Source organism: Kitasatospora sp. NPDC001309 (assembly GCF_042896295.1).
GTDB lineage: Bacteria > Actinomycetota > Actinomycetes > Streptomycetales > Streptomycetaceae > Kitasatospora.
Map to the genome: position 1 here is coordinate 1 of NZ_JBIAXC010000048.1, position 54494 is coordinate 54494.

A 54494-nucleotide genomic window follows, 5' to 3' on the forward strand; every position below is an offset into this window, starting at 1 on the left:
GTGGGCGGTCTGAAAATCACCCGTTACGCCGCTCTCCGCACCCACCCCCTCCACCGCCCCCTCCCGCAGCGCGTCCCTCTCGCCTTGGGCGGGTGAGGGGGAGGGGGGTGGGTGCTGTCGGTGGGGTGGTGCGGGTGGGGATGTGCCGGTTCGGTGACCGGGGTGTTGTGGGTGGGTTGCAGGCCGGGGGGTGGGGTGCCGGGGCGGGGTGGGGTGGTGGGAGGGTGGCGGGGGTTGAACGGGAGTGGGGGCGGCGGTGGGCGGACGGCTGGTGGGTGCGGCGGTGGCCGGGGTGCTGGTGTTCGGGGGCGGGGTGGCGGTGGCCGGTCCGGCTTCGGCGGTGCCGGTGGTGCGGCCGACGGCGTCGGCGTCGGCGGGGGTGGGGGGAACGGGTCCCGGGCGGGTGCACTCGGTGCGGACCGGGTTGAGGGCGCACCAGATCACCGAGCACTCGGCCGTTGCGCGGCACAAGCGCAAGGCCCGGCGCAGTGTGGTCGGCCGGGCGCTCGACGCGCTGTTCGGCTGGTTCGCGCTCGCCGTGCTGGGGGTGCTGCTGGTCGTGGTGCTGCTGGTGTACGCGCTCAGGCGTCGGCGGCAGGCGGGTTGAGGGCCCGTAGGGCGGCGTCGACCAGGCGGTCGGCGTGCTCGTGGGTGAGCGGGCCGATCCGGTACTGCCAGCGGTAGTAGATCGGGCCGTAGAGCAGTTCGACGGCGAGGTCGAGGTCGGCGTCGGGGGCGAGTTGGCCGGCCTCGCGGGCGGTGCGCAGGCGGTCGCGGGTGACCTCCAGCAGCGGGTCCAGCAGCCGGGTGCGGTACTCGGTGTGCAGCGCCGGGTCGTTGAGGATCTCGGCGATGATGGCGCGGTAGGTGCGGTCGGTGCCCGGGTCGGTGAGTTCGTCGCAGGTGGGGCGTAGGACGGCGCGCAGGTCGGCGGCGAGGTCGCCGGTGTCGGGGAGCGCCAGGCCGCCCTCGTGCTGGTTGGCGGCGAGGAAGGCGTCGAAGACGACGGCCCCCTTCGAGGGCCACCACCGGTAGATGGTCTGCTTGCCGACGCCGGCCCGGGCGGCGATCGCCTCGATGGTCAGCTTGCCGTAGCCGATCTCGGCGATGAGTTCGGTGGTGGCGGCGAGGACGGCGGCGCGGGAGCGCTCGCTGCGGCGGGCGGGGTCGGGGGCGGTTCTGGAGGCCATGGGAAAAGTCTATGCGAAATGGCTAGACGAGACGTATCGTCTTGTCCTGCCCGATAGCGAGACGGTCCGTCTCGTCTCATTCGCCGTTCCCGGAGGTCCTCATGACCCGCCCCCGCCCCGCACACATCCTGATGGTCTCCGTCCCGGCGCACGGGCACGTCAACCCCGGCCTCGCGGTGATCGCCGAACTGGTCGCCCGGGGCCACCGGGTCAGCTACGTCAACGACCCGTCCTTCCGGGAGGTCGTCGAGTCCACCGGCGCGGCGTTCGTCCCCTATCCGAGTGCGCTGCCGCTCGCCGACGACCCGGCCGGCTGGCCGGCGGACCCGGTGGCGATCCAGGACGTGTTCCTGGACGACGCGCTGTCGATGTGGTCCGTACTGCTGGAGGAGTTCGAGGGCGATCGGCCCGACCTGGTGCTCTACGACATCGCGGGCTTCGCCGGGCGGGCGCTCGGTGAGCGGCTGGGCGTGCCGGTGGTGCAGCTGTCCTCCAGCTTCGTCGGCTGGGACGGCGTGGAGGAGGACCTGGCCGAGGTCTTCGAGGCGATCCGCAACGGCCCCGGCGGTTCCGAGCACTACCGCCGGTTCGGGGCGTGGCTGGCCGGGGCCGGCGCGGTGGAGCACGACGTGGAGGCCTTCAAGAACCGCCCGGAGCGGTGTGTCGCGCTCGTCCCGCGCGCGCTCCAGCCCCATGCGGACCGGGTCGACGGGCGCCGGTTCGACTTCGTCGGCCCCTGCTTCGGCGACCGCTCCCACCAGGGGCGGTGGGAGCGCCCGGCGGACGCCGAGAAGGTGCTGCTGGTCTCGCTGGGCTCGGCCTTCACCGATCGGCCGGCCTTCTACCGGGCCTGCGTCGAGGCCTTCGGCGACCTGCCGGGCTGGCACGTCGTGCTCCAGGTCGGCAAGCACACCGACCTGGCGGAACTGGGGGACGTGCCGGACACCGTGGAGGTGCACCGGTGGGTGCCGCAGCTGTCGGTGCTCGCCCAGGCGGACGCCTTCGTCACCCACGCGGGGATGGGCGGCTCCAGTGAGGGGCTGTTCCATGCCGTGCCGATGATCGCGGTGCCGCAGGCCGTCGACCAGTTCGCCAACGCGGACGCGCTGGTGGGGCTCGGTGTCGCCCGTCGGCTGGATACGGAGGCGGCCACCGCGGCGGCGCTGCGGGGCGCGTTGCTGGAGCTGGTCGGGGACCCGGCGGTGGGGGAGCGGCTGGCGGTGCTGGCCGCCGCGGGTCGGGCCGAGGGCGGTACGGCGCGGGCGGTGGACCTGATCGAGGCCGAGTTGAAGGGGTAGGGCGGGCGGGGGTGCCCCCGGGCGTGCGGTCGGGATCCGGGCGGCGGAGAATCCGCACAGCGGAGAATCCGGATGGCGAGCAGCTGTTGTCATATCTTCATTCACCTGGTGTGATTGTGTATATGGATATGCACAGTGCTGTGGCCCCCGACGCTCCGCTGGTCCAGGTCGGCAAGGCCGACGTCAGTGCGGAGGACGTACTGGCCGTCGCCCGGGGCAACGCCCGGGTCGAGATCGGCCCCGACGCGCTCGCCGAGATGGCGGCCGCCCGCGCCCGGATCGACGCCCTCGCGGCCGAACCGCGCCCCGTCTACGGCGTGTCGACCGGCTTCGGCGCCCTCGCCGTCCGGCACATCAGCCCCGAGCTGCGCGCCCAGCTGCAGCGCTCGCTGGTGCGTTCGCACGCCGCCGGGATGGGCCCGGCCGTCGAGCGCGAGGTGGTCCGCGCGCTGATGTTCCTGCGGATGAAGACGCTGGCGTCCGGCCGTACCGGCGTCCGGCCGCTGGTCGCCCAGACCATGGCCGCCCTGCTGAACGCGGGCATCACCCCGGTCGTGCGCGAGTTCGGCTCGCTCGGCTGCTCCGGCGACCTCGCTCCGCTGTCGCACTGCGCCCTGGTGTTGATGGGCGAGGGCACCGCCACCGGCCCGGACGGCGAGGAGAAGCCGGTCGCCGAACTGCTCGCCGCCGCCGGGATCGAGCCGGTCGAGCTGCTGGAGAAGGAGGGCCTGGCCCTCATCAACGGCACCGACGGCATGCTCGGCATGCTGGTGATGGCCATCGCCGACCTCCAGCGGCTCTTCACCACCGCCGACATCACCGCCGCGATGAGCCTGGAGGCGCTGCTCGGCACCGACAAGGTGCTCGCCCCCGAGCTGCACGCCCCGATCCGCCCGCACCCGGGCCAGGCGCTCAGCGCCGCCAACATGCTCGCCGTGCTCAAGGACTCCGGCCTCACCGGCCACCACCAGGACGACGCGCCGCGCGTCCAGGACGCCTACTCGATCCGCTGCGCCCCGCAGGTCGCCGGGGCCGGCCGGGACACCCTGGCGCACGCCCAGCTGGTCGCCTCGCGCGAGCTCGCCGCCTCGGTGGACAACCCGGTGGTGCTGCCGGACGGCCGGGTGGAGTCCAACGGCAACTTCCACGGCGCACCGGTCGCCTACGTGCTGGACTTCCTCGCCATCGCCGCCGCCGACCTCGGCTCGATCTCCGAGCGCCGCACCGACCGGCTGCTCGACAAGGCCCGCTCGCACGGCCTGCCGGCCTTCCTGGCCGACGACCCCGGCGTGGACTCCGGCCTGATGATCGCCCAGTACACCCAGGCGGCGCTGGTCAGCGAGAACAAGCGGCTCGCCGTCCCGGCCTCGGTCGACTCGATCCCGTCCTCCGCGATGCAGGAGGACCACGTGTCGATGGGCTGGTCGGCCGCCCGCAAGCTGCGCCAGGCCGTCGACAACCTCGGCCGGATCCTCGCCGTCGAGCTGACCGCCTCGGCCCGCGCGCTGGAGATCCGTCAGCAGGCCGACACGGCCGGCCGGATCGCCCCGGCCACCGCGGCCGCGATGGCCGCCGCCCGCGAGGCGGGGGTCGGCGGGGCGGGCCGGGACCGCTTCCTCTCGCCGGACCTGGAGGCCGCCGCCGCGCTGGTCGCCTCCGGGGACCTGGTGCGGGCGGTGGAGCGGGTCACCGGGCCGCTGGCCTGAGTTGGCAGCCGTGCGGGACGGCTGGGGCTCAGTCCCAGTCGTTCCGCGACCGGCGGTCGTTCCGCTCGTCGCGGTCGCGGCGGTTGCCCAGCGCGGCGGCGAAGTTGACCCCGACGATGCCCGCCCAGCAGGCCAGCAGTCCGGCGAAGCCGCCGCCGGCCGGGTTGCTCGCGATCGCGGTCAGCGGGATGCCCAGGGCCAGCGAGACCACCGCGAGCTTGTTGCCGGACCGGTTGGAGGACCAGCCGCGGTGGGGTCGGCCGTGGTGCCGGTCCCGGTGGTGGGACGGCTCGTAGTCGTCCAGCCGCGCGGCCACCGAGCGCTCCACCCGGGCGTCCAGGCGGGCGTCGAGGCGCTTCATGAAGGAGTCGAGGAGCTCGTCCTCGTAGTCCTTGCCGAGTTCCTTGCGGGCCTGGAGGGTGGCGTCGAGGTCGCGCCGCAGTTCGTCCTGGCGAGTGTCCATGCCAGTAGCGTGGCGCCACCGCCGGGCCCGGTCCATCCGTTCGCGGGGGGAATCCGGGCGGGCTCAGGGAGAAATCAGGGTTACCCCGAGGCCGCACCCGGAACGTCCGCTCTTCGGTGCCGTCCGTCCGGGACGACGTCCGAACCGTGGGACGTCTCATGAAGCGTCCCGTCGTACGAGACGTCTTTGCCAGCGGCGGCACTCTGCTGCACAGTCGTCGTCCGAACCGCACGCATCCGGAGGTACCGCTGATGACCGCCACCGACGAGGCCGGCACCGTCGGTCCCTCCGCCCGGCTGCTCCAGCTGTTCGAGGGCCACCGGCTGACCCCCACCCAGCGGCGGATCGCCCACTCACTGGTCCGGCACGCCAACGAGGCCCCGTTCCTGTCCAGCGTCGAGGTCGCCGAACTCGCCGGGGTCAGCCAGCCCTCCGTCACCCGCTTCGCCGTCGCCCTCGGGTACGACGGCTACCCGGCCCTGCGCAAGCAGCTGCGCGAACTCGGCGCCGGCGAGCCCGCCGCGCCCGAGACCCCGGACGACGCGGTGCGCAACGAGCACCAGCAGGCCGTCCTCGCCGAGATCGCCCACCTGCGCCACCTCGCCGAGCTGCTCGCCGACCCCGAACCGATCACCCGGGCCGCCCGGCTGCTCGCCGCCTCCCGCCCGCTGCCGGTGCTCGGCCTGCGGGCCGCCTCGGCCCAGGCGCGCGGCTTCGCGTACTTCGCGGCCAAGGTGCACCCGGACATCCGGCTGCTGGACGAGGGCGGCAGCATGCTCGCCGACCGGCTGGAACAGGCCACCGCGGCGGGGGCCACCGCGCTGCTCTGCTTCGCGCTGCCGCGCTACCCGCGGGAGTTGATGGACGCCCTGGTGGTCGCCCGGGACTGCGGGCTGACCGTGCTCACCGTCGCGGACAGCGCCTTCTCACCGGTCGCCAAGCTCTCCGACCTGATGCTGCCGGCCGCCGTCGGCACCGGGCTGGTCTTCGACACCGCCTGCGCGCCGATGATGCTCGGCCGGGTGCTGCTGCAGAGCATGTGCGACGAACTCCCGGGAGCGGAGGCCAGGTTGGAGGCGATCGAGCAGTCCGCGGCGGCCCGGGGCCTGTTCCTGGAGTAGGAACCTTTGGAGTAGGAGTAGCCCGGAACAACGGCCGAAGGACTACTCGTCACGAAGCCGGGCATCCCCTAGTGCAGGGGGTGCCGCCCATGCGCGTGATCCACGAGATGAAGTTCGTCGCCCGCCTGGCCTCGGGTGCCGACGAATGGTCCTGCCCCGCCTGCGGACGCCGCGTCACCCTGCGGCGCCTGCCCGAACCCGAACTGACCGTCCACGACCCGGGCGACGAGTCCGCCGTGCACGTCGGCGTCATCGAACCCGACGCCCGCGCCACCGCCGCCGCCGAGAAGTACGGCCTCGGCCCCGTCCAGAACATCCCCCGCCCGCCCACGCCGCCCGCCCCCGACGCCGCCGACCGCCGCTGGCTCGCCGAGATCGGCATCGACTGGGACGGCGACGCCGCGGCCTGAGGCCGCCCGCTCCAGCCCGTACCGGCCCGTGCCGGGCGGGCCCTTCGGCGTGCCCGGGGGCGGGTTCGGGCCACGGCTGTTCCGATGGAGCCAGGGTCTGGTCGAAAGCCGGTTGTCTAGTTATATTCAGTCGAGCAGAACTTGAATGAATCCATCCGCAGGGAGGCCGGGACATGGTGCAGCAGCAGGCGAGCGGGCCGCGCGAGGTGCGTGCGGCGCGCGGGACGGGGCTCACGACGCAGGGGTGGCAGCAGGAGGCTGCCCTGCGGATGCTCATGAACAACCTCGACCCCGAGGTGGCCGAGCACCCGTCGAAGCTGGTGGTGTACGGCGGCACCGGCAAGGCCGCGCGGGACTGGCGCTCCTTCGACGCCATGGTGAGGACGCTGCAGGGGCTCAAGCAGGACGAGACCATGCTGGTCCAGTCCGGGCGGCCGGTCGGCGTCATGCAGACCCACGAGTGGGCGCCGCGCGTGCTCATCGCCAACTCCAACCTGGTCGGCGACTGGGCGAACTGGGAGGAGTTCCGCCGGCTGGAGAGCCTCGGGCTCACCATGTACGGCCAGATGACCGCCGGCTCCTGGATCTACATCGGCACCCAGGGCATCCTCCAGGGCACCTACGAGACCTTCGCCGCCGTCGCCAACAAGCGCTTCAACGGCAGCCTGGAAGGCACCATCACCCTCACCGCCGGCCTCGGCGGGATGGGTGGCGCCCAGCCGCTGGCCGTCACCATGAACGGCGGCGTGGCGATCTGCATCGACTGCGACCCGTCCCGGATCTCCCGCCGGATCGAGCACCGCTACCTGGACGTCGAGGCCAAGGACCTGGGCCACGCGCTGGAGCTCGCCACCGCCGCCCGCGACAAGAAGCAGCCGCTCTCCATCGGCCTGCTGGGCAACGCCGCCGAGCTCTTCCCGCAGCTGCTCGCGATGGACGCCCCGATCGACATCGTCACCGACCAGACCAGCGCCCACGACCCGCTGAGCTACCTGCCGGTCGGCGTCGCCTTCGACGACATGGCCGACTACGCGGCCGCCAAGCCCGCCGAGTTCACCCAGCGCTCGCGCGAGTCGATGGCCGCCCACGTCGAGGCCATGGTCGGCTTCCTGGACCGCGGCGCCGAGGTCTTCGACTACGGCAACTCGATCCGCGGCGAGGCCCAGCTGGCCGGCTACGACCGCGCCTTCGCCTTCCCCGGCTTCGTCCCGGCGTACATCCGCCCGCTGTTCTGCGAGGGCAAGGGCCCGTTCCGCTGGGCCGCGCTCTCCGGCGACCCGCAGGACATCCACAAGACCGACAAGGCCGTCCTCGACCTCTTCCCGGAGAACGAGTCGCTGGCCCGCTGGATCAAGCTGGCCCAGGAGAAGGTGCACTTCCAGGGCCTGCCCGCGCGCATCTGTTGGCTCGGCTACGGCGAGCGCGACAAGGCCGGCGAGCGCTTCAACGACATGGTGGCCTCCGGCGAGCTGTCCGCGCCGATCGTGATCGGCCGCGACCACCTGGACTGCGGTTCGGTGGCCTCCCCGTACCGCGAGACCGAGGCGATGCTGGACGGCTCGGACGCGATCGCCGACTGGCCGCTGCTCAACGCCATGGTCAACGTCGCCTCGGGCGCCTCCTGGGTGTCCATCCACCACGGCGGCGGCGTCGGCATCGGCCGCTCGATCCACGCCGGCCAGGTCACCGTGGCCGACGGTACGGCGCTCGCGGGCGAGAAGATCCGCCGGGTCCTCACCAACGACCCGGGCATGGGCGTCATCCGGCACGTGGACGCCGGCTACGACCGGGCCGTCGAGGTCGCCGACGAGCGGGGCGTGCGCGTTCCGATGGGTGAGCTGTGACCTCTACGTTCAACGAGATGTGGGCGGAGCTGCTCCCCGTGGGCCGCTCCGCCGCCTCCGGCGGCTACCGCCGCTTCGCCTGGAACTCCGCCGACGCCGAGTGCCGCGCCTGGTTCGAGCAGCAGGCCCGCGACCGCGGCCTGACGTACGAGCTGGACCGCAACGGCAACCAGTGGGCCTGGCTGGGCGACCCGCACGGCCAGGGCGCGGTCGTCACCGGCTCGCACCTGGACTCCGTCCCGGACGGCGGCGCCTACGACGGCCCGCTCGGGGTGGTCTCCTCCTTCGCCGCGCTGGACGAACTGCGCGCCAGGGGAGCGGAGTTCACCAAGCCACTGGCGATCGTCAACTTCGGTGACGAGGAGGGCGCCCGGTTCGGCGTGGCCTGCATCGGCTCCCGGCTGACCGCCGGGCTGCTGTCCCGCAGGGCCGCGTACGAGCTGCGCGACGCCGACGGCCTGCGCCTGCCCGATGCGATGGAGAAGGCCGGCTACGACCCGACCGCGATCGGCGCGGACGAGGAACGGCTGTCCCGGATCGGCGCCTTCGTCGAACTCCACGTCGAGCAGGGCCGCTACCTCACCGAGGAGCAGCCGGTCGGCGTGGCCGGGGCGATCTGGCCGCACGGCCGCTGGCGCTTCGACTTCCACGGCGAGGCCAACCACGCGGGCACCACCCGGATCGAGGACCGCCGCGACCCGATGCTGACGTACGCCAACACCGTGCTCGCCGCCCGCAAGAAGGCGAAGCTGGCGGGCGCGCTGGCCACCTTCGGCAAGGTCGCGGTGGAGCCCAACGGCACCAACGCGATCGCCTCGCTGGTGCGCGGCTGGCTGGACTCCCGGGCCGCCGACGAGCGGACGCTGACCGAGCTGGTCGCCGAGATCGAGCGGGCGGCCGCCGAGCGCGGTGAGCGCGACGGCGTCCGGGTCGAGCTGACCCGCGAGTCGTACACCCCCGTGGTGGACTTCGACGGCCCGCTGCGCGACCGGCTCGCCAAGCTGCTCGAAGCCCCGGTGCTGCCCACCGGCGCGGGACACGACGCCGGGATCCTGGCGTCCGCGATCCCGACCGCCATGCTGTTCGTGCGCAACCCCACCGGGGTCTCGCACTCCCCGGCCGAGCACGCCGAGGAGGCCGACTGCCTGGCCGGGGTCTCCGCCCTCGCCGACGTACTGGAGGACCTGGCGTGTCAGTGACCCCTTCGGTCAGCTACTGGGCGGAGCACGCCTGGCTGCCGCACCACAACGGGCCGGTGGTCGAGCCGGACGTGCTGATCGTGGTCGGCGCCGACGGGCGGATCGCTCGGGTGGAGCCGGACAGCGGGCCCTGCCCGCCCGGCGCCGTCCGGCTCGACGGACTGCTGCTGCCCGGCCAGGCGAATTCCCACTCGCACGCCTTCCACCGGGCGCTGCGCGGGCACGTCCAGGTCGGCTCCGGGACCTTCTGGACCTGGCGCGACACCATGTACCGGTTCGCCGGGGCGCTCGACCCGGACAGCTACCTGGCGCTCGCCACCGCGGTCTACGCCGAGATGGCGCTCGCCGGGATCAGTGCCGTCGGCGAGTTCCACTACCTGCACCACGCGCCCGGCGGCGCCCGCTACACCGACCCGAACGCGATGGGCGAGGCGCTGATCGAGGCGGCCGCCCGGGCCGGCATCCGGATCACCCTGCTGGACACCTGCTACCTGTCCTCCGGCTTCGGGGCCGAGCCGACCCACCCGCAGCTGCGGTTCAGCGACGGCGACGCCGAGGCCTGGGCCGCCCGCGCGGACGCGCTCAAGCCGCGCGAACACGCCCGGATCGGCGCCGCCATTCACTCCGTCCGGGCCGTCCCGGCCGAGCAGTTGGGCACCGTCGCGCACTGGTCGGCGATGCGCAAGGCGCCGCTGCACGTCCACCTGTCCGAGCAGACCGCCGAGAACGACGCCTGCCTCGCCGCGCACGGCGTCACCCCGACCCGGCTGCTCGCCGACCACGGCGCGCTCGGCCCGCGCACCTCGGCCGTGCACGCCACCCACCTCACCGACGAGGACGTCAAGCTCCTCGCGGACTCGGGGACCACCGTCTGCATGTGCCCCACCACCGAGCGGGACCTCGCCGACGGCATCGGCCCGGCCCGCCGGCTCGCCTCGGCGGGCAGCCCGATCTCCCTGGGCAGCGACAGCCACGCGGTCATCGACCCGTGGGAGGAGGCCCGGGCGCTGGAGCTGGACGAGCGGCTGCGGACGCGGACGCGCGGCCACTGGACGGCAAACGGGCTGCTGCGGGCGGGCGGCGAGGACGGTCACGCCTCGCTCGGCTGGCCCGAGGCGGGGAGGATCGAGGCCGGGGCGCTCGCCGACTTCACGGCGATCGCGCTGGACTCGGTGCGGACGGCCGGGCCGCCTGCGCGGCTGGGCGCCGAGATCGCGGTGTTCGCGGCCTCGGCGGCGGACGTCCGGCACCTGGTGGTCGGCGGACGGCACGTCGTCCGGGACGGCGTGCACCAGCTGGTGGCCGACGTGCCGGGGGCGCTGCGGGCCGCCATCGGCGCGCTGGACTACTGACACTTTCAACTCGTATCGGAAGGCGCTGTCTTGAGCACCAGGACCACCTTGATCACGGGCATCGGCAGCCTGGTCACCAACGACCCCGGGCAGGGCGGCGGGCCGCTCGGCCTGCTGGCGGATGCTGCCGTGGTCGTCGAGGGTGACCGCGTTGCCTGGGTCGGCCCGGCCGCCCAGGCCCCGGCGGCGGACGAGCGCTTCGACGCCGAAGGCCGGGCCCTGCTGCCCGGCTTCGTCGACTCGCACGCCCACCTGGTGTTCGCGGGGGACCGCACCGCCGAGTTCAACGCCCGGATGTCCGGGCAGGCGTACTCGGCGGGCGGCATCCGGACGACGGTGGCGGCCACGCGGGCCGCTTCGGACGCCGAACTGGACGCCAACCTGGCCGGGTTCGTCCGGGAGGCGCTGCGGCAGGGGACCACGACCATCGAGTGCAAGTCCGGCTACGGGCTGACGGTCGAGGACGAGGCTCGGGCCCTGCGGATCGCTGCGCGGCACACGCCGGAGACGACGTACCTGGGCGCGCACATCGTGGCGCCCGAGTACGCCGAGGACCCGGCGGGGTACGTCGAGCTGGTCACGGGGGAGATGCTCGTCGCCTGTGCGCCGCACGCCCGTTGGGTGGACGTGTTCTGCGAGAAGGGCGCCTTCGACGGCGACCAGGCGCGGGCGGTGCTCACGGCGGGGATCGAGCGCGGGCTCACGCCTCGGGTGCACGCCAACCAGCTCACGTACGGGCCTGGTGTTCAGCTCGCGGTGGAGCTGGGGGCCGCGTCGGCTGATCACTGCACCCACCTGACCGATGAGGATGTCGCGGCGCTGGCGGGATCGGCGACGGTCGCGACCCTGCTGCCCGGGGCGGAGTTCTCCACGCGGGCCGAGTACCCGAGCGGGCGGCGGCTGTTGGACGCGGGGGCGGTGGTGGCGCTGTCCACGGACTGCAACCCGGGGTCGAGTTTTACGAGTTCGATGGCGTTCTGTATTGCCGTGGCGGTGCGGGAGATGGGGATGACCCCGGACGAGGCGGTCTGGGCCGCCACGGCCGGTGGGGCGCATGCCCTGCGGCGTACGGACGTGGGGACGGTAGCGGTCGGCTCGCGGGCCGACCTGCTGCTGCTCGATGCGCCCTCACACGTCCACCTGGCCTACCGCCCGGGCGTGCCGCTGACGGCGGCCGTCTGGCGCGCGGGAGTTCGCGAGGTCTAGGGGACTTGGACGGCCCCCGCGCCCCCGGGGTGGCGGGCGCGGGGGCTCCTTGCTAGTCGAACTCGCCTGCTTTGACGCCCTGGAGGAAGACAGCGAGGTTGAGGCGGGTGGTGCGGATGATGACGTCGCCTTCATCGGACTCGCGGAGTTCGACCAGCCCGTCTATGAAGCGCACCTCGACGCACTCATCGTTCGAGCCGGAGTAGCTGGACTTCTGCCACACGGAGCTATTCACGCTTGCTTTCCATTTCCTTCTTGATGGTTCCGATGAAGTCTCGGGACTCCTCCTCAGAGAGCGCGGCGGAGTCGAATCGCGCGAGCAGGGATCGGAACCTTGCCATGTGAGCTGGAGCGTCAAGGATGTGGATACCGAGACCGGTATCCACCTGGGCTCCATCAAGTTCGGGAACCGGCCCCTCCGCGTATGTGAAGTTCTCGCTGGAGCTTGGCATTGCGCCGATCTCGAACGGAACGACGCGAACCGAGATGGTCGGTTGCCTGGAGTCTTCGATGAGGGCGCCGAGTTGCTCGGAGAGAACTGCCGGTCCACTGAACCGCATGCGTAGCGCGGCTTCGTGGATGAACGCGGAATAGGGTGTCGCGCCGGACCGGATGAGGCGCTGCCGCTGCATTCGGAACGCTGTCCTGAGGTCGATCTCATGACGCGGCAGCGGCGGGAAGGTTTGCGCGAATACGGCAGCGGCGTACGGGCCGGTCTGGAGTTGACCCGGAACGAAAGCCATCGTGTAGGCGGTGAGCCTTCGCGCCTGGCCCTCGAACTCCGCGACATCAACGAAGTCTGCGGAGAGGGTTCCGCGATACTCCTCCCACCAACCTGGCTTCTCGCGCTCCGTGATGATGCTGGAGAGAGCTTCGATCAAGGGCTCGTTGACGCACATGCATGTTGCGGCGATCGTGCGCAGGCGTTCCATGCTGATGCCGATCTTGCCAGCCTCCATCTGCGTCACCTGCGCGGGACTCATGCCGACGAGGCGGCCGAGCTCGCTGCCGCCGAAGCCGGCCTGCTCGCGCATCCGTCGCAGCTCTGCGCCGAGCCGTCGCTGACGGAGCGTCGGGTTCGGGCGTGCAGCCATGGCTTCCTTCCGGGGGTGGGGTCATCCCAGTCTGCCGCGCGCCTTGCCAGTCGGTCCATCCGAGGTGGCCGGTAACACGATAGGGGGAAGATCTGGGATTGGGGTAAAACTTGACCTGGTCCTGGGCTATCGTCATTCTCAGCTCGATCCGACGGATCGTCAGTAATGCCTGCATCAAGGGCAGTAGGCGCCTGCTGCCCTCCGCGCGCCGCAGAGCAGCCGCCGCCCCGGCCTGGCTCACGGCGACGTATCCGCCGTCACCCCTCTCCCACACCACAGCCTCCCGGAGGTTCCCGTGTGCACCCGTAACACCCCCTCTCCCTCCCTCGTCCTCGCGCTCGCCCGGCAGGCCCTGCGGGACGCCCTGGCCCACAGCGGCTGGAACCCGGACACCATCCACGACGCCGAACTCGCCCTCACCGAGCTCATCGTCAACGCCTGGCGGCACGGTGGCACCCCCGCGCCCGTCGTCTGGTTCTCCCTCCTCGGCCCCACCCTCCACGTCTCCGTCGCCGACGAGAGCGACGCCCTTCCGCAGCCCCGTACCCCCACCCACCTCGCCGAGACCGGCCGCGGCCTCCAGCTGGTCGAGGGCCTCACCCACCGCTGGGGCGTCGACCCCCAGAAGCACGGCAAGACCACCTGGTACGAGCTGGACGCGGCCTCGTGACCCGCGACCCCGTCGCCCCCGACGACCCCCGCATGCGCGACTACACCGAGCCCCAGATCACCACCCTCCTCGGCGAGTTGCACCGACGTGGCCTCCCCCACGGCCTCCTCTGGGGCTCCGCCGCCCCCGGCGAGACCACCCTCGACGGCCGCATCCTCATCGACTTCGGCAACGCGCCCGTCAGCACCCTCCTCAACCTCCTCCACCTCCTCCGCGACCTGGAGCGCGACGAGGCCTGGCACCGGTGAGATTCTTCGTCGGCGCGATCCTCCTCGCTCTCCTCGCCCTCGCCATCACCACCGTCGCCCTCGGCGCCATCGCCACCCTCAGGATGCGACCGCCCGAGGACGACGACTGAAACGCGCGAAGGCCCCCGCCTGGGAAGGCGAGGGCCTCGCGGGCACCGCGTTCTAGGCGGCAGCCGAGCGCGCGAGTGGGCGCCCGGGTCGGGGTACGAGGGCGAGGCCGAGCAGGCAGCCTGCCGCCAGGCCCGCGCCGTGGTTGTTCTGCAGGAGGCACAGCAGCGTTCCCGCGGCGGGGATGAGGAGCACGTACCAGGTGTCCCGGAGCGGCCGGCGCGGCGGGTTCGCGCCCAGCAGGCAGCTGACGGCCAGGGCGCCCAGCAGGGCGCAGACGGCCACCGAGTCGCCGCCGCCCTGGGTCGACCAGCCGGCCAGGCTGACCACGTGCGCCAGGACGCCGCCGACGAGGAAGATCACCAGGGTGCGCCACCACCCGAGCGCGGCCTCGGTGACGGCGCCGACCACGAGCAGGGCCGGCAGGTTGATCACGATCTGCATGATGCCCGAGGACTGCACCAGGAGTGCGCTCCCGGCCCGCCACCACTGCCCGTCCGACAAAGCGCCCGGTTGCCGCATCAGGTCGCCGACGACGGAGGGCACCGCGTACTGGACCACGGCCATCACCGCCATCACCGCGAACAGCGCGAGCGTGACCCAAGGGCGCCGCGCCAACGCCGCGCGGACCACGGCCAGTACTTCCCCCGGCCCGGCGCCGCCACCCGCGGGGCCACCGGTCCCGGAGCCGCTCGCCGGCCCGGCCAGCACCAGTGTCCGCACTCCCACGCTGACCACCACAGCGGCGCTCGCGTACAACCCGATTTCATGCGGCGACATTGCCTACCCCCGTGAGAACACCTCGGGGCAGCTCGCCCCGTCAACGTGGCCCATCCTGGCAATCGGGTGCCGCCGCGCACCAGGCCCGATGATCACCAGCCACCCATGACAGCCGTCACAACATGCAAGATCAGCGAGCCGGGACGACTGCCGGCGCCATGGATCGGCATTGCGTCAGCCGAGATACGGGAGAGGCCTGCGCTCCAGGAAGTGCTGGAGCCGGAGGCGTTGAGTGTGGTGCATCGGCAACCCCTCGATGTTGCTCGGGGCGACGAACCGAAGGTCGGTGGACTCGTCCGAGATCCGAAGCTCTCCGCCCGTGATGCGGGCGGTGAAGCAGACATTGAACTGCTGCCGGACCTCGCCGTCCGAGTAGGCGATCACGTGTCGGGGGTCGGTGTACGTGCCGACGAGCCCGGTGATCTCGACATCGAGGCCGGTCTCCTCGCGAACCTCCCGGACGGCCGTGCCCGGCAGCGACTCGCCGAGATCCATCGTCCCGCCCGGCAGCGCGTACAGGCCGTTGTCAGTGCGTCGCTGGAGCAGGATGCGCCCTTCGGGATCCGTCACCACTGCGGACGCTGCCACAACCAGCCGGTTGGGCGTGGGGGCGTCGGGGTCGTTGTAGTACTCGGTCCGTGCCACGGATCAGCTCTCCTTCTCTGTGCATCGACGTATCAATCCAGGCAGGCCAAAGCGCCAGCGACGAGGGAACGTGCCGTGGCGCCGCGCGCGGCCCCCTGAGAGAGCAGATCAAAGGCGCGGGCATACAGGTCGACCTGGCTGGGTTCCGTGAGCGTCGAGGCGGCGTCCAGAGTGTCCGCGTGGACCCTGGCAGCATCGAAGATCGTGAAGGTAGGCATGGGCCAAACGGTCCGCTGCGCCGCGAACGGGATGATGCCGACGGCGACGTTCGGAAGATCCATGACTCCGAGCAGGTGGCCCAGTTGTGCCGCCATGGCCTCGGCGCTGCACACGCGGTATCGCAGTACTGACTCCTCCAGTACGAAGGAGAACCGGCGTGCGCCATTGCTCAGTACCGTGTTGCGCTTCATGCGGGCTGCCACGGCGTCGTCCACGTCGTTAGGGGTTCCCCGGAAGTCCGCGATGGATGACAGCAGAGCAGCGGCGTATTTAGGCGTCTGGAGGAAACCGGGGATCACGTCGGAGACGTAGACGCGGAAGGCCCTGGTCTGTCGGTACAGGTCCCCGGTGGACTCTTGCAGGTGGCGGAGTCCACCTCGCTGGAGTTGCCGCCATCGCACGTAGGCGTCGGCGGACTGTCGGTTGGCGGCGAGCAGGTCAGGGACTTGACCGTCGGCGGCACAGGCTCGGCACCAGGCCCTGATGTCGGCGTCGGAAGGAGGTGTCTTCGCGTTCTCGACCCGGGACGACTTCGATTCCGACCAGCCGCACCTGGCGGCCAGCTCCCGCCCGCTGATACCCGCATCCTTCCGGATCTCGCTCAGCCGACTGGCAAGGGCCTCGCGAGCCTTCTGAACGCTTGAAGAGGGGTGCGCGGGCATGGAGCTGGCCTGCGTCAGATCTCGTACTGGTGATGTGGGACGGCTCGTTCCCAGACCGCTTCGAACGCGGAGGCGCACAGCTCCACGGTCTCTGGGTCTGCCGTGATCTCGTCCTCGACCACCGCGCCGTCGCCGGAGAAGTGGTGCACCCGGAGCAGCGCGCCATCGAACAGCCAGAAGTCGTTTCCCGGCAAGGGAATGCTCGTGGCCTGCCGCCGTGGCAGCCAGCGGACGTCCTCGCCCGCCGTGACGTTCGCGTGGGTGACGTAGTGCTCCCACCGGATGTACTCGGACACGGGCTCGGACACGACCCGAGCCCGACGGATGACCACGCCCCGGGCCACGGTGTCCGCGATCAGCTGGTCATAGGGATGCCACCAGGACTCGCGCTCCTCCCAGTCGATCCGCTCACCGCGCTGCCACGCCTCGAACCGTTCCGTCGGGGCGTAGGAGTCCCGGAGTTCCAGATGGAAGGCAGACCGCTGGCATTGCTCAAGCAGTTCAGCGAAGTTGGGCACGCTCGATGACATCACACGCCTCCCTGATCATGGGCACCATTCGGGCCGGAAGCCTGACGATGGACTCATCATCGGGTACCGGCCCGTTCGCGGGGCTGCTCCCTTCGCATTCCGCCTGAACCCGGGGGCGAGGGTTCCACCCCTGGAAGAGGATCTCTTGAGCTTCCGGGTCCACCCACACGGTGGGGCAGTGGTCCCGGTCGGTGTTGGGGTCGATGCCAACGAACTCCACGGCCATGGCCGGCTCCCTGGTCTAGGTGCTTGCTCGGGCTTGCACAAGCTTGTCCGGCCAGCTGATACGCAGTCAATGCCGTTATCTGATGCGGTAATTGGCGTGCAAGGTCGTGCAAGTTCATAGAGGCCGGCACGTCGCCGTCCGTAGTGTCTCCTGTGCCGGTAAGGCAGATGGCAGAGGGATTCACCTCGGTCGGATCGATAGCGGAAGGGGTAGAACATGGGCAAGCGCGGTGGCGGGTCCGGCGACGGCAAGGGTGGCGGGCAGCAGGACGACAGCAACAAGGGCGCCGGGCACGGTGGCGGAGGGTCCGACGAGGGCGGCAACACCTCCGACGGATCGTCCCCGGCGGGCGGCAAGTGACCAGCGAATCGCAGAAGGAGGCGAGCCCCCAGGGGCTCGCCTCCGCGCTGGTGGCCGGCGGCGCGCTCTCCTCGGACTGGCTTCCCTCCTTCCGGGCCGTACCCCGCCAGCTGTTCGTCCCGGATCGCATCTGGCCGGGCATCGCGGACGGCACTCAACAAAACCCCGTGGTGTACCGGTCGCAGGACCCCGAGGCATGGCGGCGGGCGGTCTACTCCGACATCCCGCTGACCACGCAGTGGGACGACGGGCAGCACCACGGAGACGGGCTCGGAACCACCCCGACGTCGTCCAACTCCATGCCCACGATGGTCTTCTCGATGCTCCAGGACCTCGACGTTCGCCCGGGCAACAGGGTGCTGGAGGTCGGCGCCGGCACCGGCTGGAACGCGGGCCTGCTGGCCCACCGCCTGGGCAGCCCCAACGTGGTGACCGTCGAGTACGACCCCGACGTGGCCCGGGGAGCCCGCGCGAACCTCGGCCTCGCCGGACTCGCACCGACCGTCGTCGAAGGCGACGGGCGGCAGGGCTGGCCGGACGGCGCCCCCTACGACCGGATCATCGCCACCTGCTCGCTGCTGGAGATCCCCGGGGCGTGGCTGGCCCAGTCCGCGCCCGGCGGGATCATCGTGGCGCCGTTCGGCACCGAGTACGGCGGCGAGCAGATCGTCCGGCTGACCGTGAACGAGGACGGCACCAGCGCCAGCGGCCGGTTCTCCCGGAGCTCCGCGTTCATGCGGCTGCGACAACAGCGCACCGACCGGCCGCCGTTCGAGGACTACCTCCGGGGGCAGGAGTGGCCAGGAGACGGGGTGAGGACCACCACGACCCTCGCCCCTCCCGACACCGGCGGGTGGTTCGAGCAGTTCGTGATCGGGTCGGCCGTCCCCGGCGCCTTCTGGCGGGCCGAGCGCTACGACGACGGCGACGGCGCGTACACGCTCTGGCTCTACAGCCGGGACACCCGGTCGTGGGCCTCCGTCGACTACGCGCGCGGCCGCACCGAGTACGAGGTGTACCAGTCCGGCCCCCGCCGCCTCTGGGACGAGGTGGAGGCCGCCTGGCGCTGGTGGGACGACCAGGGCCGCCCCGGCTTCGACCGGTTCGGCCTCACGGTCACCCCGGACGCCCACACCGTCTGGCTCGACTCCCCGGAGAACCCGGTACCGCTCCGTGACTGAGCCATTCCGTCGTTTCGCCCCGTCGAGCCGGCTCGGCTCGATGGGGCGGGGGCGGCGGGTGGGGGTGCCCCGGGCGTTAAGTCAGATGACCGATGTGGCGTGGCCTGCTGCGCTGGCAGCCTCTGGGGCGGGCCGTTCCGCGTCCGCCGGGGGCCACGCCCCGTGCGGGGGCGTCGGAGTCGGGCCGCACCACGTCGTCACCACTCCGGGGCCCGCGCGTCATCGCCGGGCTCGCGGGGCAGAAGGGCAGCAGCAGACATGACCGCACCACCCCGCACCCCACTGCACCGTCGCAGAGCCTCCGGGTTCGTCGCCGCGGTGACCGTCCTCCTCGCCGCGCTGGCCGCCGTCTTCGCGGGCACGGCCCCGGCCGGTGCGGTCACGCCCTGGCAGGAGACGAACCACAACGGCAGCACCCCCGACTCCCCGGCGATGGCGTTCTACGCGGGGAGCAACGTCGAGGTGATCCGGGGGCAGGACAACAACCTCTGGTTCAACGTCGACAACGGCGACTTCAACCACATCGGCGGCGTCACGTACGCCGCGCCGTCGATCACCGTGTTCCGCGGCGAGCTGTGGATCTGGCACACCGGCCAGAACGGCGACGTCTGGGGCCAGAACCTCGCCAACCCCGGTGAGTCCAACCACCGGCGCTGGTACTGGAACCGGCCCATCCAGTTCAGCACCCAGAACATCGGCGGTTCCGGTTCGGCCGGAAGTCCGACCCTGAGCCCGGCGGTCGCGGCCTCCCCGGACGTGCTGCACTTCATCGTGGTCGGCGCCAACGAGCGCATCTACCACGCGACCATGGGCGTGAACCGCAACTTCAGCCGCTGGACCGAACTGCCGGGCGGCGCCCGTACCGAGTCCGGGGTCGGCACCTCGACCTCGCCCGACAACCGGCTGACGGTCGTCCACCGCGGCACCGACAACCGGATCTACCGCCAGGGCCTGAACGTCCTGTACTGGCAGTGGGACAACAACTGGCAGCAGATCAGGAACACCTACACCAACGCCGCCCCGTCGGTCGCCTACAACTTCCACGACGGCCGGATGATCCTGGCCTGGCGCCAGGCCAGCTCCGGCCAGATCCTGGCCTCCGAGATCTCGACGACCTCCGCCGAGTCGACGACCCCCCAGGGCGTGCCCAACGGCAACAACGTCACCAGCCCGTCGGCCCCGCGCGTGGACACCGAGCCGGACGGCGTCGGCCTGACCATCCGGGGCGGCAACTTCCTCGACGTCCGGGGCAACTACTACCGGAACAACATCGTCTACAACATCCACAACTACTACCCCAACTGACGCTTCTCCCGAAGCCGTCCTGCTGCCCCCTCGGGTCTCCGCCCCCCGACCCGAGGGGGCGTCCGTCATTCCGCGCCCAACGAGCGCCGCAGGAAGCCGAGTTCGTGCCGGAGCAGGTCCTCCACCGTCGCTTCGTCGGTCGGCCGGTGTCCGGCGCCGCGCAGCGGCAGGACTTCGTGCGGGCGGCCGGCGGCGAGCAGCGCGGCAGAGAGCCGCAACGCGTGGACGGGGAAGACGTTGTCGTCGGCGAGGCCCTGGACCAGGAGGAGTGGGCGGCTGAGCTTCGGGGCCTCGGCGATCAGGTCGCAGGAGTCGTAGTGCCCGGGGTGCTCGTCCGGGTGGCCGAGGAAGCGTTCCTGCCAGTGGGTGTCGTACAGCCGGTGGTCGGTGGGCGCGGCCCCGGCGGAGGCGGCGTGGAAGACGTCCGGGCGCCGCAGTACGGCGAGCGCCGCGAGGAAGCCGCCGTAGGACCAGCCGCGGATGGCGACCCGGCCGAGGTCGAGCAGCTCCGGCCGAAGCCGGGCGGTCTCGTGCAGGCCCTCGATCTGGTCCTCCAGCGCCGGCCCGGCCTTGTCGCCCCAGATGCTCTTCTCCCAGTGCGGCCCGCGCCCCGGGGTGCCGCGGCCGTCGACGACCAGCACCGCGAAGCCCTGGTCGGCGAACCACTGGGACACCTGCTCGTACCAGGCGCCGCCGGTGGTGACCTTCTGCATGGCGGGCCCCGCGTACGGGTCGAGCAGGACGGGCAGCGGCCCGTCGCCGGCCCGGTGGCCGGCGGGCAGGAAGAGGTGGGCGCGCAGTTCGCGCGGGCCGAGGCGGAGCGGTTCGGGGCGGGCGGTGACGACGGGGGGCTCGGCGTACGAGGTGAGGGGGAGGGGCGCACGGCCGTCGCGGAGGACGGTGGAGAGGCCGCCGTTGGTGAGCACCAGCGTGCCGCCGCGCCCGATGCCGCCGTGCACGCCGGGTCCGCTGCTCAACTGCCGTATGCCGGTGTCCGGTTCGTACGTCCACAGGTGGGTCTCGGTGGGTTCCGCGGAGGCGGTGAACAGCACCCGCTCGCCCTCCGTCCCGAGGACGCCCCGCAGTTGCAGCCCGGCCGGGGTGACGGGCTTGCCGTCGACGGTCAGGTGCCGGGTGTCCCCGTCGTCGGCGGTGTCGACCAGGGCCCCGCCCGCCGTGCGCACCGGCACCCCGGGCAGCAGCTCGACCCAGTGCGGGTCGGTCCGCTCGGCCAGCACCCGGGTCGCGCCGTCCGCCCCGACCGCCAGCGTGCGGACGGTGCGCTGGTCGCGGCTCTGCACGGCGGCGTACGGGCCGTGGTCGTCCCAGCCGGCGGCGGTCAGGTACTCGAAGGCGGCGCGGTCCCAGCGGACCTCCGTGCGGGTGCGGCGGCCGTCGAGGCCGAGCAGCCAGAGGGTGACCTCGGCGTTGGCGGTGCCGGCCAGCGGGTAGCGGACGGCGCGGGGGGAGCGCCCCGGGTCGGCGGGGTCCGCGAGGAACCACCGGGCGACGGCACGTTCGTCGACCCGGGCCGTGAGCAGCGCGGTGCCGTCGGGGGACCACCAGTACCCGCGGTCGCGGTACATCTCCCCGACGGCGACGTACTCGGCCAGGCCGTAGCTCACGTCCTCGGCCTCGGGTTCGGCCACGGCGCGGTCGTCCGTACCGTCCGTGGAGACCACCCGCAGGGCGCCGCCGCTGACGTAGGCGATCCGGCGGCCGGTCGGGTCGAGCCGCACCTCCCGCGGCGGGGCGGCGGTGGCGAGCGGGTGCGAAGAACCCGTGGCGGTGTCGGCCAGCCACAGTGTGCCGTCCAGCGCGAAGGCGGCGTACCGGCCGGTGGCGTCGGTGCTGTACGAGGCGATGCCGCCGGTGCTGCCGAGCGCGCTCGGGTCGATGACCAGTCGCTCCTCGCCGGTCGCGGTGTCCAGGGCCCAGAGGCAGTGGACCGGGTCGGCGCCGCCCCGGCTGCGCAGGAAGAGCACGGTGGCGCCGTCGGCGGTGGGCGCGGCCTGGGCGGGGGCCCCGAGCGTGAAGTGCCGGGTGCGGGCCAGTTGCCGGGGGAGGGAGTCGGTGGTCATGCCGGGGACCATAGGCACACTCGGTGCGGCCCCGTCGAGGCATTAAACCGGCCGGAAACGGCCGGGGCCGCCGCGGATCTCAGGAATCCACGGCGGCCCCGGGGCCTCAGCGGCCCGGCCTCAGGAGCGGCGTCAGCGGACGTCGCCCATGAGTGACTGGACGCGCTTGCGGTAGCTGTAGACCGCGAAGCCCGCGAGGCACGCGAGGGCGGCCTGCATGCCGATGATGCCGGTGCCGTCCAGGTTGACGCCGGCCAGCGACAGGAGGCTGGTGGTGCAGTCACCGGCGGTGACGGCGAGGAACCAGACGCCCATCATCTGGGAGGCGTACTTCTGCGGCGCCATCTTGGTGGTGACCGAGAGGCCGACCGGGGAGAGGCAGAGCTCGCCGATGGTCTGGATCATGTAGATCGAGACCAGCCACATCGGGGAGACCTTGGTGCCGTCGCCCGCCATGTTCATCGGGACGATGAAGATGAAGAACGAGGCGCCGATCAGGACCAGGCCCATCGCGAACTTCGTGATGGTGTTGGGCTCCTTGTTGCGGCGCGACAGCCACAGCCACAGCCAGGCGAAGACCGGCGCGAGCGCCATCACGAACAGCGGGTTCAGCGACTGGTACCAGGTGGACGAGAAGCCGAGGCCGAGGACCTTGTCCGCGGTGTTCTTGTCCGCGAACAGGGACAGGGTGGACCCGCCCTGGTCGTAGATCATCCAGAACGCGGCGGCCGCGACGAAGAACCAGATGTAGGCGGTCATCTTGGACTGCTCGCCGGCGTCCAGCTGCTTGTCGCGCTTGATGCGGACCAGCACGACGACCGGGATGGCCAGACCCGCGATGGTCAGCGGGACGAGGGCCCAGTTCAGGGTGTAGACACCGAGCGCGACGACGGCGGCGTAGAAGACGACGCCCGCCAGGATCACGGCGCCGGCCTTCATCAGCAGGCTCTTGCGCTCCGCGGCCTGCAGCGGGTTGGGGACGACGCTGCTCTTCGGGCTCAGGTGGCGGGTGCCCATGAGGAACTGGGTCAGGCCGAGGCCCATGCCGACCGCGGCGAGCGCGAAGCCCAGGTGCCAGTTGTACTCCTTGCCGACCGTTCCGATGATGAACGGGGCGGCGAAGGCGCCGAGGTTGATGCTCATGTAGAAGACGGTGAAACCGCCGTCGCGACGCGGGTCCTCGGGACCGTTGTACAGGTGGCCGACCATCGTGGAGATGTTGGCCTTGAGCAGCCCGGAGCCGACCGCGACCAGGAGCAGGCCGACGAAGAACGCCGCCTGGCCCGGGACGGCCAGTGCGAGGTGGCCCGCCATGATCACGAAACCGGCGACGGTGACGGTCTTGCGGGCGCCCCAGACCCGGTCGCCGAACCAGCCGCCCGGGTACGCCATGAGGTAGACCATGGAGACGTAGACGGAGTAGATGGCCGTGGCCATCGTCGCCTTCATCGCGAGGCCGCCGCCCTGGCTGCCGGCTGCCGCGTCGGCACCGCCGGAGACCAGGTAGTAGATCAGCAGGGCGCGCATGCCGTAGTAGGAGAACCGCTCCCACATCTCGGTCATGAACAGCGTGGCGAGGCCTCGGGGGTGCCCGAGGAAGGTCTTGCCGCTGGGGGAGGCCGACGCGAGGTCGGCGGCCCGGGTGGTAGACGCCATGTGTAGTCGTTCCTTGCCTGACAGCGTCCGCCTAGGGGGGTGGCGGCGGACGAGGACTTGAACCACTCTACGTGGCGATATTTGGCGTTATCAGATGACAAACATTGCGAATCGCTCTGCTTAATAACAAAGTTGGCAACAGATCTGCCCGATTGATCCATGGTAGACGGGCGTGTCTTCCTTCGGTTCAAAGATCCAAGCGGGGATTCTTCGCCGAACGGCCGGTCAGCGGCGCTCCGTTGGCCCCCGACGGTCCCTTCTATAACGATCACCGTCTGTGAACTACCTCACAGGGGGTACGGGCATACGCGGGACGACTACCATCACCACATGACCTGTGTGCTGCTCGCCGAGGACGATCCGGCGATCTCCGAACCTCTCGCCCGGGCCCTGCGACGCGAGGGCTATGAGGTGCTCGTCCGCGAGGACGGGCCGACCGCACTCGCCGCCGGCCTCACCGAGGAGGTCGACCTCGTCGTCCTCGACCTCGGCCTGCCCGAGATGGACGGCCTCGAGGTCTGCCGCCGCCTGCGCGCCGACGGCAAGAGCTGCCCCGTCCTGGTGCTCACCGCCCGCGCCGACGAGGTGGACACCGTGGTCGGCCTGGACGCCGGCGCCGACGACTACGTGACCAAGCCCTTCCGCCTGGCCGAGCTGCTCGCCCGCGTCCGGGCCCTGCTCCGGCGCGGCAACGTCGACCAGCTCACCACCGGCGCGCACGGGGTGAAGATCGACATCGAGTCCCACCGCGCCTGGCTCGGCGAGGAGGAGCTGACCCTCTCCGCCAAGGAGTTCGAGCTGCTGCGCGTCCTGGTCCGCGACGCCGGCCGGGTGGTCACCCGCGAGGAGATCATGCGGCAGGTCTGGGACACCACCTGGTGGACCTCGACCAAGACCCTGGACATGCACATCTCCTGGCTCCGCAAGAAGCTCGGCGACGACGCGGCGAACCCGCGCTACATCGCCACGGTGCGCGGGGTCGGCTTCCGGTTCGAGAAGAATTAGCCGCGTACGGAGATCATGGCCGGGCGGCGGCCGATGCAGTGGAACACCTCGGGGAGCAGCAGCGTGAAACGCAGGATGATCAACTCGCTGCTGGTCGTCGTCCTGGTGGTCGTCGTGGTGTTCTGCGTGCCGCTCGCCCTGGTCGAGAAGCGCAGCATCGTCGACGCCGCCCAGGACCGGGTGGACGCGACCGCCGTCCGGGTGCTCGCCCTGGTCGAGAGCCGGCTCGCCGCCGGTGAGTCGGTCAAGGAGGGGCGGGTCTTCGAGAGCCAGGTCACCGAGGGCAGCTACGTCGAGGTGCAGATCCCCGGCCAGCAGGTCCTCTCGGCCGGCCGCCCGCCCGCCGGGAACCACCTGCTGCGGGCCGCCGAACACGGCACCAGCGGCGAGATCGTCACCGTCGAGCAGTCCCGCGAGGACGTCGACCACGAGATCGCCAACAACCTGCTGCTGCTCGGCGTGGTCGCCCTGCTGGCCGTCCAGGCCGCCGTCGCGCTCGCCGTCTGGCAGGCCAAGCGACTCGCCCGGCCGCTCACCGACCTCGCCGAGACCGCCGAACGGCTCGGCTCCGGCGACCCGCGCCCGCGCAACCGCCGGTACGGGGTGCCCGAACTCGACCGGATCGCCGAGGTGCTGGACACCAGCGCCGAGCGGATCGCCCGGATGCTCACCGCCGAACGCCGGCTCGCCGCCGACGCCTCGCACCAGCTGCGCACCCCGCTCACCGCACTCTCGATGCGGCTGGAGGAGATCACCGCCCTCGCCGAGGAGCCGGAGACCGTCAAGGAGGAGGCGACCATCGCCCTCCAGCAGGTCGAACGGCTCACCGACGTCGTCCAGCGGCTGCTCACCACCCAGCGCGACCCGCGCAGCCCCACCGCCGTCGCCTTCGACCTGGACGAGGTGATCAAGCAGCAGGTGGAGGAGTGGGGCCCGACGCTGCGCGAGCAGGGCCGGGTGCTGTCCCTGGAGGGCCTGCACGGGGTCACCGCGGTCGGCACCCCGGGGACGGTCGCCCAGGTGCTCGCCACCCTGATCGAGAACTCACTGATGCACGGCGCCGGGACGATCACCCTGCGGGTGCGGCCCTCCGGCACCTCGGTGGTGGTCGAGGTGCAGGACCAGGGCGCCGGAGTGCCGGCCGACCTCGGCAACCGGGTGTTCGAGCGGGCCGTCAGCGGCCGCAACTCCACCGGCATCGGCCTGGCCGTCGCCCGCGACCTCGCGGAGGCGGACGGCGGGCGGCTGGAGCTGCTCTCCTTGAAGCCCCCGGTGTTCGCGCTGTTCCTCGGGCGCAGCCACGAGGACTGAGCGGGGTACGAGGGCTGCGCGGGGCAGGGGGACGCGGACGGAGCCGGGTACGAGGACCGGGCCGGGTACGAGGACCGGGCGCGGTCAGCGGGCCCCGTCGAGCCGGACGTCGCGGACCACGTCGAGGTCGGTGAAGGTGGGCGGCGCGTCGCAGAGCGCCACCATCTCGCGGAAGATCCGGTCCGTCTCGGGGAGCTTCGAGTTGCGCATCGCCTCCTCGTAGGAGGGGAACTCCACGATCTCCACCACGTGGCGGGCATCCGAGCGGTCGGTGCCGACGACCGCGTGCGAGGCGGTCCGGCGGCCCTTGGTGGCCTCGACCCAGGTGTCCATGAGCCGGTTGAGGTCGTCGAGCCGGTCGGTCTTGCAGTCGATGATCTGGACGAACGCCATGGCGAGCCTCCTGGGACCCCCTCGGCCTCTCGATCGTCCGCGGCCGTGCTCGCCCTCGGTCACCACTGTCCTCTCGCGGGGGCGGACCCGGCAAGGGGAGGGGGCGGGGCGGTCGCCGAGCGGCTACTCGGCCTTGGCGTAGCGGATCTGCTCGGCGGCCAGCATCAGCTCGGCCTGGGCGGCCAGCTCCCGGCCGTCGGCGGCCTCCGCGGCTTCCCCGGTCCGTGCGGGCTCTGCGGCGTGTGCGGCCTGCGGGCTCGGCACGTTCGGTACGGGGGCCGTCTCGGGCAGCGCCTTGAAGACCCAGGTGCGGTACGAGACGAAGCGGAACACGGTGGCGATGGCGAGGCCGACGACCTTGGCGCCCATCTTCTCGAAGTTCGAGTCCAGGCCCAGCACGTACTGGGAGAAGCCGAGCACACCGGTCTCGATCAGCATGCCGAAGCCGCTGAACACCAGGAAGAGGGTGATCTCCCGCTTGCGGGAGTCGGCGTCGCGGTCCCGGTACAGCCAGTACCGGTAGCCGAGGTAGTTGGTGGCGATCGCGATCACCGTGGCGGCGATGTTGGACCGCAGCGAGGCGATGCCCAGGCCGATGTTGCAGACCCAGAAGACGGCGAAGTTGACCACGACCCCGCTCAGGCCGACGATGCCGAACTTCACGACCTCGCCCCTGATCCCACGCACCTTCTGCATGAGTGAGGGGTTCGAAGCTGTGGTCGTCGCCATACCGGGTGGCCTCCATGTACCTGCGGGGAAAAGGGTGTCCCACTGGGCCGGGGACACCCCTTGAGCCCTGCGTGCACGCACATGATCCGACCGCGCGGACGAGGACCTAGCCGTCCAGGCTACCCGCTTCCACCGAACGGCTCAGCCGTCCGGAGGAGGGGTTGACATCTACGCGCGTCCACTACTCACACCCCCACCGCGGCTCCATGGCCCCCCACCGGCCCGGATATCCTGGCGAGGTGACTTCCCCGGGCAATGTGAATTTTCCAGTGGTGGGCATGATCGGTGGCGGGCAGCTGGCCCGCATGGCACACCAGGCGGGCATCCCGCTCGGGGTCAGGTTCAAGCTCCTCGCCGACACCCCCCAGGACTCCGCCGCACAGGTGGTCTCCGACGTCGTCCTCGGTGACTACCGGGACCTCGACACCCTGCGCCGCTTCGCGGCCGGGTGCGACGTGATCACCTTCGACCACGAGCACGTCCCCACCGAGCACCTGCGGGCCCTGGAGGCCGACGGCATCGCCGTCCGCCCCGGCCCGGAGGCGCTGGTCAACGCCCAGGACAAGGGCGTGATGCGGGCCAAGCTCGACTCCATCGGGGTGCCCTGCCCCCGGCACCGGATCGTCGCCGACCCGGCCGACGTCACCGCCTTCGCGAACGAGGGCACCGGCTACCCCGTCGTGCTCAAGACCGTCCGCGGCGGCTACGACGGCAAGGGCGTCTGGGTCGTCGACGACGAGCGGGAGGCCCAGGCGCCGTTCCTGGCCGGCGTCCCCGTGCTGGCCGAGGAGAAGGTCGACTTCGTCCGCGAGCTGGCCGCCAACGTGGTCCGCTCGCCCAGCGGCCAGGCCGTCGCCTACCCGGTCGTCGAGAGCGTCCAGGAGAACGGCGTCTGCGCCGAGGTCACCGCCCCCGCACCGGACCTCGACCCCGCCCTGTCCGATGAGGCCCAGCAGCTCGCCCTGCGGATCGCCGGCGACCTCGGCATCGTCGGCCACCTCGCCGTCGAGCTGTTCCAGACCCGGGACGGCCGGATCCTGGTCAACGAGCTGGCCATGCGCCCGCACAACTCCGGGCACTGGACCCAGGACGGCGCGGTCACCTCGCAGTTCGAGAACCACCTGCGGGCCGTCCTCGACCTCCCGCTCGGCGACCCCCGGCCGCGCGCCAAGTGGACCGTCATGGTCAACGTCCTCGGCGGCGACTACCCGGACATGTACCACGCCTTCCTGCACTGCATGGCCCGCGACCCCGGGCTGCGGATCCACATGTACGGGAAGGACGTGAAGCCCGGCCGCAAGGTCGGCCACGTCAACGTCTTCGGGGACGACCTCGACGACGTCCGCGAGCGCGCCCGCCACGCGGCCGCCTACCTGCGAGGAACGATCACCGAATGACCAACCCTCTTGTCGGCATCGTGATGGGTTCGGACTCCGACTGGCCGGTCATGGAGGCCGCCGCCCAGGCCCTGGACGAGTTCGAGATCCCGTACGAGGTGGACGTCGTCTCCGCCCACCGGATGCCCCGCGAGATGGTCGCGTACGGCGAGCGGGCCCACGGGCGCGGCCTCAAGGCGATCATCGCCGGCGCCGGCGGCGCGGCCCACCTGCCGGGCATGCTGGCCTCCGTCACCCCGCTGCCGGTCATCGGCGTGCCGGTGCCGCTGCGCTACCTGGACGGCATGGACAGCCTGCTGTCGATCGTCCAGATGCCGGCCGGCGTGCCGGTGGCGACCGTCTCGGTGGCCGGCGCGCGCAACGCGGGCCTGCTCGCGGTGCGGATGCTCGCCGCCTTCGACCCGGAACTCACCGAGAAGATGACCGAGTTCCAGGCCGAGCTGAACAACCAGGCCACCGAGAAGGGCAAGAAGCTCCGCGCCAAGGTGGCCGGCTCCTCGTCCTTCGGCTTCGGCAAGTAGGCCGCCCGGCGGGGTGGGGTAGAACAGCCCGTATGACTTCCGACTCCCTCACCCCGCAGGACCGATCGGACCTTTCGGGCCTCCCGGACCGCCTGGACCGCGCCCGCGCCCTGCTGCGCACCGCCCCCGTGGTGGACGGCCACAACGACCTCCCCTGGGCGATGCGCGAGCAGGCCGGGTACGACCTCGGCGCGCTCGACCTCGCCGCCGACCAGAGCGAGCGCCTGCACACCGACCTCGCCCGCCTCGCCGAGGGCGGGGTCGGCGCGCAGTTCTGGTCCGTCTACGTGCCTACCTCGCTGGCCGGCGACCACGCCGTCAGCGCCACCCTGGAGCAGGTCGACTTCGTCCACGCCCTGGTCGAGCGCTACCCGGACCGGCTGCGCCTGGCCCGCACCGCCGCCGACATGGAGGCCGCCCGCGCCGAGGGCCGGGTCGCCTCGCTGATGGGCGCCGAGGGCGGCCACTCGATCGACTGCTCGCTCGCGACCCTGCGCGCCCTGTACGAACTCGGCGTGCGCTACCTGACGCTCACCCACAACGACAACGTGCCGTGGGCCGACTCCGCGACCGACAAGCCGGTGGCCGGCGGGCTGACGAAGTTCGGCGAGGAGGTCGTCCGGGAGATGAACCGGCTCGGCATGCTGGTCGACCTCTCGCACGTCTCCGCCGACACCATGCGGGACGCCCTGCGGGTCACCGAGGCGCCGGTGGTCTTCTCGCACTCCTCCGCGCGCGCGGTCTGCGAGCACCCCCGCAACATCCCGGACGACGTGCTGGCCCAGCTGCCCGCCAACGGCGGCGTCGCGATGGCCACCTTCGTCCCGAAGTTCATCCTGCCCGCCGCCATCGAGTGGACCCTGGCCGCCGACGAGAACATGCGCGCCCACGGCTTCCACCCGCTGGACACCACCCCGCCCGCGATGGAGCGCCAGCGCGCCTTCGAGGCCGCCAACCCGCGCCCGATCGCCACCCCGTCCACCGTCGCCGACCACCTCGACCACATGCGCGAGGTCGCCGGCATCGACCACATCGGCATCGGCGGCGACTTCGACGGCACCGCCTTCCTGCCCGACGGCCTCGACTCGGTGGCCGGCTACCCCAACCTGGTCGCCGAACTCCTCGGCCGCCACTGGTCGGAGGCCGACCTCGCCAAGCTCACCTGGCACAACGCCGTCCGCGTCCTGCGCGACGCCGAGTCGGTCGCCGCCACGCTGCGCGCCGACCGCCGGCCCTCCATCGCCACCATCGCCCGGCTCGACGGCTGATCCGAGCCTTCTAACCCAGCCGCGGGATCTCGATGGCCGGGCACTTGTCCATCACCATCGAGACCCCGGCGGCCCGGGTCCGGTCGTACGCGGCCTCGTCGACGACCCCGAGCTGGAACCAGACCGCCTTCGCGCCGACCGCCACCGCCTGGTCGGCGACCTCCCCGGCCAGCGCGCTGTTCACGAACACGTCCACCACGTCGACCGGGAACGGGATCTCGGCGAGCGAGGCGTACCCGGGCTCGCCGAGGACGGTCTCGGCCTTGGGGTGCACCGGCACGATCCGCTTGCCGTGGCGCTGGAGCACCTGCGCCACGCCGTAGGCGGCCCGGGCAGTGTTGTTGGACAGCCCGACCACCGCCCAGGTGTCGCCGCTTCCGGTGAGGATCTCGCGGACGGTCGCGCCGTCGCCGTAGGTCGTCATGCCGGTGCCAACGACGGGCGCGGGCGCGGGATTCCGGGGGCGGTCAGGTGGCGGAGGCGTCGGGGGCCGGGCGGCGGCCGGCCCCCGGCCGCTCGGACGGTGACCGGTCTCCGGCAGTCGTGACGATCCGTCACCGTGCGCCTTGGCATGCTCTCCCGGTTTTCCCGGTTGACCTGCGGCGGCGGGAAATGCGCTGGAAGGCGAAGTGTGAATTCCCCGCGTGCCCCGGGGCGGAGTGGAATTCTCATTCCAAGACTCGGCCAACACCGGCATACAACGGCCCGGGCCCAGGAACACTGGGAATCGAAGCCTTTCGGCGGGGACGCGAGTATCGGGTGGGGAAACGTGAGCGGCGATCTTGACGAATTGGCCCTGGCCGCGGCGACGGCCCTGGTATCGGGCCTGATGACGGATTCCTGGGAGGCGGTGAAGCGTGGTTTCGCCGAGCTGATCGGTCAGGACGGGCGCATGGACGCGACGCGCGCGAGGCTGGCGGAGGCGTCCGAGCCGGAGCTGCCGCAGGCCCGGGAGGCCCAGGTGGGGGCGTGGAGCACCCGGCTGCGGGACGCGCTGGGCGACGATCCGGACGTGGCCGCGGGACTGCGGGCGCTGCTCGCCGAGGGGGTGGCCCCGGCGGCGGTTGCCTCGGCCGGCCCGGTGTCCCAGAAGGCCCGCGCCGGGGACGGCGGCATGGCCGTGAACGTCGGGCGCGACGTCGGCCCGGAGGGCATCATCGCCGGCGGCGATGTGCGCATCAACAAGAGGCGCATCGCATTCATCCCGATCGCGCCCTTCATCAGCGTCACGAAGAGCGCCGCGGCGGCGCATCCGGTGGTGGCGACCGTGACCACCCTCGTCGTGGTGGCCGGGGGCGTCTCCGGCGCGGTCACCGTCTGGCAGTCCGGTGGCAGCCCGCAGCCGTCCGGACTCTCCCGGATGGTCGGCGGCTGGGACGGCACCTACACGTGCGGGCAGGGTCTGACCGGAATGCATTTGCAGATATCGGCGCCGGTGAAAGCCGGGACGGTCGACGTGGTGTTCAGCTTCTTCCCGGTGCCGGCCAATCCCGGCGTTCCGCGGGGGAGTGCGACGTACACCGGAACGCTTTCGGGGGCCAGCGTCCGCCTCGACCCGGTGGCCTGGGTCGAGCGACCGTCCGACTATCAGCTCATCAACTTCGTCGGCGATCTTCCGGCGGCCGACGGCGATGCGTACAGCGGTACCGTGACCGGGGTCGGCTGTACGACCTTCACCACCCGGCACACGACGCAGTGAGCGGTGACACCCGCCGTCAGCTCGGGCGGCCCAGGGCGCGGTAGGTCCAGCCGGCGGCGCGCCAGGCGTCCGCGTCGAGGACGTTGCGGCCGTCGAGCAGTCGGCGCTCGGCCACCACGGCGCCGAGCTCGGCCGGGTCGAGCGCGCGGAACTCGGCCCACTCGGTGAGGTGGAGGACGACGTGGGCGCCCTCGGCGGCCTCCAGGGCGGAGTCGGCGTAGGCCAGGGAGGGGAACATCTTGCGGGCGTTCTCCACGGCCTTCGGGTCGTAGACGGTGACCTGGGCGCCCTGGAGCTGGATCTGGGCGGCCACGTTGAGCGCGGGGGAGTCCCGGATGTCGTCCGAGTTGGGCTTGAAGGCGGCGCCGAGGACGGCGACCCGGCGGCCCAGGAAGCCGCCGCCGCACTGCTCGCGGGCCAGTTCGACCATCCGCGAGCGGCGCCGCATGTTGATCGAGTCGACCTCGCGCAGGAAGGTCAGCGCCTGGTCGGCGCCGAGTTCGCCGGCCCGGGCCATGAAGGCGCGGATGTCCTTGGGCAGGCAGCCGCCGCCGAAGCCGAGGCCGGAGTTGAGGAACTTGCGGCCGATCCGCTCGTCGTGCCCGAGCGCGGTGGAGAGCAGCGTGACGTCCGCGCCGGCCGCCTCGCAGACCTCGGCCATCGCGTTGATGAAGGAGATCTTGGTGGCCAGGAAGGAGTTGGCGGCGGCCTTCACCAGCTCGGCGGTCGCGTAGTCGGTGACCAGGAACGGCACCCCGGCCGCGATCGGCTCCGCGTACACCTCGCGCAGCAGCCGCTCGGCGCGCTCGCTGTGGGCGCCGACCACGATCCGGTCCGGCCGCAGGGTGTCCTGGACGGCGAAGCCCTCGCGCAGGAACTCGGGGTTCCAGGCGAGTTCGGCGCCCGCGCCGACCGGCGCCAGCGCGGCCAGCCGCTCGGCCAGCCGGGCCGCCGAGCCGACCGGCACGGTGGACTTGCCGACCACCAGCGCCGGGCGGGTCAGGTGCGGTGCGAGCTCGTCGATCGCGGTGTCCACGTAGGACATGTCGGCGGCGAACTCGCCCTTGCGCTGCGGGGTGTTGACGCAGACGAAGTGGACGTCCGCGAACTCCGCGGCCTCCTTGGCGGAGGTGGTGAAGCGCAGCCGCCCGGTCGAGCCCTCGTGCCCGGCCACGTGCTTGAGCAGCAGCTCGGACAGGCCCGGCTCGTACATCGGGACCCGGCCCGCGGTGAGCGTCGCGATCTTCTCGGGATCGATGTCCAGACCCAGCACCTCGAAGCCGAACTCGGCCATCGCGGCGGCATGCGTGGCGCCGAGGTAGCCGGTGCCGATCACGGAGATGCGGAGGGTCACGGGTTCCCCTTGAGTTGCGGGTTCGGCCAGTAGAGGGTGCCCCTGATGCTATCCGTCCCGCCCGGGTCGGTACGGATCGCCCGCTCGCCGAGGACGCTAGGCAGCCGCAGGTCGGAGCCCTAGGATCTCTACTGAACGGTAGTTAACCGCGATTCGACTCGGATCCGACGCCGATCGGACAACGGTCTGCGTCGGCCACTGGACGACGAGGCAGGCATCATGGCGGGCAGCGCAGGGGCGGCTGACTTCGATCTCTTCCGTATCTCCGAGGAGCACGGGATGCTCCGTGAGGCGGTGCGTTCGCTGGCCGAGGCGAAGATCGCTCCGTTCGCGGCGGAGGTGGACGAGCAGGGCCGGTTCCCGCAGGAGGCGTTGGACGCGCTGACGGGCAACGATCTGCATGCGGTGCACGTGCCGGAGGAGTTCGGTGGTGCGGGGGCGGACGCGTTGGCGACGGTGATCGTGATCGAGGAGGTCGCGCGGGTGTGCGGCTCGTCGTCGTTGATCCCGGCGGTGAACAAGCTGGGGTCGTTGCCGGTGCAGTTGTCGGGTTCGGAGGAGTTGAAGGCGAAGTACCTGGGGGCGTTGGCGCGGGGCGAGGGGATGTTCTCGTACTGCCTGTCGGAGCCGGAGGCAGGTTCGGACGCGGCGGGGATGAAGACGCGGGCGGTGCGTGACGGTGACTTCTGGGTGCTGAACGGGGTGAAGCGCTGGATCACCAACGCGGGGGTGTCGGAGTTCTACACGGTGATGGCCGTGACGGATCCTTCGATGCGGTCGAAGGGGATCTCGGCGTTCGTGGTGGAGAAGGGCGATGCGGGGGTGTCGTTCGGGGCTCCGGAGAAGAAGTTGGGGATCAAGGGGTCGCCGACGCGTGAGGTGTACTTCGACAATGTGCGGATCCCGGCGGACCGGATGATCGGTGCGGAGGGCACGGGTTTCGCGACGGCGATGAGGACGCTGGACCACACCCGGGTGACGATCGCGGCGCAGGCGGTGGGTATCGCGCAGGGGGCGTTGGACTACGCGAAGGGCTACGTGCAGGAGCGGAAGCAGTTCGGGAAGGCGATCGCGGAGTTCCAGGGTGTGCAGTTCATGCTGGCGGACATGGCGATGAAGCTGGAGGCCGCGCGGCAGATGACGTACGTGGCGGCGGCGAAGTCGCAGCGTGGGGACGCGGATCTGACGTTCTTCGGTGCGGCGGCGAAGTGTTTCGCGTCGGACGTGGCGATGGAGGTGACCACGGACGCGGTGCAGTTGCTGGGTGGTTACGGGTACACGCGGGACTACCCGGTGGAGCGGATGATGCGGGACGCGAAGATCACCCAGATCTACGAGGGCACCAACCAGGTCCAGCGGATCGTGATGGCCCGCAACCTGCCGTAGTCGCCAGGACCTTCGCAACGGCCCCCGACCGCCGCCGTGCGGTCGGGGGCCGTCGATCGTCCGGCTGTTCGTCCGGCATCGAACCTTCCTGGACGGGCGGGCTGCCGGATGTCATAAATGATCGTCAACTCGTTTGCCGAGCACGATCATTGCGGGAGTCCACGGATCATGAGCAGCACCCCCGAGCAGCGCACCGACGGCAAGGTCTGGCTGATCACCGGCGCCAACTCCGGCTTCGGCCAGGCCATCGCCGAGGCCGCCCTGGCGGCCGGCGACACCGTGGTCGCGGCGGCCCGCCGCCCCGAGGCGCTGGCCGAACCGGCCGCCGCCCACCCGGGCCGGCTGGTCCCGGTGCGGCTGGACGTCACCGACCAGGAGCAGATCCTCGCCGTGGTCGCCGAGACCGTGCAGCGGCACGGCCGGATCGACGTCCTGGTCAACAACGCCGGGCGCGGCGTGATCGGCGCCGTCGAGGAGACCACCGACGCCGAGCTGCGCGACCTCATGGAGCTGCACTTCTTCGGCCCGGCCGCGCTCACCCGGGCCGTACTGCCGCACATGCGGGCCCGGGGCGCCGGCGCCGTGGTGCAGATGAGCAGCATGGGCGGCCGCTTCTCCTTCCCCGGCGTCGGCGCCTACTCCGCCACCAAGTTCGCCCTGGAGGGGCTCTCCGAGGCGCTGGCCAAGGAGGTGGCCGGCTTCGGGATCAAGGTGCTGGTCGTCGAGCCGGGGTCGTTCCGGACCGGCTTCGCGGGCGGTGGCGCGCTGGCCCACTCCGCCCCGATCGAGGCCTACGAGCCGCTGGTCGGCCCGGTCCGCACCGGCCTGCCGGACTCCGACGGCAAGCAGCCGGGGGACCCGGCGAAGGCCGCCGCGGCGATCCTGGCCGCGCTGGCCGCCGAGCGGACCCCGCTGCGGCTGGCGCTGGGCACCGACGCGGTGGACGCCGTCCTCGGCAACCTGGACGGTGCCCGCAAGGAGGCCGAGGCCTGGGCGGCGGTCGGCCGCGGCACGGACTTCCCGGCCGGCGGCTGACCCCGCTCGCGGGGGGAATCAGGGCGACGGCGGGCAGCCCGGCTGCCTAGGCTGCCCGCCATGCGCACCACGACCGACACGCTCGGCCTCGCCCGGCTCACCCCCGAGAACATCGACGCCGCCCTCGCCCTGCGGGTCCGGCCCGACCAGGAGGGCCTGGTCGCCCCGGTGGCGAAGTCGCTGGCCGAGGCGTACGTGTACGGGGACACGGCCTGGCCCCGGCTGATCCTGGACGGCGGCCGGCCGGTCGGCTTCGTGATGGCCTTCTTCGACATCCGCTTCCACCCCGGGCGGCCGGACGACCGCCCCCGTTCCGGCCTGTGGCGCCTGCTGGTCGACGCCGGGCGGCAGGGCGGCGGCTACGGCCGGTTCGCGGTCGAGCAGGTCTGCGCGGAGATCCGCCGCCGCGGCGGCACCCGGGCGACGGTCACCTACCACCCGGGCCCGGACGGCCCGGCCGGGTTCTACGCCCGGCTGGGCTTCCGGCCCACCGGCGAGCTGAGCGGCGACCAGGACGTGGCGGAGGTGGAGCTGTAGCCGCCCTGTCCCGCCCCGCACCGTGCGGGCCGGCTCAGTCGAGCAGCGCGGCCGCCTGCTCCCGGGCCTGTCGCAGCCACTCGGCGCGCTCGGCGGCCGGGGCGCCGGTGACGGTGCGGAACACCGTCCGCCGGACGTCGGTGACGCCGACGTACGGCAGTACGCAGGCCGCCCAGATCCGCTCCAGCGGGTCGCCGAACTCCTCGCGCTCCCGGGCCTCGGGGGTGTCCGAGGTGTTCAGCACCAGGGCCCGCCCGGCGCGCAGCAGTCCGGCGGGTTCGCCGTCGGCGGTGCCGAGCTTGTAGGCGACGCCGGGGGCCAGGACCCGCTGCACCCAGCCCGCCAGGACCGCAGGCGGCATGCCCCACCAGTTGGGGTGGATCAGCACCAGGGCGTCCAGGGTGGCCACCTCGGCGCGGTGCGCGGCGAGTTGCGGGTCGGTGGCGGTCCCGGCGTCGTCGACCGTGCCGGTCTCCCCGGCGGTGAGCAGTGGTGCGAACCCGTCGGCGTACAGGTCGTGCGCCCGCACCTCGCAGCCGCGTCCGCGCAGTTCGTCCACCACGGCCTGGTACAGCGCGTGGTTGAAGCTGCCCGGCCGCGGATGTGCCAGGTAGACCCCGATCCGGTTCATGTTCCGCCCCCCTCAGGCTGGTTGGAGGCCGATGCTACTGGCCGGCCGTTGCGGTCGCGGCCTGTGGGGCGCCCGTGGACGCCCGGCACTGTGTGCACACGCACGCAACCTCGGTACGATGAACGGCATGGACCGCGCCGATCTCTCCCTGGGCCCCCTGTCGGAGCAGGACCACGCCTTCTACGGCCTGGTCTGGGCCGGCACCACGCTGGCCGCCCGGGTGGACCGGGAGCTCGCCCGGGTGCACGGCCTGCCGCTGTCCTGGTTCGAGGTGATGCTCTGGCTGGCCGGGCAGCGGGAGCCGGTGGCGGCCTCCGACCTCGGTGCCAAGACCATGCTGAGCCGCAGCCAGGTCTCCCGGGTGGTCGACGCCCTGGCCGGGCGCGGGCTGGTGGCCCGGACGCCCTCGGCCTCGGACGCGCGCTCCGTGCGGATCGAGCTGACCGAGCGGGGCCGCGCGCTCTTCGCCGAGGCGGACGCCACCCGGCGGGCCGCCCTGGCCCCGGTGTTCACCGACCGGCTGGACCCGGCGGACATCGCCGCCCTGGAGACGGTCTGGCGCAAGCTCAAGGCCTGAGCCCCACCGGCGGCCGCCCGACGCCGGCCGGCGAGCGGGACGAGCGGGATAACACGCCGCCGTGACCTCGCCCCCTACGGGGGTGGCGCGCGACGCGCGGCCGCTCGTGCCATGATCCCTGCATGGGTTCCAACGTTTTCTTCGACATCACCATCAACGACGAGCCGGCGGGCCGCATCGTCTTCAAGCTGTACGACGACGTCGTCCCGAAGACCGCGCGCAACTTCCGTGAGCTGGCCACCGGCCAGAACGGCTTCGGCTACGAGGGCTCCGGCTTCCACCGCGTGATCCCCGCCTTCATGCTGCAGGGCGGTGACTTCACCAACCACAACGGCACCGGCGGCAAGAGCATCTACGGCGAGAAGTTCGAGGACGAGAACTTCAAGATCAAGCACACCCGCCCGGGCCTGCTGTCGATGGCCAACGCCGGCCGCAACACCAACGGCTCGCAGTTCTTCATCACCACCATCGTCACCGACTGGCTGGACGGCAAGCACGTCGTCTTCGGCGAGGTCGTCGAGGGCATGGACCTGGTGAAGAAGATCGAGGGCCTCGGCTCGCAGAGCGGCCGCACCTCGGCCGTCATCAAGATCGCCAAGTCCGGCGAGGTCGAGTCCGTCTGACCGCAGCCCTCCTGGGCCCCTGACGCACGCCACCGCCCCGGAGCGGGGAGTCGGATCCGCCGATCCCCCGCTCCGGGGCGGTGGTGTCTTCCGTGGTGCCTCCCACGGTGCCTCCCGGGGCGCGTCCTAGGCCGAAGGACCGATGCCGCACCCCTGCCGCCCGGGTGGAGAATGGGCGGGTGGATCATGAAGATGCGTACGAGGGGATGGTCCCGGCCGCGCGGACGGCCTACCTGGAGCGGATCGGGGTGCCGGATCCCGGGGAGCCGTCGGCGGCGGGTCTGGCGCGCTTGCAGGAGGCCCATCTGCGGGCCGTCCCGTTCGAGAACCTGAGCGTCCACCTCCGCGAGCCGATCGTGCTGGACCCGGCGGCGCTGGTGGCGAAGGTCGTGGACCGGCGGCGCGGCGGCTTCTGCTACGAACTCAACGGCGCCTTCGCCGAGTTGCTGACGTCGCTGGGGTACCGGGTGAGCCTGCTGGCGGCCCGGGTGTTCGACGGGGAGCGGCCCGGGCCGCCGTTCGACCACCTGGCGCTGCGGGTCGACCTGGACGAACCCTGGCTGGTCGACGTGGGGTTCGGCCGGTTCACCCGGCACCCGGTGCGGCTGGACGGGCGCGGGGCCCAGAGCGACCCGCACGGTACGGCGCTGCTGCGGCCGTACGGCGACGACGGCGACCTGGACGTCCTGCTGGACGGGGTGCCGCAGTACCGGGTCGGCCGGCACCCGCACCCGCTGTCCGACTTCACCCCGACCTGCTGGTGGCACGCGACCTCGCCGAAGTCCCCGTTCGCCCGGGGGACCACCTGCTCGATGCTCGCCGCGGACGGCGGCCGCACCACCCTCAACGGCACCCGGCTGGTCCGCACCGCCCCGGACGGCACCCGCGCCGAGGAGGAACTCACCGACGCCGCCGCGCTGTCCGCGTACCGCGAGCACTTCGGCATCGTGCTCGACCGGCTGCCGGGAGCCGTCCCGGCCTGAACGCGCGCGGGGGCCCGTCCGACGGACGGGCCCCCCCGCGGCGGCTACTTGAACTCGGGTACCGCGGTGTCGTTCTTGAACGCCTCGAAGACCTGCTTGGACTTGGCGGCGTCCCACTGCACCGCCGACTCGCCGGTCTTGGTGTGGTAGTCGGCGTTGCCGATCGGGACGGTCATGGTCTTGCCGCCGCCGCCGTTGACGTCCTTCATGGCGAGGAAGAGCGAGCCCAGGTCGGTCAGCCCGCAGTCGTCGTCGACGATCAGGGTGCCAAGCGCCGAGTCGACCAGCGGGTAGAAGGTGAACGGGTTGAGCACGGTGCCCGGGGAGGCGGCCTGGTGGGCGAGGGCGCCGAGGAACTTCTGCTGGTTGCGCATCCGGCCGAGGTCCTGGTCGGCCATCTGGTGGCGCTGGCGGACGAAGGCCAGGGCCTGGGTGCCGTTGAGGGTCTGGTCGCCGGCCTTGAGGTCGAGGCCGGAGTCCTTGTCCTTGATGTCCTGGTCGATGTGCATCTCGACGCCGCCGACGGAGTCGACGATGCCCGCGAACCCGGCGAAGCCGATCTCGGCGTAGTGGTCGATGCGGATGCCGGTGTTGAGTTCGACGGTCTGCACCAGGAGGCGGCCGTTGCCGGTGGCGAAGGCCGAGTTGATCTTCGAGGTGGTGGCCTTGACGGTCTTCCCGGCGCTCGTCCTGAACTCGGGGATCGGCACCCAGGAGTCGCGCGGGATGCTCATCAGCGTGTTCCCGTTGTCCCCGATGTGCAGGATCATCATCGAGTCGCTGCGCTTGCCCTCGACGTCGTGGCCGGTGTGCATGGTGTCCATCTGGGACTCGCTGAGGCCCTCGCGGCTGTCGGAGCCGACGATCAGCCAGTTGGTGCCCTTGCCGGCGGCCGGGCGGCCCGGGTAGCCGGCCAGCACGTTGTCGTGGTTGAGCTTGGAGTCCGCCCAGAACCAGGTGGACACGGAGGTCACCATGACGGCGATCAGCAGGCCGAAGACCGTCCACTTGACGATCCGCCGCCGCGGCCAGCGCCGGGACTGCGCGCCGCCCGGCCGCGCTCCGGCGGGACCACCGGGGCCGCCGGGGCCGCCGGGGCCGCCGGGGCGGCCCGGTCCGCCCGGGCCGCCGGGGCCCGGCCGTCCGGGGCCGCCGGGGGCGCCCTGCGGCGGGACGCCGCCGAGCCGGTGCGGCGGTTCCGGCTGCCGGGGGGCGGGCGTGCCGGCCCCGCGCGGGTTGAGGGAGGCCGGCAGCGGTCGCTCGGACGCCGGGCCGCCGCCGTTGCCTCCGTAGGGGTTGCCTCCGCCGCCCGGGCGGCCCTCCTGCCACGTGTTCATGCCGTCGAGGATGCCCGACCCCGGTCCGGCTGACTCCCCCCGGGGTCCCTGCCAGGCCTCTTGTAGCAGTTTTGATGCACGTACCGGATCGTTCCGGCGTGAAATGCGCCCGTCACCCCCGTTCCGCTTGCTGAAACGTTCCTTGACCGGTTCGAACGCACCGTGTTTGCATTTCGACATGGATCAGAGTCGGGCACTCACGCGTCGGCGCCACGTCGACCTCCAGCGTGTGTCCGGTTCGCTCTGTCGTCGCTGAAGCGCGCCCGTCGAGACCCCCGACCCGCTTCCAGCCAGAGGTGAACCCATGGCCACCGTCCTGTCCGTTTCCGGCTCCCCGTCCGCGACCTCCCGCACCACCCGGCTGCTGCGCCACGTCGACGCGCGCCTGGTGGACCGCGGCCACCACGTCATCCCCTTCGAGGCCCGCAGCCTGCCCGCGCAGGCCCTGCTGTCCGGCGACTTCGACCACCCCGGGATCGTCGCCGTCACCGAGCTGTTCGCCCGCGCCGACGGCGTCGTCATCGGCACCCCCGTCTACAAGGCCGCCTACTCGGGCCTGCTCAAGGCCCTGCTGGACGTGCTCCCGCAGTACGCGCTGGCCGGCAAGGCCGTCCTGCCGCTGGCCACCGGCGGCTCGCCCGCGCACGTCCTCGCCGTGGACTACGCGCTGCGCCCGGTGCTCAGCTCGATGGGCGCCGGCCACATCACCCAGGGCTGGTTCGTGCTCGACCGCCACATCACCGCCGGGGAGGACGGCCGGACCCTCGTCGAGTGCGAGACCGACGCCCAACTCGTCCCCGTCGTGGAGGGGTTCGCCGACGCCCTGGAACGGCTGGCCGCGCCGGTGCTGACCGGCTGAGCCGCCGGCGGGCCCGACCCCGTACGGGGCGTCCCCGAGAAGGCCCGCGGCGCCCCCTAGGGGGAGGGGGCGCCGCACCCGTAGAACCTTGGTTGCAGCGCTTCATTCCGACGGAGGACGAGCCGACCGGGACCGGCTCCTAACGTGGTTCCTACATCCCCGCCCCACCGTGCGCGGCCCGATCCGATCGGGTCCGCCGGCCGACCGCGTCGGAAGGGTGGGGGTCGACGGGTGGGCCACTTCTTAGGAGACTCCAGTGACGACGGCAGCAGCCGTGTACGACCCCCAGCTTCCCGGCGGACCGTCCGCCGTCGCCGCCTCGGCCCGCCAGGTGACCAAGGCCTACGGTTCGGGCGAGACCAGGGTCACCGCGCTCGACGCGGTCGACGTGGACATCCAGCGCGGCCGCTTCACCGCGATCATGGGCCCCTCCGGCTCCGGCAAGTCGACCCTCATGCACTGCCTGGCCGGGCTGGACACGGTCACCAGCGGACAGATCCGGATCGGCGACACCGAGATCACCGGCCTCAAGGACAAGCAGCTGACCCGCCTGCGCCGGGACAAGATCGGCTTCATCTTCCAGGCGTTCAACCTGCTGCCGACCCTGAACGCGCTGGAGAACATCACGCTGCCGATGGACATCGCCGGCCGCAGACCCGACCAGGCCTGGCTGGACCAGGTGGTGGAGACCGTCGGCCTGGCCGGCCGGCTCAAGCACCGCCCCACCCAGCTCTCCGGCGGCCAGCAGCAGCGCGTCGCGGTGGCCCGCGCCCTGGCCGCCCGCCCCGAGATCATCTTCGGCGACGAGCCCACCGGGAACCTGGACTCCCGGGCCGGCGCCGAGGTGCTGACCTTCCTGCGCCGCTCGGTGGACGAACTGGGCCAGACCATGGTCATGGTCACCCACGACCCGGTCGCCGCCGGCTACGCGGACCGCGTGCTCTTCCTCGCCGACGGCGTGATCGTCGACGAGATGCACGCGCCGACCGCCGACTCCGTCCTCGAACGCATGCGCCGTTTCGACGGCAAGCGCACCAGCTGACGGCGGGACGACGAAACCATGCTGCTCAAGACCTCACTGCGGAGCTTCTTCGCCCACAAGGGCCGGATGGCGCTCTCGCTCATCGCCGTCGTGCTGTCGGTCGCCTTCGTCTCCGGCACCCTGGTGTTCTCCGACACCGCCACCAGCACCTTCTCCAAGCTGTTCGCCGCGACCGCCTCCGACGTCTCGGTCCAGCCGCCCAAGCCGGCCGACGACGAGGACCCGCAGGCCGGGGACAAGCCCGCCACCGTCCCGGCCGCGCTCGCCCAGCGGATCGCCGGGCTGCCCGGCGTGAAGACCGCCGTCGGCCAGGTGATGGTCGGCAACGCGATCCTGGTCAACCCGGCCACCGACAAGCTGGTCGGCCCGACCAGCGGCGCACCCACCCTGGTCGGCAACTGGACCGACACCCCGCGCAACGCGGTGAAGCTCACCTCCGGGCACGTCCCGCAGGACTCCGGCGAACTGGTGCTGGACGCGGACACCGCCAAGAAGGCCAAGCTGGCCGTCGGCGACCGGATCCGGGTCGACAACGCGGGCGGGCAGCACCCGTACACGATCGTCGGCATCGCCACCTTCACCACCACCAACCCCGGTGCGGCGCTGGCCTTCCTGGACACCCCGACCGCCCAGCAGGTGCTGCTCGGCGAGCAGGCCTACACCTCCGTCGAGGCCTACGGCGACGGCAGCCGCAGCGGCGACCAGCTCAAGGCCGACGCCCTCGCCGAGGTCGGCGGCGGCTACCAGGTCAAGACCGCGACCGAGCAGAAGGACGAGAACACCAAGTCCATCGGCAGCGGCCTCGACTTCATGACGTACGCGATGCTCGGCTTCGCCGGGATCTCGCTGATCGTCGGCGGCTTCCTGATCATCAACACCTTCTCGATGCTGGTCGCCCAGCGCACCCGCGAGATCGGCCTGTTGCGCGCCATCGGCGGCAGCCGCGCCCAGGTGAACGGCTCGGTGCTGGTCGAGGCACTGATCCTGGGCGTGCTCGGCTCGACCCTCGGGGTGGCGGTCGGCCTCGGCGTCGCCGTCGGCCTGATCAAGCTGATGAACGCGATCGGCATGGACCTCAAGGCGAGCGACCTGGTGATCGGGCCCGACGTCTTCGCGGCCGGCTACGCGGTCGGCGTCCTGATCACCGTGATCGCCGCCTGGATCCCGGCCCGCCGGGCCAGCCGGATCGCCCCGATGGCCGCCCTGCGCGACCACGGCACCCCGGCCGAGGCCCGCTCCAACGTCGTCCGGACGATCCTCGGCGTGCTGCTCACCGGCGGCGGCGCCGGCCTGCTGGTGCTCGCCGGCACGGCGGAGAAGGCGGGCACCGGCGGGCAGCTCCTGGGCCTGGGCCTGCTGCTCACCCTGATCGGCTTCGTGGTGCTCGGCCCGCTGCTGGCCACCGTCGTCATCAAGGTGCTCGGCGCCCTGCTCCTGGCCCTGTTCGGGCCCTCCGGCAAGCTCGCCCAGCGCAACGCGATGCGCAACCCGCGCCGGACCGGTGCCACCGCCGCCGCGCTGATGATCGGGCTGGCGCTGGTGATCGGCTCCTCGGTGTTCAGCTCCTCGGCGGTGACGTCGGCGAGCGAGCAGATCGACAGGTCGGTGGGCGTGGACTACATCATCGGCGGCGGCCCGACGGGCGTCACCGGGGAGATGATCGACGCGGTGAAGCGGACCCCGGGCATCGACCACGTCACGACCCAGGAGAACTTCCAGAGCGCCAAGGTCCGGCTGTCCGGCGGACAGAGCGCCAGGACGGACCTCACGGCGGTGCCGGCCACGTTCTTCGGCACGGACTTCCACCCCACCGTCAGCTCCGGCACCGTCGACTCGATCGGCCGCGGCTCGCTCGGGATCGGCGAGAACTTCGCCAAGGACCACGGCCTCAAGGTCGGCGACCAGGTGACCGTCGACTACGGCAAGGGCCGCACCCAGACCCTGCCGGTGGGCGTGGTGTTCCAGAAGGGCGGACTGCTGGGCGACGGGACCTTCGTCGACCTGGACACCGCGACCAAGGTGGTCCCGGCCGCCGAGCAGCCTCCGGTCCGGACCTTCTTCGCCAAGGCCACCCCGGGCACCGACATCGCCAAGACGCTCACCGCCCTGGAGGACGCGCTGCGGCAGTACCCGCAGCTGACCGTCAAGGACCAGGCCGGCTACAAGGAGCTCGTGCAGTCCCAGGTCAACACCCTGCTCTACCTGATCTACGGCCTGGTCGGCCTGTCGATCACCGTCGCGGTGCTCGGCGTGGTCAACACCCTGGCCCTCTCGGTGGTGGAGCGGACCCGCGAGATCGGCCTGCTGCGGGCGATCGGGCTCTCCCGCCGCCAGCTGCGCCGGATGATCCGCCTGGAGTCCGTGGTGATCGCCCTGTTCGGCGCCGTGCTCGGCACCGGGCTGGGCCTGGCCTGGGGCGTCACCGCCCAGCGGGTGCTGCGGGACCAGGGCCTCGGGACGCTCTCCGTCCCGACCACCACGGTCGTGGTGACGCTGGTCTCCTCGGTGGTGATCGGTCTGGTCGCCGCCCTCGTACCGGCCTTCCGGGCCGGACGGATGAACGTCCTCGCGGCCATCGCGACGGACTGACCCGGCGACGGGGGACGTCGGGTCACCCCACGGGGGAACGGGGGGAACCGGGGGGAACGGGGGGCGGGGGCCGGGTGCGCACGAGCACCCGGCCCCCGCGCCGTGCCGTCCGCCCGTCGTTCACCGGGGTCGCCGAACCCACCCCGAACCTGCACGGTTCCCCCGCCGATTCGGGCCCGGGCGCCCGGGGCGGTACGGTGATCCCGATCACGGCACCGGTGTCGCCCTCCAGGGGTCCCGGGAGCCGCCGGACCGGGACAAGACGGATATGCGTCGACACCGGTACGGTTGGCCCCGATGAACACCAAGGCTGCTGAGGAGCTGCCGGCTGTTTCCGTGATCATGCCGGTGCTCAACGAGGAACGACACCTGCGCACGGCGGTCCGGCGCATCCTGGACCAGGATTACCCCGGACCGATGGAAGTGGTGATCGCCCTCGGTCCCTCCACCGACCGCACCGCCGAGATCGCGGCCGAGCTGGTGGCCGAGGATCCGCGGGTGCGTACGGTGGAGAACCCCACCGGCCGCACTCCCGCGGGGCTGAACGCCGCGATCCGGGGCTCGCAGTACCCGATAGTCGTACGGGTGGACGGCCACGGGCTGCTCACGCCCGGCTACATCGCCACCGCGGTCCGGCTGCTCGGCGAGATGGACGCCGCCAACGTCGGCGGCATCATGCACGCCGAGGGCGAGACCGAGTGGGAGAACGCGGTCGCGGCCGCGATGACCTCCAAGATCGGTGTCGGCAACGCGGCCTTCCACACCGGCGGCCTGGCCGGCCCGGCGGACACCGTCTACCTCGGGGTGTTCCGGCGCGAGGTACTGGAGCGACTCGGCGGCTACAACGAGGAGTTCATCCGCGCCCAGGACTGGGAGCTGAACTACCGGATCCGCCAGGACGGCGGGCTGGTCTGGTTCACCCCGCAGTTGAAGGTGACGTACCGGCCGCGGCCGTCCGTCAAGGCGCTGGCCAAGCAGTACAAGGACTACGGCCGGTGGCGCCGGGTGGTCACCCGCTACCACCGGGGCTCGGTCAACCTGCGCTACCTGGCCCCGCCGAGCGCGCTGCTCGCGGTGCTGCTCGGCCTGGTGCTGGGCGCCGCCGTCCACCCGGCCTTCCTCGCGGTGCCCGGCGTCTACCTGCTGGGCATCCTCGGCGGCGCCGCGGTCGAGGGCCGCGGCCTGTCGTTCCGGGCCAGGGCGCTGCTGCCGGTGGCGCTCGCGACCATGCATCTGAGCTGGGGCTTCGGCTTCATCACCTCACCCCGCTCGCTGGCCCGCCGGGTGATAAGGAGCGTCGGCCCGTCCTCGAAGGACGTGCTCTCCCGGGCGCGTTGACGCCCGGACCGGCTACCGCCGGCCCGCACGGGGACAGTTGAGGACGGTGCGGCCCCGCTCGACCCGGCCGGTCCGGGGCTCCGGACCGGCCCCCGGACCGGCGAGCGGTACCGCGGGACGGACCGAACCCTCGGCCCCGGGCGGCTACTTGGCGCAGACGTCCTCGTCGTCCGCCTGCACCCGCTGGAGGTCCTTCGGGGCCTCGGTCGCCTGCTGCGCGGGAGCCGCCAGGGCGTCCTTGCCGAGGACCACCAGCAGCGGGTCCTTCGGGCCCGCCTTCGGGTTGGGCTTCACGGCGTCGGCGGGCAGCCCGAGGGCGGCGGCCAGCGCCGCGGCCTCGGCCTCCTGGCCGGCCGGGTGGGACACCGTGCTGGTCGCGGCCGGGGGAGCGTCGGAGCCGACCGCGGCCTTGGCGAAGCCCTTGCCCTTGAGCTTCTCCACCGTGGGCCCGGACTGTCCGCGGGTCCCGCTGCCGTTGCGCACCGTCACCTGGACGCCCTTGGTGTCCACCGCCGGGGCGGCGCTGCTCGGCGCGGCCGGGGCCGCCGGGGCCGAGGCGTCCGGGGTCGCGGCCGGGGCGGCCGTCTCGGTCAGCGAGCGGTCGCCCGCGATCATCGAGAACACCTGTCCGGCGTCCGGCTGGTGCAGGACCAGCCGGTCCTTGTTGCCGGGGTCGTCCAGCACCGGGACGGTGGTGAAGGTGATGTTCTTGGTGTCCACCTTGCTGATGTCCTGGGCCAGGTTCTTGAGCTTGTCGACGCTGCCGATGCCGGAGTCCACGGTGAGCGCCTTGGTGGCGGCGTCCGCGAGCTGGTAGAGCTTGCCCGGGCTGGTCAGGGTGTCGTCGCTCTTGATCTTGCGGATCATCGCGCTGATGAACTGCTGCTGGAGCGGGATCCGGGTGAGGTCGCCGCCGAAGCCGACCGCGTGCCGGGTGCGGACGAAGGCCAGCGCCTCCTCGCCCTGGACGACGTGGCGGCCCTTGGACATCTTGAGGTGCGAGTCCTTGTCGTCGATGTCCTTGGCCGCGCAGACCTCCACCCCGCCGACGGCGGTGGAGAGCGTCTTCACCGCCTCGAAGTTGACCTGCACGAAGTGGTCGACCCGGATGCCGGTCAGCTTCTCCACGGTCTTCCAGGTGCAGCCCGCGTCGCGCCCGTCCTGGCCGAGGCTGTTGTTGAACATGTCCCGCGCGACGCCCGGGATCTTCTTGCCCTTGTCGTCCTGGCACTCCGGTATCGGCACCATCAGGTCGCGCGGGATGCTGACCACGGTCGCGTTGGAGCGGTCCTTGGAGACGTGGAACAGCAGGGTGGTGTCGGCGTGCCCGGTGCTGCCCGCGTCGCCGTACTCGCGGCCGAGGCCCTGGCGGCTGTCGGTGCCGATCACCAGGATGTTCAGCGCGTCCCCGGCGGCCTTGGGCCGCTCCTCCTCGTTGCCCAGCTGGACCTTGACCGAGGTCAGGTTGCTGTTGAAGTGCTGGTACAGGTAGTAGGCCCCGCCGCAGCCCGCGACCATCACCAGGGCGCCAGTCCCCGCCGTCCACTTGAGCACCCGGCGGCGCCGCTGCCGCTTGGCGGCCGCGGCCAGACGCTTGGCCTCCCGCCGGCTCCCCCCGCTGAACCGACCGGTGTTCGTTTCGTCCTGCTGCACGGGGGTCCCCTACGTCCGGCCGGTCACGGAGGCCGACCCGTCGGGCGACGGGTCGATCCGGACACACTAGACGAGCCGAACGGGGGAATTGTTCCGAGTGTGATCTCAGTCATGTTTGAGCAATGAAAAAGCAAAGCCGGACGTCGAGTTCAGTGCTGGGCGCAGGCGTCCACGTCGGCGGTGCGTCCCTCGAAGGTGGGCGAGGCGCCCGCCGAGGGTGACGCCGTGGCCCCGTCGGATCCGGCTCCCGCTCCGGTGCCCGCCCCGGCTCCGGTCCCCGCGTCCGGCGAGGGCGCCGAACCGGGCGGCCGCAGGGCCAGCGGCCGGTCCGCCCGCAGCGCGTCGAACAGCTGGGTGGTCTGCGGCTGGACGAACTCGTCCCGGTCCGAGTCGTAGCGGTACGGGCGGCGCGGCGCCGTCAGGAACACCACGTCCGGGGAGGGGACGTCGCGCAGGTCCTGGGTGAGGTCGTACAGCGCGCCGAGCGAGGACAGGCCGCCGTCCGCCTTCACCGAGGAGGTGGCCGCGTCCAGCACCGGCCACAGCTTGGCCGGGTTCAGCAGCACCCCCTGCGACTGCACCTTGCGGATCAGCGAGGCCAGGAACTGCTGCTGGCGGCCCATCCGCTGGGTGTCGCTGCCGTCGCCCAGGCTCTCCCGGGCCCGGACGTAGCCGAGCGCCTGCTCGCCGTGCAGCAGCTGACGGCCGGCCGGGAGGTCGAGCTTGGCGTCCTTGTCGTGGATCGGCTGCGGCACGCACACCTCGACCCCGCCGATCGCGTCCACCATCGTCTTGAAGCCGCTGAAGTCGAGGATCACGTAGTGGTCGATCCGGATGCCGCTCAACTGCTCGACGGTGCGGATCGAGCAGGCCGGACCGCCCAGCTCGAACGCCCAGTTGAACTGCATCGTCCCCGCCTTGCTGCGGCTGCCGTCCGGCTTCTCGCAGGAGGGCACGGTGACCATCACGTCGCGCGGGACGGAGACCGCCGTCGCGTGCTTCCGGTCGGCGGCCAGGTGCAGCAGGATCGTGGTGTCCGAGCGCTGGGTCCCGGCCTCGCCGCCGTAGGAGGAGTTCGCCCCGGAGCGGTCGTCACTGCCGATCAGCAGGATGTTCTCGGCGCCCTTGGCCCCCGCGGCCCGGCTCGGGCGCTCGGCCTCCAGCTTGGCGAGCAGCCGGTCGGTGGCCGAGTCCGTCCTGATGTTGCCGTCCAGCTTGCGGTAGGCGATCCAGAGCAGCACGCCGGTGGCGACCAGCAGGAACGCGACGGCGCCGGCGGTGATCATCAGCCACCGCCGGCGCCTTCGCGGGCGTCCCGGTCCGCTCGGGGGAGCGTGCTCCGGGGGAGTCTGGTCGGTCGGGGGGTGCTCGGTGTCGTCCTCGGCCATGGCAGGGATCCCTACCCGCCGGGACCGTCCCGGGGTCAGCCGAGGCGCACAGTCACCCGTTCGGATTCGGAGCGCTTCTCCCACTGCCCGGCGTCCAGGCCCTCGGAGTTGCGGCACAGCACCACCGAGGCGCCGACCGCCAGCGGGGCCAGCAGGCCGGCCTCCAGGCCCGCCCAGTCGTCGAAGGAGAGGGTGGACATCACCCGGTCCCCGGGCTTGAGGCCGATCCGAGCGGCGCCCTCCCGGGCCAGCGCGACGGTCTGCTCACCGGTCAGTTTCAGCGGCAGCCCGTCCACCGAGGTCTCCAGCGCCTGCCCGTCCGGGGCGACGGGGGAGTACGGCGCGAAGCGGTCGCCCTGGCCGGGCACCTCCGCGGCGTAGTCGAGGAAGCCGTCCGGGCGGTGCGGGAAGCGGCCGCCGAGCGGGCGCAGGGCGAGCGCGACCCGCTCGCCCCCGCAGGCCTGGGCGGCCTCCAGGCCGTCCGGACCGCTCACCACCAGGTCGGCGTCGGCCGGGTCGCCGGCCGGCACCGCGGTCACACCGACGGACCAGCAGGCCAGCAGCCAGACGGCGCTCTGCCAGTGGGCGGGCAGCAGCAGCGCGGCGCGGTCGTCCGGACCGGCGTTCAGCTCGTCCTGGAGGAGGTTGGCGGTCTTGGCGACCCAGTTGTCGAAGGTCCGGGCGGACAGCTCCACCCGTTCGCCGGTGGCGTCGTCGTAGAAAGTGACCAGCGGGGCCGCGGGATCGACCGAAGGGGTGCCGCCGCGCAGGTATGCGTGCAGCAGCTCGACGGGGGTGCGGGCATCGGCAGCGAATGGCGCAGTCATGGTGCGCCCCAGCCTACGGCCTTCGGGTGGCAGGCCGGGAGGGGCGGCCGAGCGGGCGCGGGGCGGCGTGGCGGGCGGTCCGGTTTGCGGCGACGATCCCCTTTATGCGCCTTTCCCACCAGGCCGCGCGCCTTTCCACCAAGGCCGCGCGCCTCCCCTTCCCGGCCGCGCTGCTCGCCGGCTGCACCGCCGCCCTGCTGCTCCAGCCCGCTCCCGCCGCCACCGCTGTGCCCCTTGCCCCCGGCGGCGAGCACCGTGACTTCCCCGGCGGCGGCCGGACCGTCTCGCTCCGGCTCCCCGCCGGGCACGGGCTCCCGCCGAGCACGACCGGACCCTTCGAACTCCTCGGCATCGGCTGGGACGGACCGGCGGGAGCGCTGGACGGCGGGAGCCTCCGGGTCCGCACCCGGGACGCGGCCACCGGCCGCTGGAGCGACTGGCACACCCTGGAGACCGACACCGACGACGGCCCCGACCACGCCCCGCACGGCGCCACCGCCCCGCTGTGGACCGGCCGCAGCGACGGCGTCGCCGTCGAGTTCCGGCCCGGCCCGGCCGGACCGCCGCCCGGACTGCGGCTCGACCTCGTCGACCCCGGCGCCGGCGCACCCGCCCCGGCCGCCACCCGGACGGTGCCCGCGGCACCCGCCGCCGAGGACGGCCACCAGGCGCCCCGCCCGGCGATCGTCACCCGGGCCGGCTGGGGCGCCGACGAGTCCCTGCGCGACCCGGGCTCCGAGTACACCGGCCCGGTCCGCGAGGTCTTCGTCCACCACACCGCGACCGCCACCGACTACGCCTGCTCCGACGCCCCCCGGGTGATCAGGGGCATCTACCAGTACCACGTCAAGACCAGCGGCTGGCGGGACATCGGCTACAACTTCCTGGTCGACCGCTGCGGCACCGTCTACGAGGGCCGGGCCGGCGGCGTCGACCGGCCCGTCCACGGCGCCCACACCCTCGGCTTCAACACCGACTCCTCCGGCGTCGCCGCGATCGGCACCTACGTCGACGCCACCCCGCCCCAACCCCTCCTCGACGGCCTCGCCGCGATCGCCGCCTGGAAGCTCGGCCTCACCGGCCGGCCCGCCGACGGCCGCACCGGACTCACCTCCTCGTCCGACGCCAGCCGCTACCCCAAGGGCACCGTCGTCGACTTCGACGCCGTCTCCGGCCACCGCGACGCCTTCAACACCGAATGCCCCGGCAAGGCCCTCTACGCCCGGCTCCCCGAACTCCGCACAGCCGCGGCCCGACTCCAGACTCCCTAGCCGTCACCCTCCCCACGTATCGTTCAGGGCCTCAGGCACCCCAGGAGGCGACGGCAGTGACGGGCGGCGAAGCGGTACGGCACTGGCGGCCGGGCTTCCCGCTCGACCCCGTCCGCACCCTGCTGCCGCTGCGCCGGGGCCCCGCCGACCCCTCGTACCGCACCACCGGCGACGGTGCCGTCTGGCGCGCCTCCCGCACCCCGGCCGGCGTCGGCACCCTGCGGGTGCTGCCGCGCCCCGGTGCGGGCGAGGTGGAGGCGACCGCCTGGGGGCCGGGCGCCCAGTGGCTGCTCGACCGGCTGCCCACCCTGCTCGGCGCCGAGGACCACCCGGAGGCGCTGGTGCTGCCCCCCGGCCCGCTCCGGGACGCCCAGCGCCGCACCCTCGGGGTGCGGCTCACCCGGACCGGCCTGGTCCTGGAGTCCCTCGTCCCCGCGATCCTGGAACAGAAGGTCACCACCGACGAGGCCTACCGCGCCTGGCGCACCCTGCTCCGCGACTTCGGCACCCCGGCCCCGGGCCCGGCCGAGGGCATGCGGGTGGCCCCGTCGGCCCGCGATTGGGCGATGGTCCCGAGCTGGGAGTGGCACCGGGCCGGCGTCGACCCCAGACGCTCGGCCACGATCCAGCGCGCGGTCCGGCTGGCACCCCGCCTGGAAGAGGCCTCCGCCATGGCCCACGAGGAGTCCTTCGCCCGCCTGACGGCCGTCCCGGGCATCGGTACCTGGACCGCCGCCGAAACCCTCCAGCGCAGCAACGGCGACCCGGACGCGGTCTCGGTCGGCGACTTCCACCTCCCCAACCTGGTCGGCTGGGCCCTGGCCGGCCGCCCCCGCAGCGACGACACCCAGATGCTCGCCCTACTGGAGCCCTACCGCCCCCACCGCCACCGCCTCTGCCGCCTCCTCACCGCCACCACCCCCCACGCCCCCCGCTACGGCCCCAGACTCACCCCCAACGACCACCGCAACCGCTGACCGGAGAACGCCGCTCTGCGTACACGCGGTGTGTACGCTGGAAGCATGGCTGATGAACTGAACATCCGTGAGGCCCGGGCCCACCTCGCCGAGGTGCTGAGCCGGGCCGAGGCCGGTGAGATCACCGTCATCACCCGCAAGGGCGAGCGTGTCGGCGCGGTCGTGCCGATCGAGATCCTCGATGCCATAGAGGACGCGGAGGACGAGCTCCTCGCCCGTGAGGCGGAGAAACACCGGAACGAACCCACGGTGAGCATGGCCGAACTTCTGGCAGACCTTTTCGGAGAGCCGCCGAGCAGTGCCGGGAGCGCCGCGTGAAGTACGCGTTCCGCTTCACCGCGAGCGCTCGGCGGCAACTGCGCGACATCAGCCAGGTCGATGCCATGCAGATCCTCGCCGCGCTCACCAGACTCGGGGACGACCCGTGCGCCGACGGCCCGGACGTGAAGAAGCTGACCGGACACACGGGTCTCTACCGGCTCCGGGTCGGCATGTACCGGGTGGCGTACGAGATCCACGACGACGTGCTGGTGATCGTCGTCGTGAAGGTGGGCAACCGCCGCGAGATCTACCGGGGCCTCTGAGAGATCCCTACCGCACCGCGACGAAGGCGTCGGCGCTCCGCTCCGGGCGGACCCGCGGCGCCTCCGCCGGGCGTCCCACGGCGACGGCCCCCATCGGGTCCCAGCCGTCGGGGAGGTCCAGAGCCGCTCGGACGGTGTCACGGCAGAACATCGTGGAGGAGACCCAGGCGGTGCCGTACCCCTCGCCGGTGAGCGCGACCAGCAGGTTCTGCACGGCGGCCCCCAGGGCCACCGTGAACATCTCCCGTTCGGCCGCGGCCCGCCGCGGGTCCGGGTAGTCGTGCGACCCGTCCATCACCAGGCACGGCACCACCAGGTACGGCGCGTCGCGCAGCACGTTCCCGCGGGCGGTGCGGCGGGCGATCCGGGCCTCGTCCCAGCCGTCGAGTTCACGGAGGTCGCGCTGCCAGGCGCCGAGCATCGCGTCCAGCAGCCGGACCCGGGTCTCGGCGGACTCCAGCAGGACGAACCGCCAGGGCGTGGTGTGGTGCGGGGCGGGCGCGGTGACGGCGGCGGCCACCGCGCGCCGGACGGCGGCCGGGTCGACCGGGTCGGCGGTGAAGGAGCGGACGGTGCGCCGCAGGGTGACGGCCTGGCGCAGCGCCTCGGAGGTGCCGAGCCGGAACATGTCGTCCGCGGCGGGTCGCACCAGCGGCCGGGTGCCGGCGCCGTCCTCGGCGGTGACCAGGTGGCCGAGCCCGCGCACGACGGCGACCGGGACGCCGGTGGCCTTGCCCTTGACGAGGTCGCCGGCGGCCGCGAGTTCGTCGGCGGTCGCGGTGACGGTGAGCACCAGTTCGTTGCCGTGGCTGTCGGTGCGCCCCCGGTGGTCCTCCAGGACGGACAGTCCGGCGGCGCCGATCGCGACGTCGGTGAGCCCGTTGCGCCAGGGCCGGCCGAAGGTGTCGGTGACGACGACGGCGATCCGGTGGCCGGTGAGCTGCTGGAGCCGGGCGCGCAGCGCGCGGGCCGAGGCGTCCGGGTCCTCGGGCAGCAGCAGCACGGTGCCGGGGGCGGTGTTGGAGGCGTCGACCCCGGCGGCGGCCATGACGAAGCCGTTGCGGTTCTCGACGATCCGGGCCGGTCCGCGCCGGGCGACGACCCGGACGGTCTCGGCGTCGACCGCGGCGTCCCGGTCGGTGGCGTGCAGCAGTCGGCCCTCGGCCTTGCTGACGATCTTCGAGGTGACCAGCAGGATGTCGCCGTCGCGGTACGTCCCGGCCTTGGCGATCAGCCCGGCGAGGTCGGCCCCGGCCTCGACCTCGGGGATGCCCTGGACCGGAAGGATCTCGATGGTCACGCGCGGACCCGCTCGGCCAGCGCCAGCGCCGCGCGGGCCATCTCGGCGGTGGCCTCGACGTCGGTCATCAGCAGCGGGACGGCCCGGCAGGCGATCCCGGCGGCTTCGACGGCCGGGACGGCCTGCTCGTCCGCGGTGTCCACCAGCCAGCCGTCGATGAGGCCGGCGCCGTAGTTCAGCGCGACCGCCTCGGCGGTGGCCTCGACGCCGACGGCGGCGAGCACCTTGTCGGCCATGCCCCGCACCGGCGCCCCGCCGATGATCGGGGAGAGCCCGACCACCGGCGCCGGGGCGGCGGCGACGGCGTCCCGGATGCCGGGGACGGC

The 54494-nt window shown here is 72.3% G+C and carries 56 protein-coding genes and 1 pseudogene (1 of these 57 running past the window's edge); 35 read left to right on the forward strand and 22 right to left on the reverse strand.

What is annotated here, in order from left to right; all coding sequences use genetic code 11:
• Positions 1–256: 256 nt before the first annotated feature.
• Entirely contained in the window at positions 257–607 is a 351-nt protein-coding gene (locus tag ACFY2K_RS34785) for a hypothetical protein (protein ID WP_380644225.1), read from the forward strand.
• Here ACFY2K_RS34785 and ACFY2K_RS34790 read toward each other — a convergent pair.
• Positions 582–1190, reverse strand: coding sequence for a TetR/AcrR family transcriptional regulator (locus ACFY2K_RS34790; RefSeq protein ID WP_375894738.1), 609 nt, complete (start codon positions 1188–1190; stop codon positions 582–584). The genes ACFY2K_RS34785 and ACFY2K_RS34790 overlap by 26 nt on opposite strands.
• 101 nt (positions 1191–1291) lie before the next feature.
• Between ACFY2K_RS34790 and ACFY2K_RS34795 the strand changes: the two genes are divergently transcribed.
• Positions 1292–2488 carry a macrolide family glycosyltransferase gene (locus tag ACFY2K_RS34795; protein ID WP_380531792.1) on the forward strand — a complete coding sequence of 399 codons (1197 nt, stop codon included), beginning with the start codon at positions 1292–1294 and terminating at the stop codon, positions 2486–2488.
• A gap of 128 nt (positions 2489–2616) precedes the next feature.
• Complete coding sequence (gene hutH / locus ACFY2K_RS34800) at positions 2617–4194, forward strand: histidine ammonia-lyase (protein WP_380531800.1); 1578 nt, start codon at positions 2617–2619, stop codon at positions 4192–4194.
• A 28-nt stretch (positions 4195–4222) separates the two neighbouring features.
• On the opposite strand, the gene ACFY2K_RS34805 is transcribed toward hutH, so the two are convergent.
• On the reverse strand, positions 4223–4657 hold the full coding sequence (locus tag ACFY2K_RS34805; protein WP_375894744.1) for a hypothetical protein: 435 nt from the start codon (positions 4655–4657) through the stop codon (positions 4223–4225).
• A gap of 251 nt (positions 4658–4908) precedes the next feature.
• On the opposite strand from ACFY2K_RS34805, the gene ACFY2K_RS34810 reads away from it, so the two are divergent.
• The 6 genes from ACFY2K_RS34810 (at position 4909) to hutI (ending at position 11789) form a co-directional block, all read left to right on the forward strand.
• Positions 4909–5778 (forward strand): MurR/RpiR family transcriptional regulator, encoded by an 870-nt coding sequence (locus tag ACFY2K_RS34810; protein ID WP_360239715.1) that lies wholly within the window; start codon positions 4909–4911, stop codon positions 5776–5778.
• 89 nt (positions 5779–5867) lie between these two features.
• Positions 5868–6188 (forward strand): hypothetical protein, encoded by a 321-nt coding sequence (locus ACFY2K_RS34815; RefSeq protein WP_375894747.1) that lies wholly within the window; start codon positions 5868–5870, stop codon positions 6186–6188.
• A gap of 173 nt (positions 6189–6361) precedes the next feature.
• Complete coding sequence (hutU, locus tag ACFY2K_RS34820) at positions 6362–8032, forward strand: urocanate hydratase (RefSeq protein ID WP_375894749.1); 1671 nt, start codon at positions 6362–6364, stop codon at positions 8030–8032.
• A gap of 17 nt (positions 8033–8049) precedes the next feature.
• On the forward strand, positions 8050–9231 hold the full coding sequence (locus tag ACFY2K_RS34825; RefSeq protein WP_375894818.1) for an allantoate amidohydrolase: 1182 nt from the start codon (positions 8050–8052) through the stop codon (positions 9229–9231).
• On the forward strand, positions 9222–10583 hold the full coding sequence (locus tag ACFY2K_RS34830) for a formimidoylglutamate deiminase (protein WP_387716628.1): 1362 nt from the start codon (positions 9222–9224) through the stop codon (positions 10581–10583). Before ACFY2K_RS34825 ends, ACFY2K_RS34830 begins: the two co-directional genes overlap by 10 nt.
• A 30-nt stretch (positions 10584–10613) precedes the next feature.
• Positions 10614–11789: an imidazolonepropionase gene (hutI, locus tag ACFY2K_RS34835; RefSeq protein ID WP_380531784.1), complete on the forward strand. Its 1176-nt coding sequence runs from the start codon at positions 10614–10616 to the stop codon at positions 11787–11789.
• 52 nt (positions 11790–11841) lie between these two features.
• Here hutI and ACFY2K_RS34840 read toward each other — a convergent pair whose 3' ends face one another.
• Both ACFY2K_RS34840 and ACFY2K_RS34845 read right to left on the reverse strand, forming a co-directional pair.
• Positions 11842–12024: a DUF397 domain-containing protein gene (locus ACFY2K_RS34840; protein WP_380531781.1), complete on the reverse strand. Its 183-nt coding sequence runs from the start codon at positions 12022–12024 to the stop codon at positions 11842–11844.
• Positions 12017–12883 (reverse strand): helix-turn-helix domain-containing protein, encoded by an 867-nt coding sequence (locus tag ACFY2K_RS34845; RefSeq protein ID WP_380531779.1) that lies wholly within the window; start codon positions 12881–12883, stop codon positions 12017–12019. Before ACFY2K_RS34845 ends, ACFY2K_RS34840 begins: the two co-directional genes overlap by 8 nt.
• A gap of 295 nt (positions 12884–13178) precedes the next feature.
• Between ACFY2K_RS34845 and ACFY2K_RS34850 the strand changes: the two genes are divergently transcribed.
• Positions 13179–13553 (forward strand): ATP-binding protein, encoded by a 375-nt coding sequence (locus ACFY2K_RS34850; RefSeq protein WP_380531776.1) that lies wholly within the window; start codon positions 13179–13181, stop codon positions 13551–13553.
• Positions 13550–13801, forward strand: coding sequence for a hypothetical protein (locus tag ACFY2K_RS34855; protein ID WP_380531774.1), 252 nt, complete (start codon positions 13550–13552; stop codon positions 13799–13801). Before ACFY2K_RS34850 ends, ACFY2K_RS34855 begins: the two co-directional genes overlap by 4 nt.
• A gap of 162 nt (positions 13802–13963) precedes the next feature.
• Here the strand turns inward: ACFY2K_RS34855 and ACFY2K_RS34860 are convergent, their stop codons facing one another.
• The 5 genes from ACFY2K_RS34860 to ACFY2K_RS34880 form a co-directional block, all read right to left on the reverse strand.
• Complete coding sequence (locus ACFY2K_RS34860; protein WP_380525633.1) at positions 13964–14638, reverse strand: rhomboid family intramembrane serine protease; 675 nt, start codon at positions 14636–14638, stop codon at positions 13964–13966.
• A 225-nt stretch (positions 14639–14863) separates the two neighbouring features.
• Positions 14864–15334: an NUDIX domain-containing protein gene (locus ACFY2K_RS34865; protein ID WP_380525634.1), complete on the reverse strand. Its 471-nt coding sequence runs from the start codon at positions 15332–15334 to the stop codon at positions 14864–14866.
• A gap of 32 nt (positions 15335–15366) precedes the next feature.
• The gene (locus ACFY2K_RS34870; protein ID WP_380525635.1) at positions 15367–16215 is read right to left on the reverse strand and encodes a helix-turn-helix domain-containing protein; all 849 of its coding nucleotides are present in this window, start codon (positions 16213–16215) and stop codon (positions 15367–15369) included.
• Between the two features lie 14 nt (positions 16216–16229).
• The gene (locus tag ACFY2K_RS34875; RefSeq protein ID WP_380525636.1) at positions 16230–16745 is read right to left on the reverse strand and encodes a DUF6879 family protein; all 516 of its coding nucleotides are present in this window, start codon (positions 16743–16745) and stop codon (positions 16230–16232) included.
• Positions 16717–16971, reverse strand: coding sequence for a hypothetical protein (locus tag ACFY2K_RS34880; RefSeq protein WP_380525637.1), 255 nt, complete (start codon positions 16969–16971; stop codon positions 16717–16719). Before ACFY2K_RS34880 ends, ACFY2K_RS34875 begins: the two co-directional genes overlap by 29 nt.
• A gap of 216 nt (positions 16972–17187) precedes the next feature.
• On the opposite strand from ACFY2K_RS34880, the gene ACFY2K_RS34885 reads away from it, so the two are divergent.
• The 3 genes from ACFY2K_RS34885 to ACFY2K_RS34895 all read left to right on the forward strand — a co-directional run bounded on the left by ACFY2K_RS34885 (position 17188) and on the right by ACFY2K_RS34895 (position 19817).
• Positions 17188–17331: a hypothetical protein gene (locus ACFY2K_RS34885; protein ID WP_380593244.1), complete on the forward strand. Its 144-nt coding sequence runs from the start codon at positions 17188–17190 to the stop codon at positions 17329–17331.
• Positions 17328–18512: a methyltransferase domain-containing protein gene (locus ACFY2K_RS34890; protein WP_380525639.1), complete on the forward strand. Its 1185-nt coding sequence runs from the start codon at positions 17328–17330 to the stop codon at positions 18510–18512. Before ACFY2K_RS34885 ends, ACFY2K_RS34890 begins: the two co-directional genes overlap by 4 nt.
• 258 nt (positions 18513–18770) lie before the next feature.
• Complete coding sequence (locus ACFY2K_RS34895; RefSeq protein ID WP_380525640.1) at positions 18771–19817, forward strand: hypothetical protein; 1047 nt, start codon at positions 18771–18773, stop codon at positions 19815–19817.
• A gap of 65 nt (positions 19818–19882) precedes the next feature.
• Here the strand turns inward: ACFY2K_RS34895 and ACFY2K_RS34900 are convergent, their stop codons facing one another.
• A complete protein-coding gene (locus ACFY2K_RS34900; RefSeq protein WP_387716633.1) occupies positions 19883–21898 on the reverse strand; it encodes a prolyl oligopeptidase family serine peptidase in 2016 nt (671 codons plus the stop codon).
• A gap of 132 nt (positions 21899–22030) precedes the next feature.
• Positions 22031–23554 carry a peptide MFS transporter gene (locus ACFY2K_RS34905; RefSeq protein WP_380593242.1) on the reverse strand — a complete coding sequence of 508 codons (1524 nt, stop codon included), beginning with the start codon at positions 23552–23554 and terminating at the stop codon, positions 22031–22033.
• A gap of 330 nt (positions 23555–23884) precedes the next feature.
• Between ACFY2K_RS34905 and ACFY2K_RS34910 the strand changes: the two genes are divergently transcribed.
• Together ACFY2K_RS34910 and ACFY2K_RS34915 are read left to right on the forward strand one after the other, a co-directional pair.
• Positions 23885–24559, forward strand: coding sequence for a response regulator transcription factor (locus ACFY2K_RS34910; RefSeq protein WP_030290974.1), 675 nt, complete (start codon positions 23885–23887; stop codon positions 24557–24559).
• 63 nt (positions 24560–24622) lie between these two features.
• Positions 24623–25870 carry an ATP-binding protein gene (locus tag ACFY2K_RS34915; RefSeq protein ID WP_375894788.1) on the forward strand — a complete coding sequence of 416 codons (1248 nt, stop codon included), beginning with the start codon at positions 24623–24625 and terminating at the stop codon, positions 25868–25870.
• 90 nt (positions 25871–25960) lie between these two features.
• Here the strand turns inward: ACFY2K_RS34915 and ACFY2K_RS34920 are convergent.
• Positions 25961–26263 (reverse strand): annotated as a pseudogene (locus tag ACFY2K_RS34920) (ester cyclase); the annotation flags it as partial.
• A 123-nt stretch (positions 26264–26386) separates the two neighbouring features.
• Positions 26387–26959, reverse strand: coding sequence for a GtrA family protein (locus ACFY2K_RS34925; RefSeq protein WP_387716636.1), 573 nt, complete (start codon positions 26957–26959; stop codon positions 26387–26389).
• A 290-nt stretch (positions 26960–27249) separates the two neighbouring features.
• Between ACFY2K_RS34925 and ACFY2K_RS34930 the strand changes: the two genes are divergently transcribed.
• The 3 genes from ACFY2K_RS34930 to ACFY2K_RS34940 are packed head-to-tail and all read left to right on the forward strand — an operon-like array spanning position 27250 to position 30178.
• The gene (locus tag ACFY2K_RS34930) at positions 27250–28389 is read left to right on the forward strand and encodes a 5-(carboxyamino)imidazole ribonucleotide synthase (RefSeq protein ID WP_375894794.1); all 1140 of its coding nucleotides are present in this window, start codon (positions 27250–27252) and stop codon (positions 28387–28389) included.
• Positions 28386–28910: a 5-(carboxyamino)imidazole ribonucleotide mutase gene (gene purE, locus ACFY2K_RS34935; protein ID WP_380525643.1), complete on the forward strand. Its 525-nt coding sequence runs from the start codon at positions 28386–28388 to the stop codon at positions 28908–28910. Before ACFY2K_RS34930 ends, purE begins: the two co-directional genes overlap by 4 nt.
• Before the next feature lie 32 nt (positions 28911–28942).
• Entirely contained in the window at positions 28943–30178 is a 1236-nt protein-coding gene (locus ACFY2K_RS34940; protein WP_387716638.1) for a dipeptidase, read from the forward strand.
• A 10-nt stretch (positions 30179–30188) separates the two neighbouring features.
• Here the strand turns inward: ACFY2K_RS34940 and ACFY2K_RS34945 are convergent, their stop codons facing one another.
• Complete coding sequence (locus tag ACFY2K_RS34945; RefSeq protein ID WP_375894801.1) at positions 30189–30602, reverse strand: CoA-binding protein; 414 nt, start codon at positions 30600–30602, stop codon at positions 30189–30191.
• A gap of 345 nt (positions 30603–30947) precedes the next feature.
• On the opposite strand from ACFY2K_RS34945, the gene ACFY2K_RS34950 reads away from it, so the two are divergent.
• The gene (locus ACFY2K_RS34950; RefSeq protein ID WP_387716640.1) at positions 30948–31877 is read left to right on the forward strand and encodes a hypothetical protein; all 930 of its coding nucleotides are present in this window, start codon (positions 30948–30950) and stop codon (positions 31875–31877) included.
• Between the two features lie 16 nt (positions 31878–31893).
• Here ACFY2K_RS34950 and ACFY2K_RS34955 read toward each other — a convergent pair whose 3' ends face one another.
• Positions 31894–33231, reverse strand: a complete 1338-nt coding sequence (locus tag ACFY2K_RS34955; protein ID WP_375894807.1) for a UDP-glucose dehydrogenase family protein — start codon at positions 33229–33231, stop codon at positions 31894–31896.
• A gap of 219 nt (positions 33232–33450) precedes the next feature.
• On the opposite strand from ACFY2K_RS34955, the gene ACFY2K_RS34960 reads away from it, so the two are divergent.
• The 3 genes from ACFY2K_RS34960 to ACFY2K_RS34970 all read left to right on the forward strand — a co-directional run bounded on the left by ACFY2K_RS34960 (position 33451) and on the right by ACFY2K_RS34970 (position 36189).
• Positions 33451–34617: an acyl-CoA dehydrogenase family protein gene (locus tag ACFY2K_RS34960; protein WP_380525645.1), complete on the forward strand. Its 1167-nt coding sequence runs from the start codon at positions 33451–33453 to the stop codon at positions 34615–34617.
• Positions 34618–34785: 168 nt separating this feature from the next.
• The gene (locus ACFY2K_RS34965) at positions 34786–35652 is read left to right on the forward strand and encodes an oxidoreductase (protein WP_387716643.1); all 867 of its coding nucleotides are present in this window, start codon (positions 34786–34788) and stop codon (positions 35650–35652) included.
• 60 nt (positions 35653–35712) lie between these two features.
• Positions 35713–36189 (forward strand): GNAT family N-acetyltransferase, encoded by a 477-nt coding sequence (locus ACFY2K_RS34970; RefSeq protein WP_380644970.1) that lies wholly within the window; start codon positions 35713–35715, stop codon positions 36187–36189.
• Between the two features lie 34 nt (positions 36190–36223).
• Here ACFY2K_RS34970 and ACFY2K_RS34975 read toward each other — a convergent pair whose 3' ends face one another.
• Positions 36224–36820 (reverse strand): NAD(P)H-dependent oxidoreductase, encoded by a 597-nt coding sequence (locus tag ACFY2K_RS34975; protein WP_375897336.1) that lies wholly within the window; start codon positions 36818–36820, stop codon positions 36224–36226.
• A 127-nt stretch (positions 36821–36947) separates the two neighbouring features.
• On the opposite strand from ACFY2K_RS34975, the gene ACFY2K_RS34980 reads away from it, so the two are divergent.
• The 3 genes from ACFY2K_RS34980 (at position 36948) to ACFY2K_RS34990 (ending at position 39003) form a co-directional block, all read left to right on the forward strand.
• Positions 36948–37397 carry a MarR family winged helix-turn-helix transcriptional regulator gene (locus tag ACFY2K_RS34980; protein ID WP_375897339.1) on the forward strand — a complete coding sequence of 150 codons (450 nt, stop codon included), beginning with the start codon at positions 36948–36950 and terminating at the stop codon, positions 37395–37397.
• A gap of 122 nt (positions 37398–37519) precedes the next feature.
• Positions 37520–38020, forward strand: coding sequence for a peptidylprolyl isomerase (locus ACFY2K_RS34985; protein WP_375897342.1), 501 nt, complete (start codon positions 37520–37522; stop codon positions 38018–38020).
• A 179-nt stretch (positions 38021–38199) separates the two neighbouring features.
• The gene (locus ACFY2K_RS34990; RefSeq protein WP_375897344.1) at positions 38200–39003 is read left to right on the forward strand and encodes an arylamine N-acetyltransferase; all 804 of its coding nucleotides are present in this window, start codon (positions 38200–38202) and stop codon (positions 39001–39003) included.
• A gap of 44 nt (positions 39004–39047) precedes the next feature.
• Here ACFY2K_RS34990 and ACFY2K_RS34995 read toward each other — a convergent pair whose 3' ends face one another.
• Positions 39048–40340 carry an LCP family protein gene (locus tag ACFY2K_RS34995; protein WP_387716646.1) on the reverse strand — a complete coding sequence of 431 codons (1293 nt, stop codon included), beginning with the start codon at positions 40338–40340 and terminating at the stop codon, positions 39048–39050.
• A gap of 178 nt (positions 40341–40518) precedes the next feature.
• Here ACFY2K_RS34995 and ACFY2K_RS35000 point away from each other — a divergent pair, with 178 nt between their 5' ends.
• From ACFY2K_RS35000 to ACFY2K_RS35020, 5 genes are all read left to right on the forward strand, one after another.
• Positions 40519–40596, forward strand: coding sequence for a putative leader peptide (locus ACFY2K_RS35000; RefSeq protein WP_350517968.1), 78 nt, complete (start codon positions 40519–40521; stop codon positions 40594–40596).
• A gap of 48 nt (positions 40597–40644) precedes the next feature.
• On the forward strand, positions 40645–41199 hold the full coding sequence (ssuE, locus tag ACFY2K_RS35005; RefSeq protein ID WP_360244294.1) for an NADPH-dependent FMN reductase: 555 nt from the start codon (positions 40645–40647) through the stop codon (positions 41197–41199).
• A gap of 256 nt (positions 41200–41455) precedes the next feature.
• Complete coding sequence (locus ACFY2K_RS35010) at positions 41456–42241, forward strand: ABC transporter ATP-binding protein (protein WP_350509632.1); 786 nt, start codon at positions 41456–41458, stop codon at positions 42239–42241.
• An 18-nt stretch (positions 42242–42259) separates the two neighbouring features.
• A complete protein-coding gene (locus tag ACFY2K_RS35015) occupies positions 42260–44830 on the forward strand; it encodes an ABC transporter permease (protein WP_387716649.1) in 2571 nt (856 codons plus the stop codon).
• 297 nt (positions 44831–45127) lie between these two features.
• Entirely contained in the window at positions 45128–46168 is a 1041-nt protein-coding gene (locus ACFY2K_RS35020) for a glycosyltransferase family 2 protein (protein WP_375895889.1), read from the forward strand.
• A 144-nt stretch (positions 46169–46312) separates the two neighbouring features.
• Here ACFY2K_RS35020 and ACFY2K_RS35025 read toward each other — a convergent pair whose 3' ends face one another.
• The 3 genes from ACFY2K_RS35025 to ACFY2K_RS35035 all read right to left on the reverse strand — a co-directional run bounded on the left by ACFY2K_RS35025 (position 46313) and on the right by ACFY2K_RS35035 (position 50036).
• Positions 46313–47821, reverse strand: coding sequence for an LCP family protein (locus tag ACFY2K_RS35025; RefSeq protein WP_380525651.1), 1509 nt, complete (start codon positions 47819–47821; stop codon positions 46313–46315).
• A gap of 149 nt (positions 47822–47970) precedes the next feature.
• A complete protein-coding gene (locus tag ACFY2K_RS35030) occupies positions 47971–49209 on the reverse strand; it encodes an LCP family protein (RefSeq protein ID WP_380525652.1) in 1239 nt (412 codons plus the stop codon).
• Between the two features lie 35 nt (positions 49210–49244).
• On the reverse strand, positions 49245–50036 hold the full coding sequence (locus tag ACFY2K_RS35035) for a TIGR03089 family protein (protein WP_375895881.1): 792 nt from the start codon (positions 50034–50036) through the stop codon (positions 49245–49247).
• A 104-nt stretch (positions 50037–50140) separates the two neighbouring features.
• Between ACFY2K_RS35035 and ACFY2K_RS35040 the strand changes: the two genes are divergently transcribed.
• From ACFY2K_RS35040 to ACFY2K_RS35055, 4 genes are read left to right on the forward strand one after another with little or no spacing between them, the layout of a single operon-like run.
• Positions 50141–51307, forward strand: a complete 1167-nt coding sequence (locus ACFY2K_RS35040) for a peptidoglycan recognition protein (RefSeq protein ID WP_387716652.1) — start codon at positions 50141–50143, stop codon at positions 51305–51307.
• The gene (locus tag ACFY2K_RS35045) at positions 51235–52284 is read left to right on the forward strand and encodes a DNA-3-methyladenine glycosylase family protein (RefSeq protein ID WP_387716654.1); all 1050 of its coding nucleotides are present in this window, start codon (positions 51235–51237) and stop codon (positions 52282–52284) included. The genes ACFY2K_RS35040 and ACFY2K_RS35045 overlap by 73 nt, the downstream gene beginning before the upstream one ends.
• 45 nt (positions 52285–52329) lie before the next feature.
• Positions 52330–52602, forward strand: a complete 273-nt coding sequence (locus tag ACFY2K_RS35050) for a type II toxin-antitoxin system Phd/YefM family antitoxin (protein ID WP_375895874.1) — start codon at positions 52330–52332, stop codon at positions 52600–52602.
• Positions 52599–52868, forward strand: a complete 270-nt coding sequence (locus ACFY2K_RS35055; protein WP_387716656.1) for a type II toxin-antitoxin system RelE/ParE family toxin — start codon at positions 52599–52601, stop codon at positions 52866–52868. The genes ACFY2K_RS35050 and ACFY2K_RS35055 overlap by 4 nt, the downstream gene beginning before the upstream one ends.
• Before the next feature lie 7 nt (positions 52869–52875).
• On the opposite strand, the gene ACFY2K_RS35060 is transcribed toward ACFY2K_RS35055, so the two are convergent.
• Complete coding sequence (locus tag ACFY2K_RS35060) at positions 52876–54168, reverse strand: coenzyme F420-0:L-glutamate ligase (RefSeq protein ID WP_387716658.1); 1293 nt, start codon at positions 54166–54168, stop codon at positions 52876–52878.
• Positions 54165–54494: the end of a 2-phospho-L-lactate transferase gene (cofD, locus tag ACFY2K_RS35065; protein WP_387716660.1), read on the reverse strand. It continues 630 nt past the right edge of the window; the window shows 330 of its 960 coding nt (coding positions 631–960); its start codon lies beyond the right edge, outside the window — the gene reads right to left on this strand; the stop codon is at positions 54165–54167. Before cofD ends, ACFY2K_RS35060 begins: the two co-directional genes overlap by 4 nt.

What these genes read in the sequence shown, in the direction of transcription:
- ACFY2K_RS34790 (WP_375894738.1), bottom strand. Translation starts at nt 1,190, where the DNA reads ATGGCCTCCAGAACCGCCCCCGACCCCGCCCGCCGCAGCGAGCGCTCC.
- ACFY2K_RS34795 (WP_380531792.1), top strand. Translation starts at nt 1,292, where the DNA reads ATGACCCGCCCCCGCCCCGCACACATCCTGATGGTCTCCGTCCCGGCG.
- hutH (WP_380531800.1), top strand. Translation starts at nt 2,617, where the DNA reads ATGCACAGTGCTGTGGCCCCCGACGCTCCGCTGGTCCAGGTCGGCAAG.
- ACFY2K_RS34805 (WP_375894744.1), bottom strand. Translation starts at nt 4,657, where the DNA reads ATGGACACTCGCCAGGACGAACTGCGGCGCGACCTCGACGCCACCCTC.
- ACFY2K_RS34810 (WP_360239715.1), top strand. Translation starts at nt 4,909, where the DNA reads ATGACCGCCACCGACGAGGCCGGCACCGTCGGTCCCTCCGCCCGGCTG.
- ACFY2K_RS34815 (WP_375894747.1), top strand. Translation starts at nt 5,868, where the DNA reads ATGCGCGTGATCCACGAGATGAAGTTCGTCGCCCGCCTGGCCTCGGGT.
- hutU (WP_375894749.1), top strand. Translation starts at nt 6,362, where the DNA reads ATGGTGCAGCAGCAGGCGAGCGGGCCGCGCGAGGTGCGTGCGGCGCGC.
- ACFY2K_RS34825 (WP_375894818.1), top strand. Translation starts at nt 8,050, where the DNA reads ATGTGGGCGGAGCTGCTCCCCGTGGGCCGCTCCGCCGCCTCCGGCGGC.
- ACFY2K_RS34845 (WP_380531779.1), bottom strand. Translation starts at nt 12,883, where the DNA reads ATGGCTGCACGCCCGAACCCGACGCTCCGTCAGCGACGGCTCGGCGCA.
- ACFY2K_RS34870 (WP_380525635.1), bottom strand. Translation starts at nt 16,215, where the DNA reads ATGCCCGCGCACCCCTCTTCAAGCGTTCAGAAGGCTCGCGAGGCCCTT.
- ACFY2K_RS34875 (WP_380525636.1), bottom strand. Translation starts at nt 16,745, where the DNA reads ATGTCATCGAGCGTGCCCAACTTCGCTGAACTGCTTGAGCAATGCCAG.
- ACFY2K_RS34880 (WP_380525637.1), bottom strand. Translation starts at nt 16,971, where the DNA reads ATGGCCGTGGAGTTCGTTGGCATCGACCCCAACACCGACCGGGACCAC.
- ACFY2K_RS34885 (WP_380593244.1), top strand. Translation starts at nt 17,188, where the DNA reads ATGGGCAAGCGCGGTGGCGGGTCCGGCGACGGCAAGGGTGGCGGGCAG.
- ACFY2K_RS34895 (WP_380525640.1), top strand. Translation starts at nt 18,771, where the DNA reads ATGACCGCACCACCCCGCACCCCACTGCACCGTCGCAGAGCCTCCGGG.
- ACFY2K_RS34900 (WP_387716633.1), bottom strand. Translation starts at nt 21,898, where the DNA reads ATGACCACCGACTCCCTCCCCCGGCAACTGGCCCGCACCCGGCACTTC.
- ACFY2K_RS34905 (WP_380593242.1), bottom strand. Translation starts at nt 23,554, where the DNA reads ATGGCGTCTACCACCCGGGCCGCCGACCTCGCGTCGGCCTCCCCCAGC.
- ACFY2K_RS34910 (WP_030290974.1), top strand. Translation starts at nt 23,885, where the DNA reads ATGACCTGTGTGCTGCTCGCCGAGGACGATCCGGCGATCTCCGAACCT.
- ACFY2K_RS34925 (WP_387716636.1), bottom strand. Translation starts at nt 26,959, where the DNA reads ATGCAGAAGGTGCGTGGGATCAGGGGCGAGGTCGTGAAGTTCGGCATC.
- purE (WP_380525643.1), top strand. Translation starts at nt 28,386, where the DNA reads ATGACCAACCCTCTTGTCGGCATCGTGATGGGTTCGGACTCCGACTGG.
- ACFY2K_RS34940 (WP_387716638.1), top strand. Translation starts at nt 28,943, where the DNA reads ATGACTTCCGACTCCCTCACCCCGCAGGACCGATCGGACCTTTCGGGC.
- ACFY2K_RS34945 (WP_375894801.1), bottom strand. Translation starts at nt 30,602, where the DNA reads ATGACGACCTACGGCGACGGCGCGACCGTCCGCGAGATCCTCACCGGA.
- ACFY2K_RS34960 (WP_380525645.1), top strand. Translation starts at nt 33,451, where the DNA reads ATGGCGGGCAGCGCAGGGGCGGCTGACTTCGATCTCTTCCGTATCTCC.
- ACFY2K_RS34965 (WP_387716643.1), top strand. Translation starts at nt 34,786, where the DNA reads ATGAGCAGCACCCCCGAGCAGCGCACCGACGGCAAGGTCTGGCTGATC.
- ACFY2K_RS34970 (WP_380644970.1), top strand. Translation starts at nt 35,713, where the DNA reads ATGCGCACCACGACCGACACGCTCGGCCTCGCCCGGCTCACCCCCGAG.
- ACFY2K_RS34975 (WP_375897336.1), bottom strand. Translation starts at nt 36,820, where the DNA reads ATGAACCGGATCGGGGTCTACCTGGCACATCCGCGGCCGGGCAGCTTC.
- ACFY2K_RS34980 (WP_375897339.1), top strand. Translation starts at nt 36,948, where the DNA reads ATGGACCGCGCCGATCTCTCCCTGGGCCCCCTGTCGGAGCAGGACCAC.
- ACFY2K_RS34985 (WP_375897342.1), top strand. Translation starts at nt 37,520, where the DNA reads ATGGGTTCCAACGTTTTCTTCGACATCACCATCAACGACGAGCCGGCG.
- ACFY2K_RS34995 (WP_387716646.1), bottom strand. Translation starts at nt 40,340, where the DNA reads ATGAACACGTGGCAGGAGGGCCGCCCGGGCGGCGGAGGCAACCCCTAC.
- ACFY2K_RS35000 (WP_350517968.1), top strand. Translation starts at nt 40,519, where the DNA reads ATGGATCAGAGTCGGGCACTCACGCGTCGGCGCCACGTCGACCTCCAG.
- ssuE (WP_360244294.1), top strand. Translation starts at nt 40,645, where the DNA reads ATGGCCACCGTCCTGTCCGTTTCCGGCTCCCCGTCCGCGACCTCCCGC.
- ACFY2K_RS35015 (WP_387716649.1), top strand. Translation starts at nt 42,260, where the DNA reads ATGCTGCTCAAGACCTCACTGCGGAGCTTCTTCGCCCACAAGGGCCGG.
- ACFY2K_RS35020 (WP_375895889.1), top strand. Translation starts at nt 45,128, where the DNA reads ATGAACACCAAGGCTGCTGAGGAGCTGCCGGCTGTTTCCGTGATCATG.
- ACFY2K_RS35030 (WP_380525652.1), bottom strand. Translation starts at nt 49,209, where the DNA reads ATGGCCGAGGACGACACCGAGCACCCCCCGACCGACCAGACTCCCCCG.
- ACFY2K_RS35035 (WP_375895881.1), bottom strand. Translation starts at nt 50,036, where the DNA reads ATGACTGCGCCATTCGCTGCCGATGCCCGCACCCCCGTCGAGCTGCTG.
- ACFY2K_RS35040 (WP_387716652.1), top strand. Translation starts at nt 50,141, where the DNA reads ATGCGCCTTTCCCACCAGGCCGCGCGCCTTTCCACCAAGGCCGCGCGC.
- ACFY2K_RS35045 (WP_387716654.1), top strand. Translation starts at nt 51,235, where the DNA reads ATGCCCCGGCAAGGCCCTCTACGCCCGGCTCCCCGAACTCCGCACAGC.
- ACFY2K_RS35050 (WP_375895874.1), top strand. Translation starts at nt 52,330, where the DNA reads ATGGCTGATGAACTGAACATCCGTGAGGCCCGGGCCCACCTCGCCGAG.